The 57,671-nt window shown below is 70.6% G+C and carries 45 protein-coding genes and 3 pseudogenes (1 of these 48 running past the window's edge); 22 read left to right on the forward strand and 26 right to left on the reverse strand.

Going from position 1 to position 57,671, the window contains the following annotated elements; genetic code table 11:
* Positions 1 to 450: 450 nt before the first annotated feature.
* A pseudogene (locus AB0959_RS16715) lies at positions 451 to 916 on the forward strand (phospholipid carrier-dependent glycosyltransferase); the annotation flags it as partial.
* Here AB0959_RS16715 and AB0959_RS16720 read toward each other — a convergent pair.
* From AB0959_RS16720 to AB0959_RS16730, 3 genes are all read right to left on the reverse strand, one after another.
* Positions 906 to 1,220 carry a hypothetical protein gene (locus tag AB0959_RS16720; protein ID WP_366827128.1) on the reverse strand — a complete coding sequence of 105 codons (315 nt, stop codon included), beginning with the start codon at positions 1,218 to 1,220 and terminating at the stop codon, positions 906 to 908. The pseudogene AB0959_RS16715 and the gene AB0959_RS16720 sit on opposite strands and share 11 nt — an antisense overlap.
* Before the next feature lie 276 nt (positions 1,221 to 1,496).
* Positions 1,497 to 3,464 carry a protein-arginine deiminase domain-containing protein gene (locus AB0959_RS16725; RefSeq protein ID WP_366827129.1) on the reverse strand — a complete coding sequence of 656 codons (1,968 nt, stop codon included), beginning with the start codon at positions 3,462 to 3,464 and terminating at the stop codon, positions 1,497 to 1,499.
* 117 nt (positions 3,465 to 3,581) lie between these two features.
* Positions 3,582 to 5,027 carry an alpha/beta hydrolase gene (locus AB0959_RS16730; protein ID WP_366827130.1) on the reverse strand — a complete coding sequence of 482 codons (1,446 nt, stop codon included), beginning with the start codon at positions 5,025 to 5,027 and terminating at the stop codon, positions 3,582 to 3,584.
* Between the two features lie 643 nt (positions 5,028 to 5,670).
* On the opposite strand from AB0959_RS16730, the gene AB0959_RS16735 reads away from it, so the two are divergent.
* The 6 genes from AB0959_RS16735 (at position 5,671) to AB0959_RS16760 (ending at position 17,533) form a co-directional block, all read left to right on the forward strand.
* On the forward strand, positions 5,671 to 6,330 hold the full coding sequence (locus AB0959_RS16735; RefSeq protein WP_366827131.1) for a response regulator transcription factor: 660 nt from the start codon (positions 5,671 to 5,673) through the stop codon (positions 6,328 to 6,330).
* An 89-nt stretch (positions 6,331 to 6,419) separates the two neighbouring features.
* Positions 6,420 to 6,632, forward strand: a complete 213-nt coding sequence (locus AB0959_RS16740; protein ID WP_366827132.1) for a hypothetical protein — start codon at positions 6,420 to 6,422, stop codon at positions 6,630 to 6,632.
* A gap of 279 nt (positions 6,633 to 6,911) precedes the next feature.
* Complete coding sequence (locus AB0959_RS16745) at positions 6,912 to 8,114, forward strand: histidine kinase (protein ID WP_366827134.1); 1,203 nt, start codon at positions 6,912 to 6,914, stop codon at positions 8,112 to 8,114.
* Positions 8,115 to 8,606: 492 nt separating this feature from the next.
* Positions 8,607 to 12,329 carry a hypothetical protein gene (locus AB0959_RS16750; RefSeq protein ID WP_366827135.1) on the forward strand — a complete coding sequence of 1,241 codons (3,723 nt, stop codon included), beginning with the start codon at positions 8,607 to 8,609 and terminating at the stop codon, positions 12,327 to 12,329.
* A gap of 143 nt (positions 12,330 to 12,472) precedes the next feature.
* On the forward strand, positions 12,473 to 13,897 hold the full coding sequence (locus AB0959_RS16755; protein ID WP_366827136.1) for a polysaccharide deacetylase family protein: 1,425 nt from the start codon (positions 12,473 to 12,475) through the stop codon (positions 13,895 to 13,897).
* 243 nt (positions 13,898 to 14,140) lie between these two features.
* Positions 14,141 to 17,533, forward strand: coding sequence for a S8 family serine peptidase (locus AB0959_RS16760; RefSeq protein WP_366827137.1), 3,393 nt, complete (start codon positions 14,141 to 14,143; stop codon positions 17,531 to 17,533).
* Positions 17,534 to 17,611: 78 nt separating this feature from the next.
* On the opposite strand, the gene AB0959_RS16765 is transcribed toward AB0959_RS16760, so the two are convergent.
* Positions 17,612 to 17,845, reverse strand: coding sequence for a hypothetical protein (locus AB0959_RS16765; RefSeq protein ID WP_366827138.1), 234 nt, complete (start codon positions 17,843 to 17,845; stop codon positions 17,612 to 17,614).
* Between the two features lie 213 nt (positions 17,846 to 18,058).
* Between AB0959_RS16765 and AB0959_RS16770 the strand changes: the two are divergent.
* The 4 genes and pseudogenes from AB0959_RS16770 to AB0959_RS16785 form a co-directional block, all read left to right on the forward strand.
* A pseudogene (locus AB0959_RS16770) lies at positions 18,059 to 18,568 on the forward strand (hypothetical protein); the annotation flags it as partial.
* Positions 18,565 to 19,538 (forward strand): annotated as a pseudogene (locus AB0959_RS16775) (hypothetical protein). The pseudogenes AB0959_RS16770 and AB0959_RS16775, both read left to right, overlap by 4 nt.
* Positions 19,539 to 19,739: 201 nt before the next feature.
* Positions 19,740 to 20,612, forward strand: a complete 873-nt coding sequence (locus AB0959_RS16780) for an alpha/beta fold hydrolase (protein WP_366827139.1) — start codon at positions 19,740 to 19,742, stop codon at positions 20,610 to 20,612.
* Positions 20,613 to 20,828: 216 nt separating this feature from the next.
* Entirely contained in the window at positions 20,829 to 21,278 is a 450-nt protein-coding gene (locus AB0959_RS16785; protein WP_366827141.1) for a GNAT family N-acetyltransferase, read from the forward strand.
* A gap of 11 nt (positions 21,279 to 21,289) precedes the next feature.
* On the opposite strand, the gene AB0959_RS16790 is transcribed toward AB0959_RS16785, so the two are convergent.
* Entirely contained in the window at positions 21,290 to 21,424 is a 135-nt protein-coding gene (locus tag AB0959_RS16790) for a hypothetical protein (protein WP_366827142.1), read from the reverse strand.
* Between the two features lie 150 nt (positions 21,425 to 21,574).
* Between AB0959_RS16790 and AB0959_RS16795 the strand changes: the two genes are divergently transcribed.
* Positions 21,575 to 22,204, forward strand: coding sequence for a class I SAM-dependent methyltransferase (locus AB0959_RS16795; protein WP_366827143.1), 630 nt, complete (start codon positions 21,575 to 21,577; stop codon positions 22,202 to 22,204).
* A gap of 35 nt (positions 22,205 to 22,239) precedes the next feature.
* Here AB0959_RS16795 and AB0959_RS16800 read toward each other — a convergent pair whose 3' ends face one another.
* Together AB0959_RS16800 and AB0959_RS16805 are read right to left on the reverse strand one after the other, a co-directional pair.
* The gene (locus AB0959_RS16800; RefSeq protein WP_366827144.1) at positions 22,240 to 22,761 is read right to left on the reverse strand and encodes a DUF402 domain-containing protein; all 522 of its coding nucleotides are present in this window, start codon (positions 22,759 to 22,761) and stop codon (positions 22,240 to 22,242) included.
* Positions 22,742 to 23,662, reverse strand: coding sequence for a GNAT family N-acetyltransferase (locus AB0959_RS16805; RefSeq protein ID WP_366827145.1), 921 nt, complete (start codon positions 23,660 to 23,662; stop codon positions 22,742 to 22,744). The genes AB0959_RS16800 and AB0959_RS16805 overlap by 20 nt, the downstream gene beginning before the upstream one ends.
* Before the next feature lie 95 nt (positions 23,663 to 23,757).
* On the opposite strand from AB0959_RS16805, the gene AB0959_RS16810 reads away from it, so the two are divergent.
* Positions 23,758 to 24,126: a GntR family transcriptional regulator gene (locus AB0959_RS16810; protein WP_366827146.1), complete on the forward strand. Its 369-nt coding sequence runs from the start codon at positions 23,758 to 23,760 to the stop codon at positions 24,124 to 24,126.
* Between the two features lie 131 nt (positions 24,127 to 24,257).
* On the opposite strand, the gene AB0959_RS16815 is transcribed toward AB0959_RS16810, so the two are convergent.
* Both AB0959_RS16815 and AB0959_RS16820 read right to left on the reverse strand, forming a co-directional pair.
* Positions 24,258 to 25,052, reverse strand: coding sequence for a DUF72 domain-containing protein (locus AB0959_RS16815; RefSeq protein WP_366827147.1), 795 nt, complete (start codon positions 25,050 to 25,052; stop codon positions 24,258 to 24,260).
* Positions 25,053 to 25,086: 34 nt separating this feature from the next.
* Positions 25,087 to 26,181 carry a DUF5925 domain-containing protein gene (locus AB0959_RS16820; RefSeq protein ID WP_366827148.1) on the reverse strand — a complete coding sequence of 365 codons (1,095 nt, stop codon included), beginning with the start codon at positions 26,179 to 26,181 and terminating at the stop codon, positions 25,087 to 25,089.
* 246 nt (positions 26,182 to 26,427) lie between these two features.
* Here AB0959_RS16820 and AB0959_RS16825 point away from each other — a divergent pair, with 246 nt between their 5' ends.
* A complete protein-coding gene (locus AB0959_RS16825; RefSeq protein ID WP_366827149.1) occupies positions 26,428 to 27,849 on the forward strand; it encodes a xylan 1,4-beta-xylosidase in 1,422 nt (473 codons plus the stop codon).
* Between the two features lie 118 nt (positions 27,850 to 27,967).
* Here the strand turns inward: AB0959_RS16825 and AB0959_RS16830 are convergent, their stop codons facing one another.
* The 7 genes from AB0959_RS16830 to AB0959_RS16860 all read right to left on the reverse strand — a co-directional run bounded on the left by AB0959_RS16830 (position 27,968) and on the right by AB0959_RS16860 (position 37,908).
* Entirely contained in the window at positions 27,968 to 31,921 is a 3,954-nt protein-coding gene (locus AB0959_RS16830; protein WP_366827150.1) for a lipopolysaccharide biosynthesis protein, read from the reverse strand.
* The gene (locus AB0959_RS16835) at positions 31,914 to 32,711 is read right to left on the reverse strand and encodes a polysaccharide deacetylase family protein (RefSeq protein WP_366827151.1); all 798 of its coding nucleotides are present in this window, start codon (positions 32,709 to 32,711) and stop codon (positions 31,914 to 31,916) included. The genes AB0959_RS16830 and AB0959_RS16835 overlap by 8 nt, the downstream gene beginning before the upstream one ends.
* Positions 32,704 to 33,765: a glycosyltransferase family 2 protein gene (locus AB0959_RS16840; protein ID WP_366827153.1), complete on the reverse strand. Its 1,062-nt coding sequence runs from the start codon at positions 33,763 to 33,765 to the stop codon at positions 32,704 to 32,706. Before AB0959_RS16840 ends, AB0959_RS16835 begins: the two co-directional genes overlap by 8 nt.
* Positions 33,762 to 34,589 (reverse strand): glycosyltransferase family 2 protein, encoded by an 828-nt coding sequence (locus tag AB0959_RS16845; RefSeq protein WP_366827154.1) that lies wholly within the window; start codon positions 34,587 to 34,589, stop codon positions 33,762 to 33,764. The genes AB0959_RS16840 and AB0959_RS16845 overlap by 4 nt, the downstream gene beginning before the upstream one ends.
* A 349-nt stretch (positions 34,590 to 34,938) precedes the next feature.
* Positions 34,939 to 36,060, reverse strand: coding sequence for a GNAT family N-acetyltransferase (locus AB0959_RS16850; protein WP_366827155.1), 1,122 nt, complete (start codon positions 36,058 to 36,060; stop codon positions 34,939 to 34,941).
* 1 nt (position 36,061) lies between these two features.
* Positions 36,062 to 36,502, reverse strand: a complete 441-nt coding sequence (locus AB0959_RS16855; RefSeq protein ID WP_366827156.1) for a hypothetical protein — start codon at positions 36,500 to 36,502, stop codon at positions 36,062 to 36,064.
* A gap of 197 nt (positions 36,503 to 36,699) precedes the next feature.
* On the reverse strand, positions 36,700 to 37,908 hold the full coding sequence (locus AB0959_RS16860) for a S8 family peptidase (protein ID WP_366827157.1): 1,209 nt from the start codon (positions 37,906 to 37,908) through the stop codon (positions 36,700 to 36,702).
* 314 nt (positions 37,909 to 38,222) lie between these two features.
* Here AB0959_RS16860 and AB0959_RS16865 point away from each other — a divergent pair, with 314 nt between their 5' ends.
* Positions 38,223 to 39,029: an SGNH/GDSL hydrolase family protein gene (locus AB0959_RS16865; protein ID WP_366827158.1), complete on the forward strand. Its 807-nt coding sequence runs from the start codon at positions 38,223 to 38,225 to the stop codon at positions 39,027 to 39,029.
* Positions 39,030 to 39,039: 10 nt separating this feature from the next.
* Here the strand turns inward: AB0959_RS16865 and AB0959_RS16870 are convergent, their stop codons facing one another.
* From AB0959_RS16870 to AB0959_RS16885, 4 genes are all read right to left on the reverse strand, one after another.
* Positions 39,040 to 40,686: a serine/threonine-protein kinase gene (locus tag AB0959_RS16870; RefSeq protein ID WP_366827159.1), complete on the reverse strand. Its 1,647-nt coding sequence runs from the start codon at positions 40,684 to 40,686 to the stop codon at positions 39,040 to 39,042.
* A gap of 63 nt (positions 40,687 to 40,749) precedes the next feature.
* A complete protein-coding gene (locus AB0959_RS16875; RefSeq protein ID WP_366827160.1) occupies positions 40,750 to 42,630 on the reverse strand; it encodes a nickel transporter in 1,881 nt (626 codons plus the stop codon).
* Positions 42,627 to 44,591, reverse strand: coding sequence for a tetratricopeptide repeat protein (locus AB0959_RS16880; RefSeq protein ID WP_366827161.1), 1,965 nt, complete (start codon positions 44,589 to 44,591; stop codon positions 42,627 to 42,629). The genes AB0959_RS16875 and AB0959_RS16880 overlap by 4 nt, the downstream gene beginning before the upstream one ends.
* A 188-nt stretch (positions 44,592 to 44,779) precedes the next feature.
* Positions 44,780 to 46,312 (reverse strand): DUF4331 domain-containing protein, encoded by a 1,533-nt coding sequence (locus AB0959_RS16885; protein ID WP_366827162.1) that lies wholly within the window; start codon positions 46,310 to 46,312, stop codon positions 44,780 to 44,782.
* 241 nt (positions 46,313 to 46,553) lie between these two features.
* Here AB0959_RS16885 and AB0959_RS16890 point away from each other — a divergent pair, with 241 nt between their 5' ends.
* From AB0959_RS16890 to AB0959_RS16900, 3 genes are all read left to right on the forward strand, one after another.
* A complete protein-coding gene (locus AB0959_RS16890) occupies positions 46,554 to 47,096 on the forward strand; it encodes a sigma-70 family RNA polymerase sigma factor (protein WP_366827163.1) in 543 nt (180 codons plus the stop codon).
* Positions 47,093 to 47,911, forward strand: a complete 819-nt coding sequence (locus tag AB0959_RS16895; protein WP_366827164.1) for an anti-sigma factor — start codon at positions 47,093 to 47,095, stop codon at positions 47,909 to 47,911. Before AB0959_RS16890 ends, AB0959_RS16895 begins: the two co-directional genes overlap by 4 nt.
* Positions 47,912 to 48,026: 115 nt before the next feature.
* On the forward strand, positions 48,027 to 48,290 hold the full coding sequence (locus tag AB0959_RS16900) for a hypothetical protein (RefSeq protein ID WP_366827165.1): 264 nt from the start codon (positions 48,027 to 48,029) through the stop codon (positions 48,288 to 48,290).
* An 86-nt stretch (positions 48,291 to 48,376) separates the two neighbouring features.
* Here the strand turns inward: AB0959_RS16900 and AB0959_RS16905 are convergent, their stop codons facing one another.
* The 3 genes from AB0959_RS16905 to AB0959_RS16915 form a co-directional block, all read right to left on the reverse strand.
* Positions 48,377 to 49,573, reverse strand: coding sequence for a CaiB/BaiF CoA-transferase family protein (locus AB0959_RS16905; protein ID WP_366827246.1), 1,197 nt, complete (start codon positions 49,571 to 49,573; stop codon positions 48,377 to 48,379).
* 70 nt (positions 49,574 to 49,643) lie between these two features.
* A complete protein-coding gene (locus AB0959_RS16910; RefSeq protein ID WP_366827166.1) occupies positions 49,644 to 50,423 on the reverse strand; it encodes an ABC transporter permease in 780 nt (259 codons plus the stop codon).
* The gene (locus AB0959_RS16915) at positions 50,420 to 51,367 is read right to left on the reverse strand and encodes an ATP-binding cassette domain-containing protein (RefSeq protein ID WP_366827167.1); all 948 of its coding nucleotides are present in this window, start codon (positions 51,365 to 51,367) and stop codon (positions 50,420 to 50,422) included. Before AB0959_RS16915 ends, AB0959_RS16910 begins: the two co-directional genes overlap by 4 nt.
* A gap of 63 nt (positions 51,368 to 51,430) precedes the next feature.
* Between AB0959_RS16915 and AB0959_RS16920 the strand changes: the two genes are divergently transcribed.
* Entirely contained in the window at positions 51,431 to 52,150 is a 720-nt protein-coding gene (locus tag AB0959_RS16920) for a TetR/AcrR family transcriptional regulator (protein WP_366827168.1), read from the forward strand.
* Between the two features lie 78 nt (positions 52,151 to 52,228).
* On the opposite strand, the gene AB0959_RS16925 is transcribed toward AB0959_RS16920, so the two are convergent.
* Genes AB0959_RS16925 through hmgA form a run of 3 tightly spaced genes read right to left on the reverse strand, consistent with a single transcriptional unit; the run spans position 52,229 to position 55,555 of the window.
* The gene (locus AB0959_RS16925; protein WP_366827169.1) at positions 52,229 to 53,419 is read right to left on the reverse strand and encodes a type ISP restriction/modification enzyme; all 1,191 of its coding nucleotides are present in this window, start codon (positions 53,417 to 53,419) and stop codon (positions 52,229 to 52,231) included.
* A gap of 12 nt (positions 53,420 to 53,431) precedes the next feature.
* Positions 53,432 to 54,181: a GntR family transcriptional regulator gene (locus tag AB0959_RS16930; protein WP_366827170.1), complete on the reverse strand. Its 750-nt coding sequence runs from the start codon at positions 54,179 to 54,181 to the stop codon at positions 53,432 to 53,434.
* A 57-nt stretch (positions 54,182 to 54,238) separates the two neighbouring features.
* On the reverse strand, positions 54,239 to 55,555 hold the full coding sequence (hmgA, locus tag AB0959_RS16935; RefSeq protein ID WP_366827171.1) for a homogentisate 1,2-dioxygenase: 1,317 nt from the start codon (positions 55,553 to 55,555) through the stop codon (positions 54,239 to 54,241).
* A 253-nt stretch (positions 55,556 to 55,808) separates the two neighbouring features.
* On the opposite strand from hmgA, the gene AB0959_RS16940 reads away from it, so the two are divergent.
* The 3 genes from AB0959_RS16940 to AB0959_RS16950 form a co-directional block, all read left to right on the forward strand.
* Positions 55,809 to 56,423 carry a nuclear transport factor 2 family protein gene (locus AB0959_RS16940; protein WP_366827172.1) on the forward strand — a complete coding sequence of 205 codons (615 nt, stop codon included), beginning with the start codon at positions 55,809 to 55,811 and terminating at the stop codon, positions 56,421 to 56,423.
* A complete protein-coding gene (locus AB0959_RS16945; protein ID WP_366827173.1) occupies positions 56,420 to 57,040 on the forward strand; it encodes a TetR/AcrR family transcriptional regulator in 621 nt (206 codons plus the stop codon). The genes AB0959_RS16940 and AB0959_RS16945 overlap by 4 nt, the downstream gene beginning before the upstream one ends.
* A 109-nt stretch (positions 57,041 to 57,149) precedes the next feature.
* Positions 57,150 to 57,671, forward strand: the 5' end (the start) of a protein-coding gene (locus AB0959_RS16950; RefSeq protein WP_366827174.1) for a molybdopterin oxidoreductase family protein. Its footprint extends 1,746 nt past the window's final position; the window shows 522 of its 2,268 coding nt (coding positions 1–522); the start codon lies at positions 57,150 to 57,152; its stop codon lies beyond the right edge, outside the window.

A 57,671-nucleotide genomic window follows, 5' to 3' on the forward strand; every position in this document is an offset into this window, starting at 1 on the left:
CACGTCAACCACCAGGCCGACGCCGATGCCGTACCGTCCCTCAACTCCCGAGCCGGTCCCGATGCCGCACCGCCCCTCAGCCCCCGAGCCGGTTCCGATGCCGACCTGCACGTCAACCACCAGGCCGACGCCGATGCCGTACCGTCCCTCAACTCCCGAGCCGGTCCCGATGCCGCACCGCCCCTCAGCCCCCGAGCCGGTTCCTATGCCGACACAAAACTCAACCACCAGGTAGCGACTTGGCCAGATGCAGGCGGCTCCGACGGGTCAGGGCTGCCTGAGCCGGCGTGACTACCACCGACCGCAAGACAACTGATCCCTACTTGTCCTGCTTTTGGCGAGCTGGAAGCTGATCACGTGATCCGTGAGAACGCGACCGCGTTCGTCGGTATGCCATGGAAGGCGGCGGATCGCCAGCGACCTCCTGGGAGCGGCGGCTACGCCGCTTCCTTGCACGTCGAGCGGCGTGTATGTCCGTGCACGACCGCTTGGTCTTGCTGGCGCCTGGGCCGGCCGCACGCCGTCGTCTTCGACGAGACGTACTACGCCAGAGACACATGATCCGTAGAGTTCGGCTGAAGGGCATCTGGCCGGACCGCGAGTCTCCGACCGCAGATCCTGGCTGACCCTCAGGTGGTCCCGCTCTCCGATGTCGGGGCCTTTGTCGCGCATCCGCCGACGGGCAAGTGGGTTGGGTGATCGCCCTCGGCGAGTGGACGTTCGGCCTCACTGCCTTCGGCTGGCGCTTGATGACGGCGGTCCTGAGCACGCTGTCGTTGCTGATGCTCTGCGGGACAGGACGCCGCCTGTTCCGCTCGACGGTTTTGGGCTGCCTGCCGGAGCACTGGTGGCGGTGCACGGTCTGCACTGTGTGATGAGCCGCACGGCGCTGCTCGACCTCGTCGTCATGTTCTTCGCGTCTCGCGGCTGATGGAGAAGAGGCTGCGGCCGAGTTCGGTTGAGTCCTGACGGACCGACGCCTTCTCGCGCAGCCGGTCGGCGATATGGCCTCCGGTCGGGTCGGTTCCGTAACGCCAGCGCTTGCCTGTCCGACGGTTGATGCCGCGGATCCGGCAGGCTCCGGTGTTGCTCAGGCCCTGACGCATGATCAGGAGGCATGCCTCCCGCCCATGCGTCAGTTTCTTGAGCCCCGCGGCTTCCGGTTCTCCCGGATGTTGAAGTCCATCGCACCCCTTGAGCTGGGGTGTTGCGACGACCACCAGAACCTGAGCCCCAGGGGCGGAGAGCTCGTGCGGGGGAGGCCCCTCGCTCCTGCTTCGGGTGCCGCCCCTGGGTCGACCGGGTACTGGCCGAGTACGCTGTTCGGGCCGGCCGGGTTCACGCCCCATAGCCCCACCGATGTACCGGCTGACCTGGGCCTTCCTTCGGCCGAGGCGGTGCGGTCGCTCATGACCGGCCTTACCTTGACGACAACACGACAACAAGGTCGATGCAGCTGTGTACCCGAGCCGCCCGGCAAGGCCGGTAACTGCTGCTCACCGAGCAGAGCCTGCCCACCATGCGGCCGACACGTCGCGCAGGGTGTTGGTGCCGCAGTGCACCTCGCCCTGGCCGAGGTGGTACGTGTACCAGTCGTCGATGTACGACACTTTCAGACCGGCTTGTGTGTAGACGGCAGTGACCGCCTCCGTGAAGATGTCCTTGCCGCCGATGACCGGACCCCACTGGCGGGGGGCCAGATAGCGGTCGCGGCCCAGGAGTACGCCGTTGACTGCTCCGGGCACGTATGCGCTGGTCATGACCGGCGCCGGAGTCGTCGCGCGCGAGGTGACCGGCTTGTCGGCGAGCCACTTCTGCTGGCCGTGCTCCTTGAGGCTGTTCACCAGGGCGGAGTCGGCACCCATGCGTGTCAGGCGTGGTACGGGGATGCTCTGCCCGTCGTCGGTCCGCTCCTCCAGATCACGGGTGTACAGGGCGGGTACCCGTACGATCTCGTCGTCGGTGACGCCTGTCTCCCGCTTGAGGATCTCCAGGTTGGCAGCGATGCGCTTGGCGGCCATCTCGTTGTCGGCCACGAGGTGCCGCGAGCGAAGAGCCTGGTCGATGGTCTCCTTCGGGGCGGGGGCGCCGTTCATGCGTGGGACGGAGAACACCTTCGTCCGGCCGTGGCCGTCGCGCTTGGCGTCGCGCAGCAGCTTCAGCCCGGCGCTCGGGTCGGCGAGGCCGATCCGCCAGCCGCGCCTGGTGTCGGCGGGCAGGAACTGCACGAACTCGTCGACGTGTCCGACGCCCAGCCAGGAGGTGTCCAAGAGAAGAGGGCTCTGGAGGCCCTGTGACGTGAGCATCGTGCGCATCACCTTGGACGGGCGTATGTCGCTGCCCTTGCGTTCGCCCATGATGATCCGCCCGGCCGGGTACGAGCGCCCGTTGTGCGCGTAGGGAGGTATCGTCTCCAGGTTTCCCATCGAGTTGAGTGACCAGTCGTCCGGCGGGGCCGGGTCGGTGACCTGTACGACGCCCATGTCCCGACCGCGGATCTTCTCGAACAGTTCCCGGCCGGCTACCCGGTCCAGCTGGGCGGAGCGCAGCATCACACGCATGACCTGCGGGCGGCCTCCTGCTCCGGTCATGCTGACGTATGCCGGTTCGACGAAGTCCTGGGCCCAGGGATCTCCGTACTTCTCGAAGGTGACCAGCGGTGTGGTGATGCCGGCCGCCTTGACCTCCCTCGCCAGTTCCTTGACGAACTTCCGCTGCAGGCGCCCGTACTCGCCCTCGCCGCGGACCTTGGTGACCATCACCTGCTGGGTGCCCTGGAGGTGATGCTGGGTCAGAAGCGGAGCGGTGCGCAGGGTGACGGAGTCGGATGACGTCCCGGCGCTCGACTTCACCGTCAGGCGGATCACCGCCCTGCCGTCCCACCGGGCGCTGTCGCGGATCACGTCGGTGGCCTCGACGCCGAACCCCACGCCGGAGCGCAGCTCGGCGGCGGTCAGCCGGGTCCGGGAGGTCACCAGGGTCCATGTCCCGGAGCGCTTGAGGAAGACGTGAGTCTGCTTGGTCCCTGTGGTGACCTTCAGGCTGCCTTCGGCGTCCGCGGGAACGCCGGGCATGGGTACGGATCGGACCCTGGCGAGGTCGGCGGCGTCCGCCGTGCCGTTGACTTTCGTGTCCGAGGCGTCGTTGCACGCGGCCAGTTTGGCGTTGGACAGTGGTTTGCCGCCGGGGCCGGTGACGGGGCACCGCTTGGTGTCGTCGTCGAGGTTGGGCAGGTGGACTGCTCCGCGACTGACGGACCAGCTGTCCTCGCCAGATGTGTCGGTGTCGCCGGTGACATCGATCCGCCCGTCGCGGTTCACGTCCGCGCGCAGATCGGCCTGGGTGGCTGGACCCGAGGCGGAAGCGGGGAGTGCGGGGCCCGCCAGCACAGATCCCGCTGCGACGAGAGCCAGGACCACCGTCCCGGCAGGGTGTATACGCCTACCTATGCGTGAACGCACCATTGGCTGCCTCTCAGTTGGGGTGTTGTCGTGCAGCAGACAGGTCGGCGGGGAACCGTTCCGGGAGGGGCGTCGAGCTCCCGCGCCGACATGTCAGACAAGCTGTTGAATCAGGCCAGGTCACCGGCTCGCCGTCGGCCCCAGCAATCCCGGCAGCGGGTTGACGAGGCCACCACTCGGCTGGCGCTGGGCGGCGGTACCGGTGGGCCAGACCGCCGGGCAGTGGGCGCCCTTGCGGGGCGTCTTGAGGGTGAGAAGATATTTGTCGATGGCGCCCTGGGCGCACGGGCTCATCCAGTAGTCGCCGTGCCCGACTCCGTCATAGGTGAGGAGAACCGCCTCGTGGCCGATCTGGCGGGCTGCGTTGGCGCCCCATGAGTGTGGGGTGGCCACGTCATAACGGCTGTTGGTCATCAGGATCGGCGGAGTGCCGTTGACCCGCAGCCGGTGCGGCGGGTTGGTCACCTTGTTCGGCCAGTTCTGGCAGCCGGTCAGGTCCGTCCAGGCCAGGGGGTTGACCCGGGTGACGGGGGAGATACGGGCCAGTTTGCGCTCGTAGCTTGCGAGGGTGTTGTACGACCGCAGTCCGAAGTCGTTGTCCTGGCATGTCACCGCCAGGTACCCGTACTCTTCGGGCCTGCCGTGCCCCCGCGGGGTGAGAGACGGGCTGCCCTTCGAGGCATCCAGGCGAGCGAGATCCGCAGCGAACTCGAACCAGGAGGACGGGTCGTACATGGCCCCGAGCGCGGCGTTCCGGAGCTCCGCGAGTGTGTAGGTGCGGGGCGGTTCGCCCGGCAGAACGATACCGTCGGCGGCGCGGAGGGCGAGCGACTTGTACAGCGCGCGCACGTCACGGTCGTGCAGGGCGCAGGACGTGGTGCGGGCGCACCAGTCGGCGAACTGGCCGAACGACTCCTCCATGGCCACGGCCTCGGTCTTCTGGTAGGGCCAGGCGCCCAGGCTGTGGTCCATGTTGGAGTCGAGGGTCATCGCCCGTATGCGGCGCGGGAAACGCTCGGCGTACTGCTGGCCGATGCTGGTGCCGTACGAGACTCCGTAGTAGCTGATCCGGCGCTCGCCGAGGCCGGCCCGGATGGCTTCCATGTCGCGGACGACGCTCGCGGTGTCCATGTAGTCGAAGAGCTTCCCGGTGAGGTCCCGGCAGTTGCGGCCGAGGGCACCGTTCGACTTGCGCAGGGCGGTGAACGCGGAGGCATCGCCCGGGAAGAGCAGCTTGTTCTGGGCAACGATCAGATCCGAATCGCACATCACAGCATTGCTGCGTCCGACGCCACGAGGGTCGAAGCCCACGATGTCGAAACGCGCGCGCAGGGCCGGTGAGAAGGAGTCTGGGGCGGAGAAGGCAAAGTCGACGCCGGACCCGCCCGGTCCTCCGGGGTTGATCAGCAGGGAGCCGATCCGGTGGGCGCGGTCGGTGGCCGGGAGCCGGTTGAGCGCCAGGTCGATGGTCGCGGCGCGCGGCTTCCTCCAATCCACGGGCACCTTGAGGGTGGCGCACTCGAATCCGGACGCGCCGTCGGGAGAGACGCAGGGTTTCCAGGTCATGCGCCCGGTCGTCGGCGCCGTAGGCGAGGCGCTGGCTACAGAGGTGCCGGCGAGTAACTGGCCGAACATTGTAGTGATCAGGACGCCTACTGCCAGTCTGCTGCGGGTGCGCGCCCCTTGGGGGGCATTGAGGTGCACGAATGTTCCTCCATGACTGCGGAGTCTGTGGTCGAGTCCCCCTTCGACACGGAACGCACGTGGCCGAACGTCCGTGTGGAGTGGGCTACTTGACGAGCCATCGCATCACGGAAGGCGTAGAGCCGTCCCCCTCCGAAGGGCTAGGTTCTGCCTCGCGCACGCTTCCCCGGCTTGCAGAGCCGGGGGCTGGTGAACAGCAGCGAGCGGCAGAGAGGCTCAAGCAATCCTGAGGCCTCGGATACGCTCCCGCTGTGCGGCCACCGCCCCCTTTGTGCGGCTGTTGGACCTTCCGTGGCACGGAACTACTTGCCCGGACATTGAGGCGATCATCTGCGTGTGCGCGTAACCAACTACGGAGTGCGGGACGCCATTGCGCGTGCCTCTTATCCGGGCCATGGAATCATCGGGCTACGCGAAGGTGGAGCAATCGTGAGCCCGCCGCCTGCCCTATGTCGAATGGCAGTTGAACGTTCGAGGCGTCTCTGCCCCTGAGGAAGGAAGTCCCGTGACGGTTTCCGTACTGCTGGCTGACGACCAGGACATGGTGCGCTCCAGCATGCGCATCATGATCGACGTCGAGCCTGACCTCAAAGTGGTCGGTGAAGCCGCCGACGGCGAGGCGGCCATCGACATGGCTGCCCGGCTCTGTCCGGACGTCGTGGTCATGGATATCCGTATGCCCAGAATGGACGGAGTGGCGGCAACGCGTAGCATCAGGAGCGCAAGCAGCCCGCCGGCTGTTCTCGCGCTCACCACCTTCGATCTCAACGAGTACCTGTTCGGCACCCTACGAGCAGGAGCCGCGGGCTTCGTGCTCAAGCAGGACAGTGCCGCCACCCTGCTTGAGGGCATCCGAGCAGTTGCCCGGGGGGAAGGATTCGTCTCGCCTGGGCCGACCAGAAGGCTGATCGAGCGAGTGTCCGTTCCGGAGGACACCCCCTACGAGCTGCCGGCCGAAGTGACACGACGGGAGCGGGATGTCCTCGCTCTGCTCGGCCGGGCTCTGAGCAATACGCAGATAGCGCACCGCCTGCACATCGAGGAGAGCACCGTCAAATATCACGTCCAGAACCTGCTCACCAAGCTCGATGCCCGCACCCGGGTACAGGCAGCCCTCATTGCCAGTCGGGCTGGAATGGTGCCGGATTCCTCGGATGACGCGTAGAGGTAAGCGTTGTGGCGGAGGCTGTCCGAAAGTGGCGTACAGGCTCGACCTGATCCGGGGGCTTTCGTCGTCATCGGGATGGATCCCGCATGGGCGGACGCCACCGACGTGATCGGGCCTCCGAGGAGGTCCGGATCACCCGCAAGACACTGCTGGCGCTGCCCGATCCGCAGCCGCCCGCGCCGCCGGCGCCGAAGCTGCCGGAGCATCCGGCCTACCAGCAGATCATGGCGGTGTTCGCCGCAGCCGACATGCCGCTACGAGCGCGGCAGATGTGCGAAGCGATGGACCTATCGCCCTGACGTCCTCGGCGACTGAAGCTTGTACCTGGGCCGGTCGGAGAGTGCCGGGATTACTGTTCTGGGCGGTGATCAGTCAGATATTCTTTCGCTCTGCGGGCGTGTGGCTGCAGGGTTTTCGGCAGGGGCCGCTCGAGTTGATGTGGCAGGCCGGTGTCGATGCGCCCCTTCCACCATTGCGACCTCGGGAGCGCCGACGAGGCCATTACACAGCAGCGGAACCCGGGGTATCGGCATCACAACCACAGCAGCGCCCCGACGGGGCGCCGTAACGGAGTCCTCATGCTCGGCACGTTGAGCAGTTCGCCCGACGCACCCCGCTCGCATCGTGCGACGGTGATCGCCCTTGTTGCCGTGGCAGCCGCGCTCGACCTGGGCGACCTCTACTGGTTCGGCGTGACGATGTACGGGCTGCCGGTCAGCGTCGTTGCCGGGACCTCGTTGGGTCTGTCCGTGATGTGGCGCCGTGCGCGCCCGGTGGCGGCACTGGTCGTTGCCGGGTCGGGATACCTGGTTGCATGGGTCGGGGTCGTTTCCCTTCCCGATGCAGGGCTGGTGCCAACCATGGCCCAGGCTGCGGTGTGGGTGGTGGTGTTCAGCCAGATCGCCGAGGGCACCGCCCGTATGCGGCACAGCGCCATCGCCCTACTCGGTGTCTCTGTCGCACTGGACGCTCAGCAGCACATCCGGATGATGAACCAGAACAGCACCCCACCCGTGATGACTGTCTACGACGCCATGACTTTCACGTTTGTCCCGCTCGTTCTGTGCGCTGTCGCTGACACCGTACGAGGCCGGATCCAACTGGCCACCGCGCAGGCGGCGCAGGCTGAGCGGCTGCGCGAACTGGACGCACGCACCGCGGCACACAACGAACGGTTGCGTCTTGCACGGGAGTTGCACGATGTCGTAGCCAACAGGCTGAGTGCGGTTGCCATGCGGATCACCGCCGCCGGCCATGTCCGAAGGCTGCCGGCGACATCCGAGAGCGATGTCCTCGACGAGATCGGAGAGGAGATCGACACGGCCCTCGGCGAGCTGCGCAGCATGCTGGGCACTCTGCGCAGCGAGGGGGGCGGCGCGGACACCGCAGCTCCACCCTCGCTGGCGAACGTCGACGAACTGGCTGACCGTGCGCGCCGGGCCGGTGCCGAGGTGAAGATCGTCATCAATGGAACACCGGTGCCGCTGCCGAGCATGCTGGACCTGACGGCCTACCGCATCCTCCAAGAGGCTCTCGCCAATGTCAGCCGCCATGCCCGGCCGCCCTGCGCGACCCTGACGATCGATTACCGGACTGACGGTGTGTACCTCCGTGTCGATGACGAGGGCAGGCACGCGGGACCGGACGCGTTGCCAGGCCATGGCATCATCGGCATGCGCGAACGCGCGGCAATGTGCGGCGGCCGGGCCACGATGGGGGTTCGCCCAGACGGAGGCTGGACCGTTGAAGCAGCCCTCCCCCTGCCGGGCGTGTCAACTTAACACCCCAATCATGGTCCTTCCCATGTGCGCGGCCTCATCGGGGCGTGGTCACAGCTGTCAATCCGTTGGAACGCCGATCGTGCTGGTGTGGGACCGCCTGAACACCCTTCCTCTCCCGCGCCATGGGCGAGCTGATCATCGAGCGTGAGTGGCAAGCGTCGCCCTCGGCCAAGCTCAAGGCCTCGATCCTGCCCGAGGCCGAATGGTTGCTCGCTCATACGGTGATTCGGTGACAGTCATCGCCCCGTCGGCTCGGATTCAGCGAGTCCACCCATGCCGACAAGTTCTTCGCATGCCGGATACGTGTCAGCCGGGCAGCGTCCGCTGCTTTCAGCAGCAAACGAGCGCGGTGACCACGTCAAGGACCCACGTGCTGCCCGACGAGCCGGGGGGCGAGGTGCCCCGTGGGCAGCGTCACAGGTCAGACGGGATTGCGGGGGGTCGAGTGAAAAACGTAGTTTGAGCGCCTGATGCGTGTGAAAGGTGCTGCCGGTGGGACGACGTGAGAAGCCGGTCGATCCTGACGCCGGTCCCGTGCAGCGGTTCGCGCACGAACTGCGGCTCCTCCGTGAGAAGGCCGGGAAGCCGCCGTACCGGGAGATGGCCGAGCGGGCGCGCTACTCCATCACCGCGATGTCCCAGGCCGCAGCCGGTGATCAGCTGCCGTCGCTGGCGGTGGTGCGGGCGTACGCCGATGCGCTGGGCGCAGACGCTGAAGAGTGGGAGCGCCGCTGGCGGGAGGCGGATGCGGAGGTCCGGGCGCCCATGCCGAACGAGAAGCCGCCGTACCGGGGGCTGGCGCGGTTCGAGCCGGACGACAGTGATCTGTTCTTCGGGCGGGAGACGCTCGTCGCCGAGCTGGTGGGGCTGGTGCGCGAGCACCGGTTCGCCGCGGTGTTCGGGCCGTCCGGCAGCGGCAAGTCGTCACTGCTTCGGGCGGGGTTGATTCCGAGCCTGCGGCAGGCGGCGGCGGGGGCGGAGCGGCCTGCGGTGATTCGCGTGCTCGCGCCGGGGGAATTGCCCGCGCGCACGCACGCGGAGGCGCTCGTGCCGCGCGACGGGGACGGGGAGACCTGGGTGATCGTCGACCAGTTCGAGGAACTGTTCACCCTGTGCCACGACCGTGCGGAACGCGACCGGTTCGTCGACCTGCTGCTCGCGGCCCGGCGTCCGGATAGCGGACTGCGGGTGGTGGTCGCGGTCCGTGGCGACTTCTACGGCCACTGTGCCGAACACCGGGAGCTGGCCACGGCCGTCAGCCGGGCCGGCCTGCTGGTCGGGCCGATGAGCCGGGACGAGCTGCGCGAGGCGATCACCGGCCCGGCTGCCGCCGCCGGACTGAACGTGGAGCGCACCCTCACCGCCCGGATCATCGACGAGGTCGTCGACCAGCCGGGTGCGCTGCCCATGCTCTCTCATGCCTTGCTGGAGACCTGGCACCGTCGGCGCGGCCGCCTGCTGACGCTGGCGGCGTACGAGGGGACGGGCGGAGTACGGGGCGCGATCGCCGCGACCGCCGAGGAGGTGTACGGCCAGGTGTCTGCGGAGCAGAGCCGTATCGCGCGGCGGATTCTGCTGAGGCTGATCGCTCCTGGCGACGGCACGGCCGACACACGTCGTCCTGCGTCGCGTGCCGAGCTCGGCAGCGGTGCGCAGGGCGTGTTGGAGCGTCTTGTCGCCGCGCGTCTGGTCACCTTGGACGGCGACATGGTGGAGCTGTCGCATGAGGCGTTGATCAGCGGCTGGCCGCGTCTTGCGGGGTGGATCGAGGAGAGCCGGGAGAGGCTGCGCGCCCAGCGCCAACTCGGTGAGGCGGCGCGCGGGTGGGAGGAGTTGGCGCGTGATTCTGGAGCTCTGTACCGGGGCACGAGGCTGGCCCGGGCCGAGGAACTGTTCGCCCGTCAGCCGGGCGACGACCTCACCCAGCTGGAGAGAGACTTCCTCAGGGCCTCCCTGGCCGCTCAGAGCGCCGAGCGGGAGGCCGAGACCCGCACCGCGCGTCGGACGCGTTCCCTGGCCATCGCTCTGTCCGTGTTCCTCGTCTTGGCGCTGGCCGCCGGCCTGGTTGCCTGGCAGCGCAATGAGGTGAGCCAGGAGGAGTCCGCAAAGGCCACTGCTCGCCGCCTGGCCACGGTGGCCGACAGTCTGCGTTCCACCGATCCGCGCACCGCCGCCCTGCTCGGGGTGGCGGCATGGAAGATGGCCCCGCTCACCGAGTCCCGCTCGGCGCTCCTGGGGTCTCTGGCACAGCCGGAACGCGACGCTTTCACCGACCCCGTGGCCGGAATGGACGTCCGGCGCTTCCTTTCCGACGGCGGTCGGACGCTGCTCAGCGTGGTCGGCACCACGGTGACCGCCCGGAACGTGACCGACCACAAGGCCACCGCCACCTACCGCCTGCCGAGCGGTACGGAGGTGGGCGATGTCGGGCCCGACTCCCGGTTCCTCGACGTCATCGGATCGGACGGGGGAGGCAAGCTGTGGAACCTTCCGCAAGGCAGATCCGAGGCCGAGCTGGGCAATGCGGCGCTGTGGGGCAGCTCGTCGGACGGGAAGACGTACCTCACTGGATCGCCGGACGGCCCGGGCACAGCCGCCTTGCACCGGACGGACGACGGCCAGGTCCTGTTCACCACCGGCCTCGCGCGCACGCTCTCCTCGGCGGCGGTCGGCCCCGGCGGACGCCTGCTCGCCCTCTGCCCGGCCGACGGGCCACTCCAGCTGTGGGACACCGCCGGACGCAAGCGGCTGCCGGGAGCCTGGGAGAAGGCGGACAGGACCGTCTGCGGAACTGGTTCCGGTGCGGACGGCGGCTCCCGCCTGCTGCGGTTCAGCGCGGACGGCAGGCGGCTGGCCGCCGTCTACGGCACGCGGGCCCTGGTCTGGGACGTCCGCAGCGGACGCCCGCTTGCCGACTTCACCAGCGACGGGAGCACCGGCTTCACGCAGGCGGCGCTCTCCGCCAACGGCGAGTTCCTGGCCACAGCGGACGATCACGAACTCGCGGTCTGGCGACTGGCCACCGGCGGGACCCTGGTCTTCGACCGGCCCATGTCCAAGGACCAGGCCACCGGGCTGACGTGGGACCCGGGAAAGCCTGACCTCCTGCGCTACCTCGACGCCGCGACGGTCCACACCCTTGACCTGAGCGCCCGTCTCACCCCGCGGTGGCAGAACACACCGACCGACGCAAGCGCGCTCAGCCCGGACGGCCGCGCCCTGGCCACCATCACCCGTTCTGGCGCCGACTACCGCTTCGAGCTGCGAGCCACGCACACGGGCACGGTCCTCGCGCACGCGAGGCTCGGCCCGCTGCCGAGCACATCCGACGAGGACGTTCCCCTGTCAGCATTCAGTCCGGACGGCCGCGCCCTGGCCATCGCCGACACCGCGTCCTCTCACGGCTCATTGCGGCTGCGCTTCACCGTGTGGGACGTACGGACACACCGGATCCGTACGGTCTTCGACACCTCCGGCGCGGCCGACCGCCCTGCCACGGACCTCGCCCTGGGACCCGGCGGCCGTACCCTGCTGGCCGTCCGCTCCACCGTCGGCAACTCCGCGGCGGAGGTCTGGAACTCCCGCGACCACCGGCGATCGAGGACCGTGCGTGGCTTCTCCGGGAAGGCACTGGCCGGGCGACCGGACGGAGATCTGTTCGTGAGCTCCGACGATCAGTACATCGATCCAGGGGCCGAAAGGGTCAGTGGACGCGCGCTTGCCGACGGCCGCCAGGTCACCTCGCTCGCTTTCAGCCCTGACGGCACCCAGCTCGCCGTCGGCGACTCCACCGGGCACGTCACTCTTTGGGACGGCGTGCTCCGAGACCGCACCGGCGCACTGACCGGCACCTCCGACACGGCCACCCGGGGCGAACCGGAGGCAGTGGGGGCGCTCGCCTTCTCCGCCGACGGCGGCACACTCGCCGTGGGCGGCGCGAACGGGACGCTGAGACTGTGGGACACCGAGGGACAGCAGCTTCTCGGGACCGACCTGCCCACGCCCGGCGACGAGATCCGCTCCCTCGCCTTCGCCGAGGACGGCAGCACGGTCTACGCCAGCAGCCCCCATGTGCCGCTCCAGCGTTTCCCCGTCGGCCCGGACCTGGTCGTGCATCAGGTCTGCGCGCGCACTGGGGGCGGACTGACCGCAGCGCAATGGCGGTCCTACGTCCCCGACGCGCCGTACGAGAGCGTCTGCGCCACCAGCAACTGACGCGGCCGGTGACCAGGACCGGATTTTTCAGAGTGGCGCCGAGGGTCGCTGAAAAACGCCTCTGACCTGGACGCTCGTGACCAGAACATCCGCGGCGCCCGCCGACGGCGTCCGCCTTCCCCTCACCCAGGTTCTGGTCACACATGCGCACTCACACCCTGCTGCCCTCGCTTCTGCTGCTCGGCACACTCTCGATCACAACGGCCTGTTCCCCCGGTTCCACGGAGCCGGCAGCCGCCGGCCCGCCACGAGCCGCTGCCACATCCCCCTCACCCGTCCGCAGCGTCGACCCGTCGAAGATCAAGGGCCTGCAGATCGTCAGCAACAGCAGCGAGCAGCGCTCCTGCCCCTTCGCCACGAGCTACCCGGACGTGCCGGGCGCGACGGCGATGACGGCCGCGATGAAGAAGGACGTGGAGCAGCGCCTGGCGACCTTCCGCGAGGGGGCGTGCAGTAACGGCTCAGTCGGCGAGCTCAACGTCAGCCACCAGTTCCTGGTGGCTTCCGGTGATGTGCTCGGCGTCCGGCTCACCACACAGGACGGCAGTGGCGCCGGGTCCGGGCTGTCGGCCAGGACGTACTGGTACGACGGCGACGCGGGCGACTACGACACTGGCCTCGGGCTCATCGCAGACGATTCCAGGGACGCCTTCATCACCGCCTTGAAAGGTGAGCTCAAGGGGCGCGAAGGCTTCGACGCGGCCACCTTCGACGGCGCTTTCTCCGACCCGGCCTCCCGCGCCGCCTCTCTGGACGACATGGACTTCACCGCCGACGGCCGGCTGCGGGTGAAATTGGACAGCGGCGAGGTGGGCGCCCCGGCCGCCGGGGCCTACCTGGTGACCCTCTCCAAGAAGACGGTCGCCCCCTGGCTGTCCGCGTTCGGCAAGCGCGCCCAGCGGCAGACCATGACGCCCAGCCGTTCGCTCGACCTGGGCGCGACGAACACCCCCGCCCCGGCCGTCCCCACCCACACCGCCTCCGGCGACGACGACACCGACTGCAAGAAGGTCACCTGCATAGCACTGACTTTCGACGACGGACCGGCGGCTCCCGAGACCGCGACCCTGCTGAATCACCTGGCCCAGTACAAGGCGCGCGCCACCTTCTTCACCGTCGGCCAGAACGTCGCCGCCCACCCCGACCTGGTCCGCGCCGAGGCCCGCGCCGGGCACGAGGTCGGCAACCACTCCTGGAACCACCCCGACCTCACCAGGCTCACCCCCGAGCAGATCGCCTCCCAGCTCAACCGCACCAGCGCCGCCATCAAGGCCGCCACCGGCAAGGAGCCCACCCTCTTCCGCCCGCCCTACGGCGCCATCAACTCCACCGTCCGGTCGGCCACCAGCCTCTCCCCGGTGCTGTGGGACGTGGACACCGAGGACTGGAGGTACCCCGACGCCGCCAAGGTGGCTCAGACCGTCATCGACAAGGCGAAGCGCAACAGCGTCGTCCTGATGCATGACATCCACCCCACCTCCGTCGCCTCGGTCCCGCAGATCCTGCGTACCCTCAGCGCCCGCGGCTACCACTTCGTCACGGTCAGCCACCTGCGCGCCACCCTCTGAGCACCCGCCCCACTCATCCTCGTACGCCAAATCCCCGTACACGCGAACGGAACTCCCAGCCCCAGCACGCCCGCCGACAGATCACTCGCCGAGCGTTCCCTGACTCTCAGCAGGAGTTGACCCTCGACACGTGATCGAGCTCCTGCCGCGAGCGGCCAACGGCGGCCCGAAGCTCGCTCATCAGCCAGACAGTTGACGAACTATCCGATTCCGGTATGGAGCCGGACACCGAAGGAGTAGGCATTGCTGCCCAAGTCAGTCAGGTGGGGCATGTTCCCCGCCCTCGCAGGTGTGGTGACAGTCGCGGTCGCCGTGTCGGGACCGGTCGCGCAGGCCGTCGTCCCCGAAGCAGCGTCGGTGGGGCAGCACGCGGGGACAGCCAGAACCGTCACCCTCATCACCGGGGACCGGGTCACCCTGCGCCCCCAGCCCGGCGGCAAGGCCCCCGCCGTGTCCGTGCTGCCCGGCAAGGGCCGCGAGGACATGGGCTTCCGTCTCGTACGCACCCTCCGTGCCGGGACGCAGCACATCAGCGTGGTTCCCGCTGACGCCGAGCGCTCCCTGTCCACCGGTACGTTGGACGCGCGGCTGTTCGACGTCACGGAGCTGATCCGCATCGGTCAGGACGACGCACGCTCGCACTCACTGCCGTTGATCGTCATGGAACGGGCAGACAAGGCAGCCGCCCGGTCCGCCCTCACCGCACACGGAGCCGACCTCGGCCGCACCCTGCCCGCCCTGAACGGCGGCACCCTCACCCAGCCCAAGAAGAGCACCAGCGGTCTGTGGCGGTCACTGCTCAAGGGTCAGTTGTCCAGCCGCGTCAGCAAGCTCTGGCTGGACGGCAGAGCGAAGGTCCTCGACGACGAGAGCAACAAGATCATCGGTGCTCCCACTGTCTGGAAGTCCGGCATCACCGGCAAGAACGTGCTGATCGCGGATCTTGACACCGGTATCGACGCCAACCACCCCGATTTCAAGGGACGCATCGCTGAATCGAAGGTCTTCACCGGCACCAGCATCAAGGACGGGTTCGGGCACGGCACCCACACCGCCTCCACCATCGCCGGCACGGGCGCCGCGTCCCGAGGCAAGTACGCGGGCGTCGCGCCGGGCGCAAGACTGCTCATCGGCAAGGTCTGCGACGACAGCGGCGCCTGCCCGGACAGCGCGATCATCGCCGGTATGGAGTGGGCCGCGGCCAAGCACGCCGTCGCCGTCAACATGAGCCTCGGCGACACCGTCACGGACGGGACCGACCCGGTGTCCACCGCCCTGAACCGGCTCACCGCCCAGACCGGCACCCTGTTCGTGGTAGCCGCCGGCAACGAGGGCGGGCCGAAGAGCAACGGTGTGGACGGAACTGTAGGAAGCCCCGGCAGCGCGGACGCCGCGCTCACCGTCGGCAGCACCACCAAGCGCGACACGCTCAGCGACTTCTCCAGTCAGGGACCCCGGCTCGGCGACGACGCCGTCAAACCCGACCTGGTGGCACCCGGCGAGAACATCATCGGCGCCCGCGCCGACGGCACCAACATGGACACCCCCGTGCCCAACCTGCGCTACGAGCAAGCCTCCGGCACCTCCATGGCCACCCCGCACGTCACCGGCGCCGTGGCCCTCCTCGCCCAGGCCCACCCCACCTGGAAGGCCGCCGACTTCAAGCGGGCCCTGACCTCCTCGGCGCACGGCCTGACGAACCTGACCGCCTTCCAGCAGGGCTCCGGCCGCCTCGACATCGTGCGCGCGCTGAAACAGCAGGTGTACGCCATCTCCGGCGCCGCCAACCTGGGCCTGTTCGCCTGGCCGCACGCCGGCACCACCGCCACTCGGCAGATCACCTACCGCAACGACGGCGACCAGCCGGTCACCCTCGAACTCGCCCTCGACGTCTACGGCCCGGGTGGCAAGCGGGCACCGGCCGGCATGTTCTCCCTGGGCGCCACCAGCGTGACCGTCCCCGCGCACGGCACCGCCACCGCGAACGTCACCGGCCGCATCACCAAGGCCCAGGTCGGCCGCTACGGCGGCGCCGTCGTTGCCACCGCCGGGGACACCACGGTGCGTACCGCGGTCGGCCTGTTCGCCGAACCTGAGCGCCACACGCTGACCGTCACCGGCCTCAACCGTGAGGGCAAGCCGGCTGCTGGCGCACTGCTGACTCTCGTCGGCCCGCACACCGGCATCCAGCAGGACATCCGGCTGGGCGGGGACGGCACGTTCCGGCTGCGCCTGCCCGAGGACGACTACGACATCCTCGGCGTCGACGACAGCCTCGCCGAGCTCGACGGTTCCGGCACCCGCACCGGCACCCGGACCCTGCTTGCCGCCACGGGCATCCGCACGGACCAGGACCGCACGGTGACCCTCGACGGCCGCAGGGCCGGCAAGGTCTCGGCCCGCACCGACCACCGCGACGCCACCGCGATCTCCACTTCGGCCACCCTCGCGCTGGCCGGGGGGCAGGCGATCGACAACTACTCACTCACCGCGGTCGTCGGCAGCAAGGCCACCCTGTACGCCACTCCCACCGCACAGGCCCCGGGCGTCCGCTACGCCGCCTCCACCACCCTCACGGGCACGGACTCGGGCGGCGCCTACCGCTACTCCTTGCGACAGACACACGACGGCGGCATACCCGCCGACACCAACCCCGTCGTCCACGACCGGCAACTGGCCACCGTGCATGCCCGCTACGCCTCCCAGGGCGGCAAGCGGGTAGCAGCGGTGCGCTCCGATCTGCCGACGAACGAGGCGGAGTTGATGCCGTTCATCCCGACGCTGCACATCGCACTGCCGAGCCGAGTGACCGAGTACTACTCAGTCGCCCCCGGACTCACCTGGACGCACCAGTTGGACCTTTTCGGGACGACGGACAACAGGCCCGACGGCAGTCTCCCGGACCATGACGAGACCACCGCGGTCCGTCGCTACCAGGCCGGACACACGTACAGCATCGACTGGAACCGGGCCCCCGTCGGCCCGGCCGTCTACAGCCCCACCCGCAAAGGCAACTACATGTCCCTGGACCTGGCGCCGTATGCCGCGACAGGCACCGGGCAGCGCCTCGATGACTCCTCCAACTTCGGGGTGTCCGGCGAGGTCGTGCTGTCCGCCGGTGGACGGGTCATCGACCGAACCGCCGACCCCTTGAACATCGGCTTCACCGTCCCCAGCGCCGCCAAGCGCCGCTACACCCTGACCGCCCGCACCACACGCACGGCCGACTGGACGGCGCTCGGCACCCGCTCCACGGTGACCTGGGGCTTCACCTCGGCACGGCCCCGCGGCTCGACGTCCTCGGCGCTGCCGCTGCTGACCGTGCGCACCGGGGGAGCCGTCGACCTCAACAGCACGGCCCCCGCCGGTCACGCCTTCCGCATCCCGCTCACCGTGCAGCGCCCCACGGGTGCCGAACGGTCGGCGGTGACTCGGCTGGCCCTCCAGGTCTCCTACGACGACGGCCACACCTGGAAGACCGTCCCCGTCACCCGCCACGGCACCACCGGCAGCGCTCTGCTCCACCACCCGAGTCGCACCGGCTACGTCTCCCTGCGGATCAACGCAGCGGACAAGGCGGGCAACACCGTCACCCAGACCGTCATACGGGCCTACCGAATCGCCACAGTTCACTGACGCTGTCCGACGGCGCCGTTGAGGCGGGGGTGACGGCTGAGTGGTGTGGGGCCAAAGTCGCCTACAGGCCTGGATGGTTCAGTCCGTGGCCGGCGGCGGAACGAACCAGGCCTGGTCAGTGTCATCGAGCAACCGTCGCTCCGGCGAGTAACCGCACTGGCTGCGGGCCGCGATGGTACGGGCCTTCTTCGCCGCCGACCCGATCAACACGGACGGGCGCCAGGCGCTGCGCGACGTGGGAGTCCACGAGCGGACGGCGAGACGGCTCTGCGGCGGGCCGGTATCCGGTTGCTGCGGTTCGGCATGATCCACCCACTCGAGCGTGACGACCTCTCTAAGTACGGCGTCGGTGATACACGCGCCTACGACATCTTCATCGCTCCCCTGCGCCGACTTCCGACACGGAGGTCCGCCCCGCCCTGATGCCCCACGGATCAAAGGATTCGTCAATGACCATCGCCGTGCGGAGGCAGTCCGCGATGGCGCACGCGGTGGCGGAGACCGAGCGGGCGGCGGCGCACCCTCTGGGGTGTGCGGCTGGCGCTCTCCGACGTGTACGGCATCAGCGAGGCCGAGGCGGCACGGATCGCGGACGGGCAGCCGTACGCCTCCCTGCTCGACTTCTGGGAGCGGGCCCGGCCCAGCCGTCCGCTGGCCGGGCGGCTCGCCCAGGTCGGCGCTCTGGACGACTTCGGCGCCAATCGGCGTGACCTGCAACTGCACGCCGCCTGGAACCTCGCCGAACTGGTGGAGCAGCGGCGGGAGGAGGGCCTGGACGGGGTGGCGCTGCGGCTGGCGGAGCCCGACGGTTCCGCCACGCCCGACGGTTCCGCCACGCCCGATGGTTCGGCCGCGCCCGATGGTCCGGCGGAGGAGCGGGCCGGCTCCCGGGCGGAGGGAGACCCGGCGGGTGACCGGCGCATCCAGATGCCCACCGGCTACGAGATGCACCCATGGGCGGATCTGCGCCCGGCGGGCGAAGGACCCGCGAGCGGACGGAAGTTGTGGCACCAGAGCCCGGGGAGTGCGGGATGACCATCCTCTGTGTCCAGTTCCAGCTGCCTGAGGCGGACGAGGCCGCCCTGCCCCGCCTCGTTGAGATGCTGGAGGAGTTCACGCCCGTCATCCAGGTGCTGCCGCCCGACCGCGCCCTGGTCGACCTGCGCGGCGCCGAACGGTAATTCGGACGGGACGCCCTGGAGCTGGCCTCGATGATCCGGGTGCGCTCCCTCGCCTGGTACGGGATCGACTGCGCGATCGGAGCCGGGCCCGGCCCGATGTTCGCCCGGATGGCCCTGAACGACTCCCGGCCCGGGGCGACCCGTGCGGTGCCCGAAGAGCGGGGCGCCCTCGCCGAGTTCCTGGACGGGCAGCCGGTCGCCGCGCTCCCCGGCGTCGGCGCCACCACCGCCCGCACCCTGTGCGAGTACGGCCTCGACACCCTTGGCAAGGTCGCCGCCGCACCCCTGTCGACCCTGCAACGGCTCACCAGTGCCCGCACGGGCCGCGAACTGCGGGAGAAGGCTCAGGGCGTCGACCGCGGCCGGGTGGTCCCGAACGCGGTCTCGCGCTCCCTCGCCGCCGAACGCTCCTTCCCGCGCGACGAGTTGGACCCGACCGAACACCCCCGTGCCCTGATCTCCGCCGCCGAGGAACTGGGCACCCGGCTGCGCGCCCTGGAGAAGGTGTGTCGCACGCTCGCCCTCACCGTGCGATACGCCGACCGTTCGACGACGACCCGCAGCCGTACGCTCAAGGAGCCGACCGCGCACTCGCCCGCGTTCACCGACGCCGCGTACCGCATGTACGAGGGGCTCGGCCTCCAGCGCGCCCGCGTCCGCGGAATCGTCCTGCGCGCCGAGGGTTGTTCCCTGCCGACCAGGCCACCCACCAGCTCACCTTCGATCCGGTGGACGAGAAGGTCCGCCGTATCGAGGAGGTCGCGGACCGGGCGCGGGCCAGGTTCGGCGCCCATGTGATCGGGCCGGGCACGCTGGCCTCGTAGCCCTTTCCCGCGGTAACCCCTTTATCGCATGTTCAGTGACGCGCACCAGTGCCTCACAGCTGTCACTGGAAGTTTTTACTGACGCGTAACTTCCAACTTCACCTACTCGCCCGTAACTTGACGAGTGGAACAGCATCCTCGTGATCCGGATCACAGGGCGTACGTCGTCGCACCTCCCTTGAGCCGCAAGGAGATCACCCGATGCTGCCCTGGAAACGCGTGCTCAGACCGCTGGCCGCACTGCTGCTGGCCTCTGCCGCCACCCTCGTCCCCGCCACCACCGCGCAGGCCGCAGCCGCGCAGGCCGCTGCCCCGAGCAGTGGCCTGAACGACTACTCCTGCAAGCCCTCCGCCGCCCACCCCCGTCCCGTCGTCCTCGTCCACGGAACGCTCGCCAACTCCGTCGACAACTGGCTCGCGCTCGCCCCCTACCTGGTGAACCGCGGCTACTGCGTCTACGCCCTCGACTACGGGCAACTGCCCGGCGTCCCGTTCTTCAACGGCCTCGGGCCCATCGACAAGTCGGCAGAGCAACTGGACGACTTCGTCGACAAGGTGCTCGCCGCGACCGGTGCCGCGAAGGCCGACCTCGTCGGCCACTCGCAGGGCGGCATGATGCCCCGCTACTACCTCAGGTTCCTCGGCGGGGCGGCCGAGGTGAACGCCCTCGTCGGCATCGCGCCCAGCAACCACGGCACCACCCTGAACGGCCTCACCCAACTGCTCGACTACTTCCCCGGCGCGGGGGACCTCCTGAGCACCGCGACACCCGCGCTCGCCGACCAGGTCGCCGGCTCCGCCTTCCTCACCAAACTCAACGCGGGCGGCGACACCGTGCCCGGCGTCAAGTACACGGTCATCGCCACCAAGTACGACGAGGTCGTCACCCCGTACCGGTCGCAGTTCCTGAACGGGCCGAACGTCCGCAACGTCCTGATCCAGGACCTGTGCGCGACCGACATCTCCGAGCACGCCGCGATCGGGCTCCTCGACCGCATCGCGTTCCACGAGGTGACCAACGCCCTGGACCCGGCCAACGCCACACCGACGACATGCCTTTCGGTGCTCGGCTGACATGTGTGAACGGTGTTTCTCCGGGTTCTGTCCGGCCTGAGCCGCCGGACAGAACCCGGGAGCGGGATGGATCCCGTGTGGCGTGAATCCCGTGGGGGTGATCAGAAACTAGCGGTCGGAAACCGGGAAATCTCCTGTTGGAGGCAGGTGGGGGAGATCCTTATGGTCGCCTTAAGGACGTGCTCAGGCTGCGCTCAGGTAGGTAGCGTGGCGGGCATGAACGACGAGGGGATCCGGCAGGCCGTCGCCGCCGACGTGGCCGCCGTGCGGGCCGTGACCGACGCGGCGTTCTCGCCGTACATCGAGCGCATCGGAGTGGCCCCCGTGCCCATGGAGGCCGACCACGCGGCGAACGTGGCGGCGGGACGGGTGTTCGTCACGGGAGACCCCGTGATCGGCCTCGTGGTCGTCGAGGCGCATGCGGACCATCTGTTCCTCGACAGCATCGCCGTCCACCCCGACGCACACGGACGTGGCGTGGGGCGACGGCTGCTGGAGTTCGTGGACGCGCGCGCCCGTGTGCTCGGCCTGTCCGAGGTCAGGCTCTACACGAACGCGCTCATGTGGGAGAACCAGCAGCTGTATCCGACGTTCGGCTACGAGGTCGTGGAGCGTCGCGGGGACGGGCCCTACGCCCGGATCCACTACCGCAAGCGGCTGGACTGACGGGCGGCGGCTCAGCCGTCCGGCCACCAGGTGCGCGCGATGTCTTTCCGGACCTCCGGGCGCCCCGCCGGGCGCTCGTCGGCCTTGTCCCGCACACGGCGCGAGTCGCTCTTCTTCAGGGGCTTCTGCACGGTCGTACGGCGCATGGCTGCCTCCTTGTGTCTACCGGGCTCCGTGGTCGTCGGTCGTCTTTCGTACGGAGGTAGACCCGTTACGGGAGCGTTCCTCATCGCCCGGGGTCTGTCAGTGGCGGCTGTCACGATTCGGTTGTCAGTGGCGCGTGTCACCCTGACGGAATGACCACGAACAGTGACAGCGAGATGCCGACCGGCCTGCGGGACGTCGATGTCGACTGGGACGCCGAGGCCGTGGCCTTCGACGACGAGCCGGACCACGGCCTGAGGGACCCCGAGGTGCGGCGGGCCTGGGCGGACCGGATGGCGCAATGGCTGCCCGAGCGGCCGGCCGACGTGCTGGACCTCGGCTGCGGGACCGGCAGTCTGTCGCTCCTCGCCGCCGAGCGGGGACACCGGGTGACGGGAGTCGATCTCTCACCGGCGATGATCGACCGGGCCCGCGCCAAGCTCGCCGGCCGGCCCGCGGTGTTCCTCGTCGGTGACGCGTCCGCGCCCCCGGTGGGGGAGGAGCGGTTCGACGTCGTGCTCGTCCGCCATGTGCTGTGGACGCTGCCGGACCCGGCGCGGGTGCTGCGCGAATGGTCGGGTTTGTTGCGTCCCGGAGGGCGGCTCGTGCTGGTCGAGGGCGTGTGGGGGACGGTCAGCCCGGTCGGCATGTCCGCGGAGCGGCTGACCGGGCTGCTCGCGCCCCTCACGGAGGACGTGCGGGTGGAGCGGCTCTCGGACGACGCCCGGCTGTGGGGTCGGGAGGTGGAGGACGAGCGGTACGCGGTGGTGGCCCGTCCCTGACCGTCACTCCAGCAGGGTGGCGAAGTCGTCGACCGTCATTTCAGCAGGGTGGTGAAGTCGTCGCGCCGGGCGAGGAGTTCGAGCTCGTCCAGGGCGGCGACGGCCGCCGCGGCGGCCTCCGGGGCCGTACTCGCGAGACCGCTCGCCGCGAACTCGTCCTCGTCCAGCCGCAGTACGGTGCCGCCGTCCGCGGAGCGCCACAGGTCCAGGTCGAGGTCCTCCACGACGAGTTCGGTGCCGGACGGCGTGGCCGAGACGGTGGCCGGGCGGGTGACGTCGCAGTACCAGCCCTTGAGGGTGCCCGCGCCGTCGCGGACCTCCTTCACCGCGTACCAGCGCTCGCGCCAGTAGTACTCGGTGAAGACGTCGCCCGGTTCGAACCGTACGAAGCCGAAGTCCCGGACGCCGTCAGCCGCCCAGGGGGCGCGTACGGTGACGCGGCTCCCGTCGTCGTGGAGCAGGTCGGCGGGGTAGCGGATCTTCGTACGGCCCGCTTTGACGAGGACGATGTCGAGGCGTCCTGTGAGGCCTGTGGGGTCAGTCGAGTTCACGGACATAGCGCACCTCCGTTGTGCATACTTCGTAGCCGAGCCATTTGTTGATCGCCAGCATGGGCCCGTTGGACGCGTCGTTGCCGGTGAACGCCTCCGTGCAGCCCGCGGCCCGGGCGCGGTGCAGGGAGGCGTTCTTCGCGAGCTTGGCCAGGCCCCGCCCGCGGAAGGCCCGCGCGGTGCCCGTCATCGCCGTGAAGTAGCGGCCCCGACCGTCGGTGCGGGCCGCGGTGAACGCGGCGGGGGTGCCGTCGACGACGGCCACCGTGGTCAGCTCCTGGTCGAGGAGCGGGTGGTGCCAGGTCTCGCGGAGCCACTGCTCGTAGTCGTCGAGCTCCGCGTCGATGTCGCTCGGCTCGTCCGCCGTCGTCTCCGCGTCCAGGGCGAACAGCGGGCGCGGGTCGTCGGCGAAGTCCGCGGCGGAGCGCAGCTCGACGCCCGGGGGCGCCGCGGCGAGCGGTGGGAGCGTGCCGTGCGCCAGGTCCAGGCTGAGGAAGCGGGACGAGCGGCTCGCGCTGTAACCGTGCCGCTCGGCGAAGGCCCGGTTGTCGGGGGTGTCCAGGACCCAGCAGAACAGTGCCGTCGCGCCCACCTTGGCCAGACGCTCCTCGGCGGTGCGCGTGAGCAGGGTGCCCGCGCCCCGGCGCAGACGCTCCGGGTGCACGTACACGTTCAGGTAGCCCTGGCCCGGAAGCGGGCTGTCGTGCGCGATGCCCATCTGCACCGTGCCGATCAGCTCGCCGTCCTCCTCGGCGACGAGGAGCTGGTAGTGGGCGTCGGGGTGCGCGTGGCCGATGTCGTGGACGACCGACTCGGCGGTGGAGATGAGCACGGGCAGGGCGAGCCGCCGTACCCGGGCGAAGGCCTCGGCGTCCGCGGGGCGGAAGTCGCGCACGATCACAGTCATGGAGACGCACGCTACGTGCGCAGTACGGGCGGATGCCTCCGATTTTCCGGCGGGTACGGGGTGATCGGACCGGGCGGGTACGCGACAATCGGTCCGTGACCTTGAAGATCCGCATCACCGAGGGGCCCGCGCCCTACGAGCAGGTACGCGCGCAGATCTCCGAGCAGGCCCGTTCGGGGGCGTTGCCGGTCGGCTACCGGCTCCCCACCGTGCGGGGGCTCGCCGAGCAGCTCGGGCTGGCCGCCAACACCGTGGCCAAGGCCTATCGAGCCCTGGAGACGGACGGGGTGATCGAGACGCGGGGGCGCAACGGAACGTTTGTGGCTGCCGCCGGCTCTGCCGCGGAGCGGGCCGCCGCGGCGGAGGCTCAGGGGTATGCGGAGCGCGTGCGGCGGTTGGGGTTGAGTGAGGGGGATGCGCTGGACGTGGTGCGGGATGCCCTGCGGGCGGCTTACGGGGGGTAGGGGTTCTGTGGGGTGCGGTGCGGTGGGGTGGGGCAGAGCTCGGGTGGTTCTGTTGTGGGCCGGGTGCGGGTTGGGTGTGGCTGGTCGCGCAGTTCCCCGCGCCCCTAAAAGACGCGCAGTTCCCCGCGCCCCTAAAAGACGCGCAGTTCCCCGCGCCCCTTTGGGGCGCCAGGGACCGGTGTCCTCGTGACCCGTAGGTGCGCCTTGCTCGCCGTGGCTGCGAACACCTTCGCGTCCTTCACCGCCGCGCCGTTCGGGTCGTTGTTGAAGTAGGTGTAGATGTCCTCGTCGGGTGACCAGGTGGTCGCGATGCGGTCGAGCCAGGTTTCCAGGGAGCGGTGGCCGTAGCGGGGCCACTGTTGGGTGCGGCCCTCGTGGAAGCGGACGTAGCCCCAGTCGGTGGTTCGCCACAGGGGGGTCACCGGGTGGGCGCGGACGTCGGCCCAGCACAGGGCGGCGCCGCGGTTCTCCAGGGTCTCGCGTACCTCAGGCGTCCACCAGGACTCGTGGCGGGGCTCGACAGCGACACGGGTTCCGGAGGGGAAGCAGGCCAGGCAGGCGTCCAGCAGGCCGCGGTCGGCGCGCAGGGTCGGCGGGAGCTGGAGGAGGACCGGGCCCAGGCGGTCGCCGAGTCCGGCGGCGTGGCTCATCAGCCGGTTCACCGGCTCCTCGGGGTCCTTCAGCCGCTTGATATGGGTCAGGAAACGGCTCGCCTTGACGGCGACGACGAAGTCCGGCGGGGTGCGGTCCCGCCAGGCCTCGAAGTTCTCCCGGGACGGCAGCCGGTAGAAGGCGTTGTTGAGCTCGACCGTCGCGAACCGTGCCGCGTACTCCTCCAGCCACAGCCGCGTGGGCACTCCGGCCGGGTACAGGACGTCGCGCCAGTCCTTGTACTGCCACCCCGAGGTGCCGACGAACAGGGTCATACCTTCATCAAACCACTACACCCTCATCAGGCCACTACAGGTACAGCCCCGCGTCCGTCCCCGTCCGAGGGTCCGGCAGCGACGTCGGGGACGTCCCCCGGCGCAGCGCGTACAGCTCTGCCAGCGTCGCCCCCTCGCGGCCCACGCCCTCCTCGGTGCCCAGCCAGCCCACCGCCTCCCGGCGGGTCAGCGGGCCGACCTCGATACGGGCGAGGCAGCGGCCGGGGCGGACCACGGCCGGGTGCAGGCGCTCCAGGTCCTCGTTGGTGGTGACGCCCACCAGGACGTTGCGGCCCTGGCCCAGCAGGCCGTCCGTGAGGTTGAGCAGCCGGGACAGCGCCTGGCCCGCGGTGTGCTTGGCCTCGCCGCGGATCAGCTCGTCGCAGTCCTCCAGGAGCAGCAGCCGCCAGCGTCCCTTGCCCGCCGCGTCCTCCTCGCCGATCGCGATGTCCATCAGATAGCCCACGTCGGAGAAGAGCCGCTCGGGGTCGAGGACGCAGTCCACCTGGCACCAGTCCCGCCACGAGCGGGCGAGTGTGCGCAGCGCCGACGTCTTGCCCGTGCCGGGCGGGCCGTGCAGCAGCAGGAGCCGGCCCGCGATGTCCTCCGGAGTCGTCTTCATCAGGCGGTCCATCGCGTCCGCCACCGGCGCCGTGTAGTTCGAGCGGACCTCCTCCCAGGTGCCCGCGGAGATCTGCCGTGTCGTACGGTGCGGGCCGCGCCTCGGCGACACGTACCAGAAGCCCATCGTCACGTTCTCCGGCTGGGGTTCCGGCTCGTCCGCCGCGCCGTCCGTGGCCTGGCCGAGCACCTTCTCCGCCAGCTCGGCGCTGGTCGCCGTGACCGTGACGTCCGCGCCCCGGTTCCAGCGGGAGATCAGCAGGGTCCAGCCGTCGCCCTCCGCGAGGGTCGCGCTGCGGTCGTCGTCCCGCGCCGAGCGCAGCACACGGGCGCCGGGCGGCATGAGGGTCGCCCCCGAACGCACCCGGTCGATGTTCGCCGCGTGGGAGTGCGGCTGCTCGCCCGTCGCGAAGCGGCCGAGGAACAGCGCGTCGACGACGTCCGAGGGTGAGTCGCTGTCGTCGACGTTGAGCCGGATCGGCAGAGCGTCGTGTGGGTTCGCAGACATGCCGCCATGATCCGGCACGGGGGCGCCCCGTGCATCCGGTTTCCCACGTGTGCCCGATGTGTCGGCTCGGGCCGCCCCGGCCGCCCCGGCCTCCCCGTACGGGCCGCCGGAACTCCCGGGACGAGCGGGTCGAACCACGGGTACGCGCGAGCCGTACATCCCGTTATGTACGAGCCGTCCTGTTACCGGGCTGTCGCACTACGGGATCTGTCCACCCGACAACTCCCGCCGTTACTGTTGTCCTTGATGGGACGTCATGGGTGGAATTCGGGGGCATGGCGGTGGCGGCTCACCGCTCTGCTCGGCGTGGGCGCGGCCGCTCTGGCCCTGGTGCTGACCCTGATCAACACACTGCCCGGGGACGGCGGCAGCACCGCCGGCACCTCGCGCGACGGGGACAAGGTGCACGGCACACCGGCCGTCCCGCCCGACGACCTCGGACCCGACGTGGGCTGGGGCTTCACCCACACCCAGTTCAGCGCCGACGAGGGCAGCGGCAAGGCCACCGAGCGGGTCGAGGGGCTGCTGTCGAAGACCGGGATGCCGCAGATCCAGCACATCATGGGCTGGGGCGCGGGGAACCCCGAGCCCGTCAAGGGGCGCTACGACTTCGAGGACATGGACCGGCGCATCGACTTCGTCCGCGCCTCCGGCGGCATCCCGGTCGTCACCCTGTGCTGCGCCCCGGACTGGATGAAGGGCGGCAAGGCCGGCGCCGACAAGACGAACTGGAGCCAGTCCGCGCTGGAGACCGCCCCCGAGCCGGAGCACTTCGAGGACTACGCCGAGCTCGCCGCGACCGTCGCCAAGCGCTACCCGGACGTGCGGCACTTCATCGTCTGGAACGAGTTCAAGGGTTTCTGGAACAACGCCGAGGGCCGCTGGGACTACGAGGGCTACACCAAGCTGTACAACCTCGTCTACAGGGCCCTGAAGAAGGTCGACAAGGACATCATGGTGGGCGGCCCCTACCTGGTCATGGACAGCCTCGACCCGCGCCAGACGCAGGGCGCGTCCACCACCCTGAAGGGCCCGTGGGGCGCCATGGACCAGCGGGCCCTCGACGCCTTCGACTACTGGAACAAGAACAAGGTGGGCGCGGACTTCGTCGTCGTGGACGGCTCCAGCTACACGGAGGACGACGAGATGCTGCCGAACGAGTTCGCGGCCACCGACAAGCTCACCGCCGTCAGCCGCTGGGTGAGGGAGCGGATCGGGAAACTTCCGCTGTGGTGGGCCGAGTACTACGTCGAGCCGGGCGACGCGAACGACGAGCGGGACGGGTGGTCGGAGACGAGGCGCTCCGCTGTTCAGGCGGCCGGGTTGATGGCCATGGCCCGGGGTGGGGCCACCTCCGGGTTCTACTGGAACCCGGAGGACGAGAAGGGCGCGAGCTGCGCGGGTTGTCTGTGGACGCCCACCGCGAGCTCCGACGGGGGGCGGGGCCTGCCCATGCTGGATCTGCTGTCGCGTTTCAGTGAGGCGTTTCCGCCGGGGACGACGTACGAGACGGTGTCCGTGGCGGCCGATGACAGGCCCAATGTGCGGGTGCTCGCCGACGACGAGGTCGTGCTTGTGGTCAACACCCTTGACCGGTCGATCAGTGCGAAGGTTGATGGGAAGCGGTTTGCGATGGGCGCGTACGAGGTGAAGTGGTTGCGGCGTTGAGCGTCTGCCGGGTTCTGGCGGTGGTTGGCTGCGGGTTCGTCGTGGCTTGTCGCGCCCACGCGGCGGAGCCGCATATCCATTACAGCCCCGCGCCCCTTTCGGGGCGCGGCCCTCCTTCTTACGAACTCCCCATCGTCAAGAACCGCTGCACCAGCGAAGCCAGCAGTACCGCCAGCAGCGGGAGTGAGAACCAGAACGTGCTCTGGAGCCACTGGAGTCGGCGGACGCTCGGGCGCGTCGCCACCCGTACGACTTCGCGGGCGGTGAGGAGCAGGATCAGCGCGATCGCCGCCAGTCCGCCCACGACCGACCAGGGTGTCCATGTCACCTGGGGGCCGATCGGGCCGGGGTCGGGGTTCGGGATCTTGCCGGCCGGCTGGTCGCGGAGCGTGTACATCGTGACGTCCGCGTTGGTGAAGACCTTCTTCAGGTCCTTGCGGGCGTCGAGGTTCTTGATGAGACGGGTTTCCCAGGTGGGGGAGTAGCCGGCGTCCAGTTGGAGGTAGACGACCTGGCTGCGGTTGATCATCAGGTACGAGTTCGGGCCCGCGTCCTTGAGCGACTTGGCCAGGCCGGACACCAGCACGGGGTCGGGCGGCGCGAGGGTGGGCACGTACTCGACCTTCTCCATATCCCGCGCGCCCCACGGCATCGCGGGCGTCACGTCGTTCACGGGGTCGGTGCTCAGCCACAGCAGCCGTACGCTCGGGTTGTCGTGGGCGTACACGTAGGTCATGGCCGCGACCTCGCCCGTACGGGTCCGCTCGAACGGCTCGTTGCCCCAACGGGCCACGAGGAAGCCGCCGATGAGGACGAGCCCGGCCATCAGGGCGGCCAGGGGAGCGAGGCTCACCTTGTCCTTGTCGCGTTCCTTCGCGGTCACCCCGGTGCGCGGGAACAGGGCCAGTCCGCCGAGCAGGGCCGCGCCCGGCAGCGCGAACATGAAGACGCGCAGGGCCATTTCGCCGCCGTACGACTGCATGCCGAAGCCCAGGAACGGGACGAAGGTGAGGACCAGCAGCGAGCGCTCCCGGTACTTGTGGTCGCGGCGGCGCCACCAGCCGTAGCAGGCCGCCGCCATCACCGAGCCGGCGAGTGCCACGCGCGCGTAGAGAACGAGTTTGTGGGTCGAGCTGCCCTCGCCGATCCGGCCGGAGACCGACGACGTGACGTTTCCGCCGACCCCGCCGACCCCGCCGAAGAGTTCGTCGAAGTGTCCCGACCAGTAAGGCTCCGCCATGAAGCCGATCCACACCGTCACCAGGACCGTGAAGAGGATGGGCAGGCCCCGCAGTTCCGAGCGGCCGACCAGGACCAGGACCGCGAGCACGCCGAGCATCACGAAGGGCGTCAGCTGGTGGGCCGGTACCGTCGCCGCGTACAGGGCGATCAGGACCGTCAGCAGCACCGCACGCTGACGGCGGTCGGTCGGCTCCACCTCCGCCTCGCCGGGGCGGACCGTGCCCCACAGCATGCGCGGCGCGCGGAACCACACGAGCAGGATCGCGACGAAGGCCAGGTAGAGCAGGTAGGTGAAGCCCTGGGGGGAGAAGTAGTCCTGGCCCACCCAGCTGCTCAAGGCGAAGATCCAGATCCCCGTCCACTTGGCGCGCCAGCCCGCCCGCATCGAGCGCGTCAGCAGGAACATCGGCGCCAGATAGAGCAGTTGCATGGTCGTCGGCCACCAGCGGATCACCTCGGTGAGGTCATTGACCCCGCAGGCCTTCGCCACGAACGCGGCCGCGGCGAAGAAGCCCGGCCAGCTCCAGCGCGCGTCCAGGTCGGGGACCGCGGATCCGGTGCGGTCGATGTAGTCGATGAAACCGAGGTGCTGCCAGGCCGTCGGGAAACGCGGCTCCGTCTCGATCACCGCGGGCAGCGCGTGCAGTGACACCACGGTGGCCACGAGGGTGACGAGGAGCAGCGCCTTGTGCTCCCGGTTCGCCCACAGCAGTGAGCCGAAGACGACGGCCAGCAGTCCGGCGCCGGCCAGCGTCGGCAGCGGCAGCACGGAGATCAGGCCGAGGCCGCCCATCTCGTCCAGCGCCGCGTCGTCGAGCGCCGACGCGGGCACCCAGTACAGCAGCAGCGCGGCCAGAAGCAGACAGCCCAGCACCACGCCGGACCTGGTGGGGCGCGGCAGGCGCTCGCGCCGGGACGGAGGTGGGGGCTCGGCGGGCTCCGGTGCGGGCGCGGCGATCTGCCGCACGGGCAACGCCTCGATCTCCGGACGAACGGATGGCATCCAGGGCCGCGCCTCGATCTCCGGCCGTACGGACGGCATCGGCATCGGCCTCAGCCCCGGCCCCGACTCCGGGTCCGCTCGCTCGACCGCGGACCGGTCGGCCCCTCGTACGGCCTCGGAACCGCCCGCGTCCTCCTCCGGTACGGCCTCCCCGTCCGACACGTAGTCCACATAGTCCACATAGTCCACGTACTCCGCGTTCTCCATGGGCGGGCTCGTCCGCTGCTCCGGCAGCGGGATCCTGAGCGCCCAGGTCGGCCGGTCGTCGCGTCGCGGGGCGGGTGTGCCCGCGGGCGGGGTGCCCGGGCCCGGGCGGACGTCCGGGCGGCGCTCCTGGTGGTCGAAGTCGACGTGGATGCCGAGCGCGAGCGTGTCCGAGTCCAGCGGGCGCGCCCAGGCGGAGCCGGGCTTCCTCGCCACGGGGTCCAGATCCGCGAGGTCGCCGTCCGGAGGGGCGGCGTCCTCGGGCACGGCGTCGGACGGCGCCGTGCGCAGGATCCTGTACAGCCGGGGCGCGGCGAGCAGCACGATCACCGCGAGGCTGGAGATCTCGGCGACACCCGCGCCGACCAGGCCCATCCGGGGCAGGAGCAGCAGCGTCAGACCGAGCACGAGGACGCACAACAGGCCCTGCAGCCAGGCGAGTCCGGCGGTACGGCTCTGCGCGCGCAGCACCGCGAAGTACGTCTCCATGACGACCCTGAGCAGCGCGCCGACGGCGAACCAGCGCAGCAGCGGTGTCGCCGCCTCCGCGTAACCGGCGCCGAAGACGCCGAGGATCCAGGGCGCCCCCACGAACAGCACCCCGCACACCGGCAGCATGATCCGCGCCATCCGCCTCAGGGCCGCCCGGGTGTTCGAGGCGAGCCGCCCCGGGTCGTGCGAGCCCTCGACGGTCAGGGAGGCGCCCATGTTGATGGCGAGCAGGTTGACCGTGCCGCCGATCGTGGTGGTGATGTAGAAGTACGCGTTGTCGGCGGAGCTGACCTGCGCTGCGACGATCACCGGGACGAGGTAGACGACCGCCAGTGAGAAGAGCGAGCCCGTGTAGTCGCCCGCCAGGAAGCGGCCGATCTCCTTCACCGACGGTGGACGCGCGTGGTCCTCCGTCGCCTTCACATGCCGCGGTACCAGGCGCCGGAACACCAGCCAGCCCAGCGGCAGTACGGACACCGCGATGGCCGCCACCCACGACACGAACACACCGGTCGTGGGGATCGCGGCGGCGAAGGCGACCAGCAGCACCAGCTTGACCGCCGAGAACACGGTGTTGCCCACCGGCACCCAGACCGCGTTGCGCAGCCCGGTCAGCACCCCGTCCTGGAGCGTGAGCAGCGACCAGGCCACCACCGCCAGGACGAAACCCAGCCCGTTGAGCGGACCGTGCAGGAAGCGGTACGAGGGCCCCCACCTGTCCAGCGTCATCAGGAAGACCAGCGCGGCGAGCGCGACGGCCACCGAACTGCCCGCGTACGTACGGAAGATGAGCCGACCCGTGCTCCGGCCCGCGATCGGGATGAAGCGAGCCAGGGCACCCGTCAGGGTCAGCGCGGCGAGCCCCGCGAGGAACTTCATCGCGGCGATCGCGGCGGAGCCCTGGCCGACGGACGACTCGGAGTAGTAGCGGGCGGCGGCGAGCCAGAAGCCGAGCCCCAGCACGGCGGAGATACCGGTGTTGAGCATCAGGGCGTAGGCGTTGCGGAACAACTGGCTGCCGCCCGCCCCCCTGCCCATTCCGGGCAGCCGCAGCCGACGGCCCGACTCCCGTTCGGGCGCACCGGTCCCGGTGGCGGCGTCGGTCTGGGCTGTGGTGGTCGTGTCAGACACGGGAACGGACAGCCTTCCGGACCTGTCGTGCTCTGCGGACCATGGCGTACCCCTTGGTGAGGGCACGGTCCCTGGCGAAGGTGCGGGCGATCGCGCGGCCCTCGACGAGCCGCTCGAACTCCTCGATGCCGGTGGTGCGCCGCACGGTGACGCGGCGCAGCGCGTACGGGCCCTGCGCGCGCCGCGCGAGGCCGTTGCCCACGGCGAGCGCCTGCGCGAACCCCGTCTCGCGCACCGCCCGGCGCACCCGGCGGCTGGAGTAGCCGTACGGGTAGGCGAACGACACGGGGACGGCGCCCAGTTCGTCGGCGACGATCTCGAAGCAGCGGGTGAGCTCGAACCGGAGCGCGTCGTCGTCGAGCATGTCGAGCTGCGGATGCGTGTGGCTGTGACCGCCGATCTCGATCCCCGCGCCGGCGAGGTCGCGCACCTGCTGGAAGTCGAGCATCGTGTCGAGGGCGCCCCCGGTGTCGTACGCGCCCCTGAGCCAGCCCGTCGAGACGAACAGCGTGGCCGCGAAACCGTGCTGGGCGAGGACCGGAAGACTGTGCCGGTGCACGCCCTCGTACCCGTCGTCGAAGGTGACGAGGACGGGACGGGCGGGCAGCGGGCGGCCCGTGCGCCAGCTCGTCCCCAGCTCGGCCGTGCTCACCGGGGTGAAGCCCCGGTCGCCGAGCAGCGCCATCTGCTCGGCGAACGCCTCGGGGGCGACCGACAGGGCGCGGGTGGCGTCGCCCGGCGCGGTCGCGACCGCGTGGTACATCAGGATCGGCACGGGTACGTCACTCATGTCTTGGCCCCCCGAGTTCCCGCTGGTGCCCCCCGAGTTCCGTTTTCTGCCCCTCGAGTTCCCGTTTCCGCCCCTCGATCCCGCCCACCGGAACCACCGAGAACGTGGCGCCGCCCCGGCGTGCCCGGACGCTCCCGACGGCATACCCGCCGGCCGCCGTCAGCACTCCGGCGACGATCGCGCCCGCGCGCCCCGCGCCCCCCGGGCGGGCCAGCAGCGCGTCGCGCAGTCCGCGGGCCACCCCGGCGGGCAGCACCCGGGTGGCGTACCGGCGTTCCGACTCCAGCCCCTTGTCCGCGCCGACGCTCCGCGCCACCAGCGCCTTCGACAGGCCCTCGGCGTACGTGCGCGTGCGGAAGTAGCGGAAGTGCTCGCGCACCTCGGGCACCCGGTGGTGGATCACGGCGCGGTCGTCGAGCAGCAGGACCGCGTCGGGTTTCGCCCGGGTGAGCCGGATGCACAGCTCGGTCTCCTCGCAGCCGAGCGGCCGTTCGCCGCCGTCGCGGCCGATGCCGGTCGCGAAGCCGCCGGCCGCGTCGAACGCGGTACGGCGGAACGAGGCGTTGCCGCCGAGCACGTTGCGCACCCGGGCGCGCCCCCTCGGCAGGCCCTTGTACGCGCAGCCCACCACCCAGTCGAACTCCTCGGGAAACCAGGCCGGGCGGCGGCCGGACGCCCAGACGGGCACCGTACGGCCGCCGACGGCCATGACCCGCGGGTCCGCGTAGCCGTCGGCGAAGTACCGCAGCCAGTCGCGCTCGGCCACGGCGTCGTCGTCGAGGAACGCCACGATCTCGCCGGACGAGGCGGCGATCCCGGTGTTGCGGCCGGCGGACAGGCCGCGGGGGCCCGCGTTGGCGAGCACCCGCACCTCCCCGGCTTCCTTGTACTCCTTCGTCAGCCGGTCCAGGAGCGCCTGGTTGTGGTCGACGACCAGCAGGGTCTCCAGGGCCGGCCGGGACTGCGCGCGCACCGAGGCGACCGCCGCGAGGATGTCCTCCCAGCGGTCCTCGGTGTACACGCAGATCACGACCGAGACGTTCGGCTCGCTCAAGACACCTCTCCCCGGCCGGTGGTGAGCATGGGAGAGCGCGAACGGCGGCGCAGGGCCCGCCGGTTGGAGCGCTCCTTCAGGATCACCTTCAGGACCCGTAACCCGTCCCGCACGGCCCGCAGATTGCTCGCGCCGTGGATGCGCAGGTACTCGTGGCTGGGAATCTCCTGCACTTTCAGGCCCGCCTTGACCACCCGGATGTTCATCAGGGTCTCGACCTCGAAGCCGGTGCAGTCGAGGTCGATCTTGTCCAGGCAGTGGCGCCAGAACGCGTTGTAGCCGTAGCAGAGGTCGGTGTAGCGAGCGCCGAACTTGCGGTTGACGACCGCGCACAGCGCCCGGTTGCCGAGCTTGCGGATGGGTGTCATGTCGTCCGTGCCGCCGCCGTTGGCGAACCGCGAGCCCTTGGCGAAGTCGGCCCCGGACACCAGCGCGGAGACGTAACTGACGATCTCGTGGCCGTCGGCCGAGCCGTCCGCGTCGACCATCACGATGATGTCCCCGGTGCACGCCTCGAACCCGGTGATCAGGGCATCTCCCTTGCCCTTCCCGCGCTGCGGCACGACCTTGACGTCCGGCCACAGCTCGCGGGCCACCTCGACGGTGTTGTCGGTGGAGTTGCCGTCGACGAGGACCACCTCGTGGATCCAGGCCGGCAGCGTCTTGAACACGTACGGAAGGTTCCCCGCCTCGTTCATGGCGGGTATCACCACGCTCACCGGTGGCGCTATGGCCAGATGGGTGGAGATGGGCCGGTACCTGCCGGCCTCGTTCGGCTCCTCGCCCGCGTCGTCGGATAGCGCCGGGCGCAGAACTGAGCTCATGAGTCTGGTCCCTCTCGTCCGGTGGACCGCCCGCCCCTGGGCGGCCCGGCTCTTGTTCCGGTTCGAAAGGGGGGTTTGTTTCTCACTCGGGCATGACGAACTGGCTCTCCGTGCACGCCGGGTGAGCTGGCAAAGCTGGCCGGCTGCTGCCGAAACCGGGCAGCCGGTCGCGCGGCACAGCTCGGCGAAAAGTGCGGTCACCGAGCACGGCACCCCCCTACCGCGCCCCGCGCCGGCACCATCGCGGTCCCTGAGCCCCTCCCCGGAGCCGCTGGATGATGGACCGATGCGGGTTGATGTATGACGGTATTGATAATTAAGACGGTATGGCAAGACCTGGAACGAGGTCTCACGTTTTTGTGGTTGTGTCCGATACCTGACCCCTGGAGCGGATTTTTCCCATCCGTTTGAGGAGCCTGTCGGCCGGCTCGAAGAGTTCCGGCCGGGTGACCACCGTGTTCCGCAGCGCCCGGACCGGAGCTCGGCGAGCCCGGTGTCCGAGGGCCACGGGATGACGGCGGGTGACCCATCCCTCGGACACGGAAATCTCACGCGTCTTCAGGGAATCCTTGTACTGCTTCTGGCCCCGGCCCAGGTCCAGGTAGGCGACGCCGTCGGCGGCGGCCGCCTCGGCCATGTGCAGATGCAGTAGCAGCCCCGGGGAGAACCTCCCGTACGCCGGGTCGTACGCCGGGAACCAGTCGGTCAGTATCCGCTCGGAGCGCAGCCCGAAGTGCGCGGCGATCGGCCGGCCGTCGGCGTAGAGCACGGACAGGTTGCCCGCGAACGACTCGGAGCGGGTGTGGAACAGGCGGCGCACCAGCTGGATGATCCAGGGGTGCGCGAAACGGTCCATCCGGCCGGTCCTGCGGTACTGCGCGGACTTCCAGGCCATCAGGGTCCGCAGGGCGGCCGGGTCGCGCTCGTCGTGCACGTAGTGGACGTCGCTCGCCGCCCTGCCGAGCCGCCGCTCCTTGGCGAGGGTCGACCGAACGAACTTAGGTGATCTGGCACGCAGTTGGGCCAGATACGCCTCGTAGCCGTCCTCGAGGTCCATGACCGGGGACGGGAAGGTGCCGGTGGCGTGGGCGTCGAAGGGTGCCTGGCCCTCGGCCAGGTGGTCGAACTCCCACACGGCGAGCCCGCAGGCCCGCAGCAGCTCCCGGGCGTCCCAGGTGAAGCCGGGCCGGTGCACCAGGCCCTGGCAGTCCGAGAGGCCGAGCCCAACGGCCCGCCCGACGCCGAGGGCGGTTCTCTGGAAAGAGAAGAACGCGGCGGCCTCCCCGTCCTCCCGTGCGACCGCGATCCGCACCCCACGCCGGCAACTGCCCACCGCCAGGGCGAACTCCGGGGACAGGAACGGGTTCGCCAGCTCGGGCGAGCCGTTCAGATGCGCCTTCGACTGCAGTGCCGTCCAGGCCGCCCGGTCGGTGGCGGTCAGTTCGCCGGGGCGGTACACGCTGATGTCCACGTCAGAATGTCCGTCTTCTTCTCTCCGTACGGCCGCGCACGCGCCGCACCAGGACCAGCAGGAGGACGAGCGAGCTGATGGCCGCCACGGCCACGATGCCGCCGCGGACCGACCAGGAGTGGGTCGCCAGCATCCCTTGCGCGACAAGGAGGTTCAGCGCGATCGCCCCCGCGGTCGACGCCACGGCACGGCCGAACGGCTCCAGTCCGCGCAGCGCGGCCGCGAGGGCGGCTCCGGGTGTCGCGAGGAGGAAGAACAGCGTGAACGGGCCGCGCAGCGGTGAGCCCGTGCCGGCGAGCGCGAGTGCGGCACCGGTCGTCGCGACGACGACGGCCACGCCCGCGAGCAGCGGCTTCAGGTCCCCCTCCGGACCCCGCCGCGGCCGCCCCGCACCCCCCGGTGAGGGCGGCTCTGATGATGGCTTGATACGTATGGTCTGCATTGGCGACTTTGCCCCCCGAAGCGCCGGATGCCGGGCTTCAATGTCGCTCAGCGGGCGCGGGGGAGTCAAGATGGGGAGCGCGGCTACGCGCAGGGGTGGTGCGGGCCTCTGGCCGGGGGTGTGAGGGCGTATACGAGAGTTCCCCGGAGGCGTGGGGTACCTCCGGGGAACTGCCTAGCAGGTCAAGCGAGTTGCTGTTACTGGACGATCTTCAGCAGCCGGTTCGGGGAGCCGCTGCCCGGGCTGGTGACCGCGCCCGAGGTGGCGCCGCCCGTCAGGGCCGTGGCGACCTGGGCCGGGGTGGCCGAGGTGTGTCCGGCCAGGTAGACGGCGGCCGCGCCCGCGACGTGCGGGGTGGCCATCGACGTGCCCGAGATGGTGTTCGTCGCGGTGTCGCTGGTGTTCCAGCCGGCCGTGATCGAGGAACCGGGCGCGAAGATGTCCAGAACCGAGCCGTAGTTCGAGTAGCTGGCCTTGGCGTCGGTGTTGGTGGTGGCGCCGACCGTGATCGCCTCGGTGACCCGGGCGGGCGAGGTCGAGGAGGCGTTGGTGCTGCTGTTGCCGGCCGCGAGCGCGTAGGTCACGCCGCTGGCTATGGAGTTGCGGACCGCCGTGTCCAGGGCGGTGGAGGCTCCGCCGCCGAGGGACATGTTGGCGACCGAGGGACCGCTGTGGTTCGCGGTCACCCAGTCGATGCCCGCGACCACGCCCGCCGTGGTGCCGGAACCACTGTTGTTCAGCACGCGGACCGCCACGATCTTCGCGGACTTGGCGACGCCGTAGGTGGAGCCCGCGATGGTGGTGGCGACGTGGGTGCCGTGGCCGTTGCCGTCCTGTGCGACGTTGTCACCGTCCACCGCGTCGTAGCCGTTGGTGGCCCGGCCGGCGATCTGCTGGTGTGTGATGCGGACGCCCGTGTCGATGACGTACGCCGTCACCCCGCTGCCCGCCGAGTCCGGGTAGGTGTAGGTGCCGGAGAGCGGCAGCGCCGTCTGGTCGATGCGGTCCAGGCCCCAGGGGGCGTTGGACTGCGTGGCGTCGGCCGTGACCGTCTGGTCCTGCTCGACCAAGGCCACCGCCGGGTCGGCGGCGAGTCTCTTCGCCTCGGTCGCCGAGAGGCTGGCGGAGTAGCCGTTCAGCGCGTGGCTGAACGTCTTCTTCACCGTGCCGCCGTACGTCCTGATCAGGCTCTTGCCCTGGCTGGACGAGGCCTTGAAGCCCGCAGCGCCCTTCTTGAGCGTGACGATGTAGCTGCCCTTGATCGCGGTGGGGGAATCGGCGGCGAGCACCTTGCCCTCGGCCGGGGCGGCCTGGGCGGGAAGTGCCGTGAGCCCGCCCAGGAGGGCGGCCGTCGTCACGGTGGTGAGGGCGGCGATCCGGATCTTGTTGCTACGCAGCTGTGCCATTACGAGGGAGTCCTCCTCTAGGCAGCGCGCGCCGGGGTGGGGCGCACGGCTGTGGGGGGTGCGCGCGTCATCGCACGCACAACCCTGGAGCGTTGCGTTCCACTCCGGGCTGGGTAAAGAGTGGGTCATCTACGGGTGTAGCTCAAGGGAGTTGAGCCCTTGTCATGTCTCTGTCATGTTCATGTAACAAACCGTCCGGTGAACGGACGGTGTGAGTCCGTGTACGCGGTGGAAAGTATTGGCATGAACACTTCCAGTCAACACGTGTAACTGCTACCACGGTTGAGGCAGAGATCCTGCTAAAGGGAGGTTCCATGAGACGTTCCCGACTTACGGCATACGCCACCTCGCTCCTCCTCGCAGTCGTCTTCGCCCTCACCGGGGCCACGACGGCACAGGCATCCCAACAGGCCGCGGCCACCGGCTACGTGGCCCTCGGCGACTCCTACTCCTCGGGTGTCGGCGCGGGCAGCTACATCAGCTCCAGCGGCGACTGCAAGCGCTCCACGAAGGCGTTCCCGTACCTCTGGGCCGCCGCCAACTCACCCTCGTCGTTCGACTTCACGGCGTGCTCGGGCGCCCGAACGAGTGATGTCACGGCCAGTCAGCTGGCCCCGCTGAACTCCTCCACCGGCCTGGTCTCGATCACCGTCGGAGGCAACGACGCGGGCTTCGCCGACGTCATGACCACCTGCGTCACCTCGTCCGACAGCACCTGTATCTCGCGCATCAACACGGCGAAGGCGTACGTCGACTCCACGCTGCCGGGACGGCTCGACAGCGTGTACTCGGCCATCCGGGCCAAGGCACCCGCGGCCCACGTCGTCGTGCTCGGCTACCCGCGCTTCTACCAGCTGGGCCAGACGTGTGCCGGCCTCTCCGAGACGAAACGGTCTGCCATCAACAACGCGTCCGACTACCTGAACACCGCCATCGCCAAGCGCGCCGCCGACCACGGCTTCACCTTCGGCGACGTCCGCCCCACCTTCACCGGCCATGAGCTCTGCTCCGGCGACTCCTGGCTGCACAGCGTCAACTGGCTGAACATCGGCGAGTCGTACCACCCGAAGGCATCCGGCCAGTCGGGTGGTTATCTGCCCGTGTTCAGGAACACGGCCTGAACGCGGCGTCCTAGGCGGAAGGGGAGGCCCCGTCCGACGGGGTCTCCTTCTCGCACGTCACCGAGAAAGGCACCGCGTTGGACTCGGCCTTCACCGGGCCGCGGACCTCGACGCTGATCTCGTCGTCGAACGTTCCCTCTTCGGACTCCGTCGTCGCCGTGACGGAGTCCTGCTTGGTCTTCCCGCCGCCGGCCGGGAACGACAGCGTCTTCCAGCCGGGATCCGAGACGTTGCCGCTCTTGGCCACCCAGCGGTACTGGACCTCCACCGGCACGCTGCCCACGGTGAACGTGGCCGTGAACACGGGCGCCTGATCGTTCGGCGGCGGGCACGTGCCGGAGTACTCGGTGTTCTCGCCCCGAAGCGTCACCTTCACGGACTGGGCCGGCGGAGTCGTGGTCCGTTCGCCGTCGGACGGGGTGCTGTCACCGCCTCCGTTGCCGCCGTCGCTCGTGCTGTCGCTGCTGCCGCCTCCGCTGCCACTGCCGCTCGAAGCGCCCTTGTCGCTCGCGCCGTTCGAGCCGCTCCCGCTGTTCGTGGTGTTGCCCCCGTTCCCGTTCCCGCCCGCGCCTCCGTCGTCCTGGTTCAGCAGGGCGTACGTCAGCCCGCCCAGCGCCAGCGCGAGGACCGCCGTGCCCGCGATCACGAAGGCGGCGGCGCGCCGGTTCCGGTCGGGCTGTGAGGGCCCGGGTACGGCCGAGGGGTGGGTCGCGGCCGAGGGCTGGGGTGCGGGCGTGGCGGCCGGGTACGGAGAAGGGGTGCTCGGGCTCGGGAAGGCAGCGACGGTCGGGGTGTACGGGGTCGTGGGGGCCGTGTCCGCGCGCGGAGTGCCGCCGGACGCGATCGTCCGCAGGTCCTCCTCCGCCCGCCCGGCCGGGATGCGCTCCCCCGGCTCCTTGCGCAACAGCCCCTCGATGACCGGGGCCAGCGGGCCGGCCCGGCGCGGCGGGGGCAACTCCTCGTCGACGACCGCCCGCAGGGTGCTCAGCGGAGTGTCCTGGCGGAAGGGCGAGCTGCCCTCGACCGCCGCGTACAGCAGCACGCCCAGCGACCACAGGTCCGACTCGGGGCCGGGCCTGCGGCCCAGCGCGCGCTCGGGGGCGAGGAACTCGGGCGAGCCGATGACCTCTCCGGTCATGGTGAGCGCGGAGCTGCCCTCGACCATGGCGATGCCGAAGTCGCTCAGGACGACGCGCCCGTCGTTCGCCATCAGCACGTTGGCCGGCTTCACGTCCCGGTGCAGCACGCCCGCCTCGTGGGCGGCGCGGAGCGCGGCGAGGACCTCGGCGCCGATGTGCGCGGTGCGCTGCGGGGACAGCGGCCCCTCGGCGTCCAGCACGTCGGCGAGCGAGAGACCGCGGACCAGCTCCATGACGATCCAGGGGCGGCCCTCCTCCATGGCCACGTCGTAGACCGTCACCACGTTCCGGCTCGCCACCCGGGCCGCGGCCCAGGCCTCCCGCTCCAGGCGGGCGTACATCCGCTCCACCTCGGGTGCAGGGAGCCCGGCCGGGGCGCGTACCTCCTTGACGGCCACCTCACGGTGCAGGACCTCGTCACGGGCCCGCCACACGGTCCCCATGCCGCCCTCGCCGAGAGGGGACAGGAGGCGGTAGCGACCCGCGATCACGCGCTCAGTGCCGGGTTCTTCGGACACGGGTGTCCCCCCATCGCATCAGTGCGATTGCTCCACTCCGCGTTATATCTCCCCAAAAGTAGCTCAGCCGAGTACGGATGCCGCCCCCTTGAGTACCAATCCGGCCCCCAGGGCGAGGACGACGAGCGCCGACACCAGGGGCAGGGTCCTGCGCACCAGCGCGACGGCCGGACCGCCGGCCAGCCGGGGGCGCCGGTCCAGCAGCCGCGTCATCCCGTCGCCCGTCCGGACGACGGCGAACCCGACGCCCGTCAGCGTGAGCGCCAGGCCGACGCCGAAGGCGAGGACGAGGACCAGACCGAACCACGCCTTGCCCAGCGCGGCGGCGCCCACGAGCACGACCACCGCCGAGGGACTGGGCACGAGCCCGCCCGCGAAACCGAGCAGGATCGTGCCGCGCACGGTGGGGGCCACGGGGTGGCTGTGGGTGAAGCCGCCGTGGGTGTGGGTGATGGTGCCGCCGAAGAGGGTGCGCTTGGTGTCGTGTGCGGGGGCGTGCTGGTGGTCGTGCTTGTGACCCTTGCCGTGGTCGCGGTCGTGGCTGTGCTTGTGGTCGTGGTCGTGCGTGTGGTCGTGGTCGTGGTCGTGATGATGGGCCGTCGCGTGTGTGTGACCCGGCGTGGAGGAGTGCGCGAGAGCGCGAGTCTTGGGCGGGGCGTGCTCGTGGGTGTGGCTCTCGCCGTCCGCGTGGGCGTGGGCGAGCACCAGGGCGCGCTCCGGCTCGGGGGTGGGGGCGTGCTCGTGCGTGTGGGTGTGCGTGTCCCCGTGGTTGTGCTCGTGGTCGTGCGCGTGGCCGTGGTCGTGCTCGTGCCCATGGTCGTGGTCGTGCGCGTGGCCGTGGTCGTGCTCGTGCCCATGGTCGTGGTCGTGCGTGTGCCCGTGGGAGCCGTGATCGTGTGCCTGCTCCCGCATGAGTTTCCGGTTGAGCAGTGCACGGCGTACGAGGCTCACGCCCGCCGCCATCACGAGGAGACCGCTCGCGACGCCGAGCCACGTGATCACGGACGGCGCGGCGGACGACCCGGCGGCGATCAGCAGGCCGAGGGCGACCACGCCGAGGGTGTGGGTGATCGTCACCGAGACGATCATGGGCAGGACATCGCGGAACGTGGCGTTGCCGCGCGCCGCGGCGGTCGCGGCCATGATCGTCTTGCCGTGACCGGGGGCCATCGCGTGCATCGCCCCGAGGAACACGGCGATGCCGAGGGCCAGCGCCGCGAAACCGACGGTCAGGTCCTGACGGGCCACCAGGTCGTCGAGCGCCTTGGTCCAGCGGTCCGCGCCACGCGGCAGGATCGAGGCGCCGGGCGCGTCGTCCTCGGCCGTGGCCAGCGCCGGTCCACCCGGGCGCACCTTCAGGGACGCCGAAGCGGTGTCCTCCGGCGAGGACAGCAACTCCTTCGGATAGCTGGTCAGTTGCCGGGACACGGACTTCTCGGGCACGTCCGAGGCCGTCAGCGTCATCCGGTCGCCCTGGGCGGTCACCTCGCGCCAGCCCGGGCCGGAGTCCACGGCGGCGTGGAAACGCACCGAGGTCGCCCGGTCGGGGAGGGGAGCGGTGAGCCGGCACTCCACGCGCAGGGTCTTGAGTCCGGCCTGTCCGGGCCGTTCCTCGGCGCTGCTCGACCCCACGGTCAGCGCCACGTCCTCGCCGCCGACCGTGACCTCGCTGCCCCGGGCGGCCGTCGCGCAGCGCGCCTCGGCCCACTTCTCCATGCCCTGCTTCTTGATGGCGGGCTCGGCCTGGGTCGCCGGGATCTCCGCCAGGTCCTCGACGTGGAGGACGCGCAGTGTGCCGGAGGAGGCGACGAGACCGTCGTACCGGTTGACGGTGAAGTTGCCGAGGGGGTGCGCGCTCGCGGCCCCGGCGGGGAGCAGCACGAGCGCGCAGACGGCCAGGAGGACAGCCGTGCAGGAGGCGAACACACGCCGAGGGAACGTCACTTGGCCGCCTCCAGAGCCTTGAGCGCCTTACGGGCCTTCTCCGCGCCCAGCGTGGAGAAGCCGGAGTTGAGGTCGAGCGCCGCCTTCAGCGAACGCCGGGCCGCCTCGTCGTCGCCCGTGGCCCGCTCGATCATCCCGCGGTGGTAGAGGAACGTCGCGTCCTTGTAGCCGGTGGCCGCCGCGCGGCGTGCGTACGGCATGGCCTCGTCGCTGCGGCCGTTGACGTGCAGCGCCCAGGCGAGCGCGTCCGCCGTGTGGACCGTCTGCCGGAGCTTCCACTCGGCCCGGGCCGCGCGCAGGGCCGCCTTGCGGTCGCCGTGGTCGGCGTCGGCGAGCGCGGTGTCGAGGTCGGCGTTCACGCCGTTGGCGCGGGCGATCGAGGTCCACGCGTCCACCAGCCGGTACTGGTCGCGGGCCTTCGTCTTGTCGCCCTCCACCTCGTACAGCTCGCCGAGTTCGACGAGAGGCCCCGGCAGCGGGTAGCTCGCGACGACCTTCTCCAGGGTCCTGATCGCGCCGTTCCGGTCGCCGCTCGCGGCCTCGGCGCGGGCGCGGCCCTCCAGGGCGGGGAGGTACTCGTCGTCGGCGGCCAGCGCCCGCGCGTAGTGGTTGAGCGCCCCCTTGTAGTCGCCCTGCTTCCAGGCGAGTTGTCCGAGCTGGGTGGCCACGTACGCGATGTCGCCGCGTCCCATCGCCGAGTCGAGGGCCTGCTTCAGGACCCGCTCGGCGGTCTTCGTGTCGCCGCGCAGCTCGTGCACGTACGCGTACCGGGTGAAGACCGGGATGCCGGGGCGCCGGTCGTCCGCCAGGTCGGCGGCCTTCGAGGCGTCGTCGTAGCGGCCGAGCTCCACCAGGGCGTCGATCCGGGTCGACAACGCCCGTTCGCTGTACGGGTTCTGCTCCAGCGCCTGGTCGGCGTGGCTGAGGGCGCCCTTGAAGTCGTGGCGGGCCGCGGCGAGCGCGGCCTGTCCGGCGAGCGCAGGGTCGTTGTCCGGGTGCAGGTCCAGGGAGCGCTTCAGGGCCTTCTGGGCCTGGGGGTAGCGGGCGGGGTCGCCCTTGGTGCGAGCCTGCTCCACGTAGGCGAGGCCCAGCGTGGCCCAGGAGACGTAGTCCTTCGGCTGGGCGCGGAGATGGCTCTGGAGCGTGGTGACGTTCGCGTCGAGGTCCCCTCCGCCGAGCATCTGCGCCGTGAGAGCGGGGGAGTTCGACGTGCTCACCGGCTGCTCGTCGCGGTGGCCGAGCGCGATGGCCCCGGAGGTGATCGCGACGGCCAGCGCGGCGGCACACGCGGCAAGCCGCAGCACCCGCCCCCGCGCCGACTCGCCGACCATCCGCCCGGCCTCGCCACCACCGGACCGGCCGCTGCCGCCGGGCTGGCTGCCGCCGTCGCGTTCGCGGGTGGTTCCGGGGCGGCCGTTGTCGTCGGTCGCGCGGGTGGCTTGGGGGCGTCCGTGGCTGCCGCCGTCGCGTTCGCGGGTGGTTCCGGGGCGGCTGTCGCCGTCGCCGTCGCCGTCGCGTTCGCGGGTGATTTCGGGTCGGCCGTTGTCGTCGGTCGCGCGGGTCGCTTGGGCATCGCCGCGGTCATCGGCCGGGCGGGCGACCTCCGTCTCGCCGATGGCGCCGAGTGCACCACCGGTTTCGGGTGCCTGTGCGGCTACGGATACCTGCCCGCTTTCGGGTGCCTGACGGGCTACGGGTGCGCTGTCGGCGTCGGGTGCGTCCCCGGCTTGGGATGCGCCGCCGGCACGAGCCGCAGCTTCGGTGCCGGATGTGTTCCCGGCACCGCGTACGCCCCCGGCATCGGATGCGCCTCCAGCACGGGGTGAGCCCTCGGCATCGGATGCGCCCCCGGCATCGGGCGCTCCCTCGGCGTCGGACGCGCCCCCGGCAGGGGTGAGGGCATGCGTGTCCTCGTCCCGGCGCTCGCCCTCCGGCGCGCTCTCGTTCGTACGCGGGGACATGCCCTCTCCTCAGGTTCCGTGACGGGAAGTTCGTGGTGACCGAGTGGTGACCGACGGGCGGCGCGACCCGCGCCGTGGGGGATGGATACGTGCGGGCCGCGCCAGTTCGGGAGCCGGACCGTTCAGCGGGTCCGGTGCGGGACCGGGCCGCTCACCGGCCCGGTCCGGGTTTCCGGTCCGGGGACCGGTCAGTAGTACGCCCGCTCGTTCTGCCGGCGGCGCCACCAGAACAGGCCGGTGGCGATGAGCAGGAAGCCACCCGCGCCGCCCGCCGCGGAAGTGGCGATCAGCACGGTGTTGTCCCCGCCGACGCCCGCGGCGGTCACGCCGTCACCGAGCCCGCTGCGCACGCTGTCCGTGGTGTTGCCCTTGACCGTCTTGCCGCGCGAACCGGCCGTCGGCAGGCCGATGTACGGGAAGTAGTTGCCGAACTTCTTGTCGTTCTTGTCGACCGCGTCGCCCAGGTCGTTCTTGGCACCCAGCAACTCGCCCTCGACGACCTGCAGCGCGATGTCGATCACGTCGTCGGTGAGCCGGCGTCCGTTCGGGAAGCCCTGGGTGTCACCGTCGAGCACACCGAGCCGCTTCGGCTTCTTGGTCGGCTTGATGGAGGTGTTGAGGCGCAGCTGCTCCGACGGGGTGACGTACGGCGGCTGGTTGAGGTCCTTGACGCCCTTGAGGAAGACGTCGACCAGGTCGTTGCGCGGCTCGTCGGGGGCCTTGATCTTGTAGATCGCCTCGATGAGCTTCGGCAGTTCCGGTTCGGTGACGTTCTTCAGGAACTGGGCGTCGTCCACCGGCGAGGACGCGTTGAAGGTGTCCTTGTCCTTGATCGGGTTGACGACCTCGTTGACCAGCGGCATGCCCAGGCGCGAGACCTGGTGGAACTGCCCGTCGGCGCCCTTGCGCTGGGTCGTCGACCAGATGCCGGTGACCGGCTGGTCGTGCGACTCGATGATCGCCTCGCTCGGCACCTGCAGGGCGATCGAGTTGACGTTGTACTGCTTGAGCGTGTCCCGCCCGACCTCGGAGAGGTCACCGCCGTACAGCAGGTCGAAGACACGCAGGTCAGCGAAGAACGGGTCGTCGGCCTGACCGGCGAACGTCGTCACTCCGCTCGCGGTCTTGTAGACGGCGTCGTCGCGCAGCTTCTTGAAGTCCGGCATCGACGCCTTGCCGACGTTCGACGGCGCCACGTACACGTCGTCCGCGAGCTTCGTCTTCTTCACCGCGCGCCGGTCCTTGAGCTGGATGAGCTCGATGTCGTACGACTGCGTGATGTTGAGGTCCTTGTCGTCGAGGCTCTCGACGACACCCGTGTTGTACAGGAAGCTCTTGTCGTTCTTGGTGTCCGTGTCGAACGTGTAGCGGAAGATCAGGTCTTCCTGCGCGTCGCCGTCCTTGTCGACGCGGATGTCGTACTGGGCATCCTCGGCGAACTGGTAGAAGTTCGGGCCGCCCGCGGGCTCCTCCATGGGGATCCAGTTCGCCACGATCGTCGTCGTGTCCGGCTTGTCCGGGCTCACGAACGCGTACAGGTCCGTGTTGTCGAACTGGGGCTGCCCCGAGATGAGAGGGGCCTCCCGGTGACTGGAGGCGGAGGCCGCCCCGGGGGCCAGCGCGGCCACACCGGCGGCTGTGAGCCCTCCGGCGGCCAGCGCGCCACAGACGAGGGTCGCGATGCTCCTGCGCCCCGCGCCGCTCCTGGAAGTACTTGTCATGCCGTCCGTCATGCCGTCCGTCCTCTGTCCCAACTTGCCTGACGAACGCCATTCGGAGCGGTCGGCAGGGCGGATTGGTCGAATCTCAAACGTTCTTACGGAGCGTTTGAAATCTTGTTTCACCGGAGGGCGGTCGAGTTTTCGGCGAGCCTGATCCGTACCCCATCCGGAGGTGGGTTCGTTGCGAATGCCTTACGCGAGGGGATGGCCGTGCGGTGCGGCCGGAGCAGAGGGGGAGCGAGTGGAGGCGGACGAGCTTCTGGTCCGGGTGGCCGGAGGTGAACAGAAGGCATTCGAGGAGCTGTACGGCCTGGTGTCCGGCCCCGTGTTCGGGTTAGTCCGCCGGGTCGTGCGCGACCCGGCCCAGTCGGAGGAGGTGGCGCAGGAGGTGCTGCTGGAACTGTGGCGCTCCGCTGCCCGGTTCGACCCCGGCCGGGGCAGCGCGATGTCCTGGATCCTCACGCTCGCCCATCGCCGTGCCGTCGACCGGGTGCGCAGCGCCCGCGCGGCCACCGAACGCGAGCAGCGGGAGGGCATGAGGGCCCATCACCCCGCGTTCGACCAGGTCGCCGAGGAGGTGGAGGCCGGTCTGGAGCGCGAGTGGGTACGCCACTGTCTGGAGCGGCTCACCAGTCTGCAGCGTCAGTCGGTCACGCTCGCCTACTACGACGGGTACACATATCGTGAAGTCGCTGAACAACTGTCCCTGCCGCTCGGCACGGTCAAGACCCGCATGCGTGACGGCCTGACCCGGCTGCGCGAGTGCCTGGGAGGTGTGGCATGAGTCTGTTCGGCAGGCGGTCCAAGCGGGACCTGCACTCGCTCGCCGCGCCCTACGCGCTCGACGCGCTGGAGCCCGGCGAGCGCGTGCGGTTCGAGAAGCACCTCAGGACGTGCGACCGGTGTACGGCGGAGGTGCGGGCGCTGTCCGAGGACGCGGTGCGCCTCGCGTGGTCGACGGCGGCTCCGGCTCCGCTCGCGATGCGCGACCGGGTTCTCGCCGCCGTACGCAACATCCCGCAGGAGGCTCCGCCCCGGGGTTCCGCCCCCGCGCGCGCCACTCATCTGCCGGCCCACGTGTGGGGCACCGAACCGCCACCGCCCCCGCACCGGGCTCGCCGCACGCGCCCCCTCTTCGTGCCGCTGGCCACCGCCACGGCCGCCGCGGCGCTCGTCGTGGCCTCTCTCTTCGCGGTGCAGGCGACGCGCACCCAGGACCAACTGGACGCGGCACGGGCCCAGTCACGTGAGATCGCCAACATTCTCACCGCCCCCGACGCCCGGGCGACCAGTGAACGGGACGCCCGGGGGAGAGGAATCGGAGTGATCGCCTCCGCCAAGGAGGGGCGCGCCATCGTCACCCTGAGCGGGCTCGGCGATCTGCCGAGCGGCCGGGTGCACCAGCTCTGGCTCATGCGCCCCGACCTGCAACCGCGTTCCCTGGGCCTGTTCCAGGGCGACACGCCCTTGGTCACGAGCGGAATGACCGACGACGCGACGTCACTCGCGGTGACCGTCGAGCCGGATGGGGGATCGGTACAGCCAACCAGTCAGCCAATTGCCCAACTCGCCCTGGAATCTGTCGGATTCGGAGAGTAATCGTCAAAGTCCTTACGGGGTAGGTGAATCCTGTGACCGAGATACACGCGTGCCCCGTGAGGGCGATAGGGTTACCCTGCCCGGGCCGGGTGGACTCGTACGGGTGGGGAGTGACATGGAACAGATAACAGCGCGCAGGGCGCGAGTCCCTGCGATCACCTGCGGGAGCAGCGCGACCAGTTCGCGCCTCGACCGCCATCTCTCGGTGCTGGGCGGCCCTGCCGTGCCACAGCGTGAGGCGGCCGAGGCGACGTCACTGATGCGCGAGCTCACCGCACGCGAACCGCACGAGCGGGGCGGCAAGGGCAACCGCATGAGCCGGGTCTCCCTCTTCGCGCCGCTGCGCCGGTTGCGCCGCACGCTGTTCGGCGGCCGCTGAGCACAGCGGGCTCCCGTAAGGAGCCCACTCACCAAGGCTCATCGCACGGAGCCCCGCTCCTTCAGGGCTCACCGCGAGGCCCGCGCTCAGGCGGCCACGCCGTCCCGGCGTAGCGCTGCGATCTCGTCGTCCGTCATCCCCACGGCACGCAGCAGCGTCACGGTGTGTTCCCCGAGCGCGGGCACGGCCCCCATCCGTGCCGTGTCCCCGCCCGGCAGCGTGATCGGGGGCAGCAGCGCCTTCAGTGGCCCGACCGGCGTACCCACCTCCCGCCACCGCTCCCGGGCCGCCAACTGCGGGTGCTCCGCCACCTCGTGCAGGTCCCTGAGGCGCGCGCAGGCGATCCCGGCCGCCTCCAGCCGGGCCATCGCCTCATCCGTGTCGAGCGCGCCCAGGGCCTTGGCGACCAACTCGTCCGTACGTTCCCGGCGTTCGACGCGCGCCGCGTTCGTGGCGAACGCCGGCTCGGTCCCGAGCTCCGGCCGCTGGAGCACCTGTGCGGCCAGCCGCCGCCACTCCCGGTCGTTCTGCACCGACAGCAGAACCCGCCCGCCGTCCGCCGTGGCGTAGGCGTCGTACGGGGCGATGACGGCGTGACCGAGGCCCGTCCGCGCCGGGGGAGTTCCGCCGTGCATCGTGTGGTGCAGCGGATGCCCCATCCACTCGGCGAGCGCCTCCAGCAGGGACACCTCCACCGGACCGCCCCGCCCGGTCGTCCCACGCCGCACGAGCGCCGCGAGCACCCCCGAGAACGCGTACATGGCCGCCGCGATGTCCGCCGCCGGGATGCCCGCCTTCACCGGCTGCTGAGGCGTCCCCGTCACCGACACCAGCCCCGCCTCGCACTGCACGAGCATGTCGTACGCCCGCTTGTCCGCGTACGGCCCCGACGACCCGTACCCCGAGATGTCCACCGCGACCAGCCGCGGGTGCGCGGCGCACAGTGTGGCCGCGTCCAGGCCGAGCCGGGCCGCCGCGCCCTGAGCGAGGTTCTGCACGAAGACGTCCGCGTCCGCCACGAGCCGCCGTACGACGTCCAGGCCCCGCGGATCCTTCAGGTCCAGCGCGATGGACTCCTTGCCCCGGTTGCACCACACGAAGTGCGAGGCGAGACCGCCCGCAGCCGTGTCGTACCCGCGCGCGAAGTCCCCGCCGTCCACTCGCTCGACCTTGATCACGCGGGCGCCGAGGTCGGCGAGCTGCCGGGTGGCGAAAGGAGCGGCGACGGCCTGCTCGACGGCGACGACGGTGATGCCCTCCAGGGGCAGCGGGAGACGCTCCATGGGGTTCATGGGATGGATCATGTCCGCCGCCCGGGGCTTTGTCAGCAGGGACGCTCACCAGTGAGGACACTCACTCACCGCGCGCGTACCGGCGTACGGCGAGCGGCGCGCACACGCCGATCAGCAGCGCGCACCACATCAGCGACCCGGCGACGGGGTGGGCCACCGGCCAGGCGGCGTCCTGCGGCACCGGGGCGTTCCCGAAGAGGTCCCGCACCGCCGTGGCCACCGCGCTGATCGGGTTCCACTCGGCGAGGGTGCGCAGCCAGCCGGGCATACCGTCGGTGGGGATGTACGCGTTGGACAGCAGCGGCAGCATGAAGGTGGCGCCGCCCAGCTGCCCGGCGGCCTCCTCGCTCCGCGAGGCGAGCCCGAGCAGGATGCCGACCCAGGTGGCGGCGAAGCGGAAGAGCAGCAACAGGCCGAACGCGCCCGCCGCGGCAGGCCATCCGCCCTCGACCCGCCAGCCCATCGCGACCCCTACCAGCAGCAGCGGAACGAGACCGGCCGCGGTCATCAGCAGATCGGCCACCGCCTGGCCGGCCGGGACGGCCGAGCGGCTCATCGGCAGCGTACGGAACCGGTCCGTCACGCCGCGGTGCACGTCCTGGGCGGCGCCGAACATCCCCGTCATGACGCCGTTCGCGACGGTCGCCACCAGCATCCCCGGGACGAGGAACGCGCGGTACTCCGCACCCGGCATGGCGAGGGCGCTGCCGAAGACGTATCCGAAGAACAGCAGGAACACGATCGGCATCGTCTGCGTCATGACCGTGATCGCGGGCGCGTGCCGGATCCGCTGGAGGTTGCGGACCAGGACCGCCGCGCCGTCGACGACCGGTGTGCTCATGTCACGGACTCCTTCCGGGTGGTGAGGCGCAGGAAGACCTCGTCGAGGGTGGGCGGGCGCAGGGTCGCGTCGACGACCGGCACCCGGCCGGCGTCGAGTTCGCGGACGATACGGGGGAGGGTGAGCCGCGGGTCCAGCACGACCGCGCCGGCGGTGCGCCGCTCACGGTCGAGCACCGGCTCCGCGCCGGTCAGCTGGTCGAGGACCACGGCGGCCGCGTGCAGCGCGGGCTCGCCGCCCTCCAGGGCGACGACCACCTCGGCGTAACTGCCGATCCGCGCCTTGAGCCCCTCCGGGGTGCCCTGGTGCGCGGCCCTGCCCTCGTCGATCAGCACGATGTCGTCGGCCAGCTGATCGGCCTCCTCCAGGTACTGCGTGGTCAGCAGCACGGTCGTCCCGTCGCGCGCCAGCTCCCGTACGGCGTCCCAGATGTCGTTCCTGCTGTGCGGGTCGAGCCCGGTGGTCGGCTCGTCCAGGAACAGCACGGCGGGCCGGGTGACGAGACCGGCGGCGAGGTCGAGCCGGCGCCGCATGCCACCGGAGTAGGTGCGCGCGGGACGGTCCGCGGCCTCGGTCAGCCCGAACCGCTCCAGCAGCTCGTCGGCCCGCGAGCGCGGCGCGCGCAGCAGACGGGCGAACAGGCGCAGGTTCTCGGCGCCGGTGAGGTCGCCGTCGACCGAGGCGTACTGCCCGGTGACCGCGATGCCGCGGCGGACGGCCGCGGCCTCGCGCACCACGTCGTGCCCGGCCACCCGGGCCGTCCCGGCGTCCGGGGCCAGCAGGGTGGTCAGGACCCGGACGGCGGTCGTCTTCCCCGCGCCGTTCCGCCCGAGCAGTCCGCAGACCGTGCCCTGAGGGACCGCCAGGTCCAGCCCGCGCAGCGCGCGGACGTCACGGAAGCGTTTCTCCAGACCTTCACTAAGTACAGCGTACGTAGTAGTCATGAGTCGACCATACCTCACTACGTACGGCGTACGTAACTAGGATGGTGGGCGAGGTGATGATCCATGGCGGGCCGAGCGGCCGAACCCGAGGTGATCTGGGCACGCCCCGAGCGTGCGGGCCGCGGCCCGAAACCCGCGTACAGCCGTGCCGACATCGCGGCGGCGGCCGTCCGCATCGCCGACGCGGACGGCCTCGACGCGGTGTCCATGCGCCGCGTGGCCGCCGAGATCGGTTGCGGCACCATGTCCCTGTACAACTACGTGCCGCGCAAGGAGGACCTGTACGAGCTGATGGTCGACCTGGTCAGCGGCGAGTACGACCTGTCCCGCGGGCCCAGCGGCGACTGGCGCGCGGACATGCTGGACCTCGCCCGCCAGGCCCGCGGCATCATGCGTCGCCACCCCTGGGTGATCCGCGTGATGTCGAGCGTCTACGGCGTCAGCCCCAACGCCCTGCGCTGCCTCGACCACTGCCTCGCCTGCCTGGAAGGCCTCGGTGTGCCGCCCGGCACGAAGCTGGAGCTGTTCGGGATGGTCAACGGGTCGGTCATGGTGTTCGTCGCCAACGAGTTGGCCATCGCCGAGAGGACGCGCTCCGTGCCGTGGTCCGCGGAGCGGGAGCAGGCCGTGCGGGAGGCGTACATGAGGGGGCAGGTCATGACGGGGGACTATCCGCATCTGGCGGCGCTGTTCGCGGAGGGGGTGGCGCCGGTGGATGACGCGGAGGGGGCGTTCGAGCGGTTGCTGGGCAGGGTTTTGGACGGGTTCGCGCCGCGGGGGTGAGGTTTGTTTCCGGGTGCGGGTTTGTTGTGGTTGCTCGCGCAGTTCCCCGCGCCCCTTTCAGGGGCGTGTCCCTCGCCCTCAGATCAATGTGAACTGGCCTTCCGGGCCCTCTTCGTGGTGGTCCAGGACCGAGGCTGGTTTGCGGGCCGTGTCCGGTACCGGCAACACGTGCGCCTTGCGGAGCTCCGTCGCCGTGATCGGTGTCTCCGCCGTCAATCCCGCGTGCTCCGGCCGGAGTTCCGCCAGCAGCGCCAGTACCGTCACCAGTTCCAGCAGCTCCGACGTCCACGGCTGCGGCCATGACGTCGGGCGTACCGCCTCCAGCGTGCCCGGCTCAGCCCGTTCCGTGCGGCGGGTGAACCACGCCTCCAGGACCCTGACACCGCCCACATGGAAGTCCCAGGCCTCGGCGGGAACGGGGGAGATGCGGCCCTCGCCGGTCAGCAGGGCCTCCTCCTCGCGGTCGTAGAGGAGTTCGAGGGGGCGGGCGGGGAGCGGGGCGCGGACGTAGGGGCGGCGGCCGCCGGGGAGTTTGGGACGTTCGCCGTCGCGGCGCATCAGCCACAGCGTCCGGCGCCCCCGTTCCACACCCCGCGCCCAGACTTCGGGGTCGGCCGTGAGCGGGACCTCGATTCCGTCGGCGCCGGGGCGGGCGGCGGTGAGGATCCAGGCGAGGACGTCCGCCGGGGCGGGGGAGTGGCCCAGATGGCCGGCGAGGTGGTCCCGCAGGCCCGGTGCCAGGTTCGGTTCCTGGCCGCCGGGCCGCCGGTACAGGGGGCGGACGCGGCCGGGGCGCGGGCCGTGCGGGGGGTTCAGCGGCAGCACGGACGAGACCAGGAGGACCGGGCCGGAGGAGTCGGGCGCGACGGTCTGTTCGACGGTGAACACCTGCTGCCCGTCCGCCACCCGCCACAACTCCGGACGCGCGGAGTCGATCAGCCGGTGGTCCGGGATGAGCCAGTGCTCGTCGAAGGGCGCCAGGAGGACCCGTACGGGGTCGGGGCACGGTCCCGACTCCCGGGCCAGCCGTCCCGTGCCGCTGGACTGGCCCGGCAGTTGGGCCACGGCCGAGTGCGGGGTGCGGGAGCGGGTGGGCTCGAACAGGGCCTCGCGGTCGGGCTCCTCGGCTTTCACGAGGGTGTCCCAGCGGGCTTTCAGGGAGGCCGCGTCGGGGGCCGTCGGCCACCTCCGGCCCAGCCGCGGCGGGGCGACGGACCACGGCATGAGGTCCGCCAGGAGCGGAGCGTCGTCGTGCGTCACGCTGGGCATCGTACGGCCTCGTCAGTGGGCGTCGAGAGTGACCGTGAAGGAGAAGCGGTCACCGCGGTAGTGGATCACCGCCACGTCCAGCACCCGGCCGTCACCGTCGTAGGTCACGCCCGTGTAGTGCAGGATCGGGCTGAGCAGCGGCACATGGAGCAGACGCGCCGTCTCGGGGTCGGCCAGCCGGGCCTCCACGGTGTCGGTGATGCGGCCGATGTCCGCGCCCACGACGTCCCTGAGGACCTTCGTCATGGGCCAGCGGACCAGGTCGTCGTGGTCGATGCGTGCGGCGAGTTCGGGGCGGACGTGGTTGCGGGCGTGGTTCGTCGGCTCGCCCGTCGTCTCGTCGCCGCGCAGACGGTGGTACGTCGCCACCTCGGTCAGGTCGGGGAAGTGCTCGGACAGTTCGGGGGGAACAGGCGACTTCCCGTGGTCCAGCAGCTCCGTCGTCATCCCCGACTGCTGCGCCACGATCGCGTCCACCGAGCCCAGCAGCCGTACGGGGGCGCCGCGCTGTGCGCTCGGCTCGATGAACGTGCCGCGCCGGCGGTGCCGGGTGATCAGCCCCTCGTCCTCCAGCTCCTTCAGCGCCTGCCGCATGGTCAGCACGCTCACCCCGTAGTGCCCGGCGAGCTGCTCCTCGGTCGGCAGGCGCAGCGGGTCCCGGGGCGAACGGCCGAGGATCGAGGCGCGCAGGGACTGCGAGACCTGGTACCAGAGCGGCAGTTTGCGGTTCAGGACGATCGAGTCCGGGGCGAAGGAGGTCACGACGGTATCCGTACCGGTCGAGGGTGCCGGTGTGCAACGGGCGGACAGGGCCCAGGGTCAGCCGCCCGCGCGGAAGTGACGCTCCAGGCCCGACCACACGTCGTCGTACGCCTGTTGCAGGTGCCCGGCCCGAGCCGCCTGGGCCGTGGCGGTCACCGGCCAGCGGGTCTCGAACATGAACGCCAGCCCGTCGTCGATCTTCTGTGGCCGCAGCTCGGCGGCGCTCGCCCGGTCGAACGTCTCCCGGTCCGGGCCGTGGGCCGACATCATGTTGTGCAGCGAGCCGCCGCCCGGCACGAAGCCTTCCGCCTTGGCGTCGTACGCGCCCTCGATGAGCCCCATGTACTCGCTCATCACGTTCCGGTGGAAGTACGGCGGACGGAACGTGTCCTCGCCCACCAGCCAGCGCGGCGCGAAGACGACGAAGTCCACGCCGGCCAGCCCGGGGGTGTCGCTCGGCGAGGTCAGCACCGTGAAGATCGACGGGTCGGGGTGGTCGTAGCTGATGGTGCCGATCACATTGAAACGGCGCAGATCGTAGACGTATGGCACATGGTTGCCGTGCCAGGCCACCACATCGAGGGGCGAGTGGTCGTACGTGGCCGTCCAGAGGTTCCCGCAGAACTTGTTCACCACCTCCACCGGGCCCTCGACGTCCTCGTACGCGGCGACGGGTGCCTGGAAGTCCCGTGCGCCCGCGAGGCCGTTGGCACCGATGGGGCCCAGGTCGGGAAGGCTGAACGGGGCTCCATAGTTCTCGCACACATAGCCACGGGCGGAGTCGTCCAACAGCTCCACACGGAAGCGCACCCCACGGGGGATCAACGCGATGTGGGAGGGTTCCACATGGAGTCGACCGAACTCGGTGTGCAGCAGCAGCCCGCCGCGCTCGGGGACGATCAGCAGCTCGCCGTCGGCGTCACTGAAGACGCGGTCCATGGAGGAATTGGCGTGATACAAGTGCGCCGCCATACCGGTGCGCTGCGTCGCGTCTCCGTTGCCGCCGAGGGTCCACAGGCCGCCGAGGAAGTCGGTGCCCTCGGGCGGCTGGGGCAGCGGGTTCCAGCGCAGCCGGTTCGGGTCGGGCACCGTCTCGGTGAAGGGGGCCGTACGGATCGTGCCGTTGTCCGCGCGCGTGAATGCGGGGTGCGCGGCCGACGGGCGGATCCGGTACAGCCAGGAGCGGCGGTTGTGCGCCCGCGGCTCGGTGAACGCCGTGCCGCTGAGCTGCTCCGCGTACAGCCCCAGCGGGGCGCGCTGGGGCGAGTTGCGGCCGACGGGCAGCGCGCCCGTGACCGCCTCCGAGCTGTGCTCGTTCCCGAAGCCGGAGAGGTAGGTCAGGTTCTCCGCGGTCTTCCGTGCGTCCCCGCTCATGATCGCTCCCTCGCGCCCTTCATTCCTATGCTTCACCGTAGGATTCAGTCCGGTGGGGCGCAAGAGGAGATCCTCGCCACGGGTCCGGGTCCGGGTCCGGGTCGGTGCGGTTCCGGCGCCGGGGGGCACGGGAGCCGCGGGAGCGCTGCCCCGCCGGCGCCCGGCCGTCGAAGATCGGCCAAGACGGCCGTCGTACCCAAGAACCCGACTTCAGGGGGATCCGACTGTCAGAGGGGTGCTCTAGTCTCCCCGCATGTCGTGGACGCGCGGAGGTCTCGCCGCGCTCGCGGTCTGTGCCCTCCTCGGCCTCGTGGCGGGCTGCGGCGAGGGCGGCGCGCGGGAGCAGGGGACAGGAGTGTCGGCGTCACCCGTGGGCACGGTGCTGGGCGACACGGACGAGAAGGGACGGCACTACCGTGAGATCGACGAGAAGGGCGCACCGGAGGTCGGCGTCCAGGTTCAGCCGGACGCCGACGACGGCTGGGACGTCACGCTGAGCGTCCGCAACTTCCGTTTCTCGCCCACCGGGGTGAAGCCGGTGGCCGTGGCCGGCCGTGGCGTCGCCGTCCTCTACCTCGACGGCTGCGTCCTCGCCCGGCTGCGTAACCCCGAGTACCGCCTCCCCGGTGACCTCGTCCCCCGCGGCACCCACCCGCTCACCGCGCGCCTGTACGCCGACGACCACACCGTGTGGTCCGTCGACGGCAAGCCCGTCGAGAGCACGGCGGACATCACGGAGTCGGAGCCCGATCCGGGACCGACCGCGAGCGGCCCGGAGACCGGGGTGAGCGGGAGCGGAGCCCCGGACCGTACTGAAGGGCGTACCTGTACGGGACGCTCGTCGCACTCTTCCGGAAAGGCACCATGAAGCCCGTGTCCCAAGCGACCTCGCTGCGCCGCGCCCCGGTGCAGCGCCGCAGCGCCGAAAGACTGACCAGGATCCTCGACGCCTGCGCCGACCTGCTCGACGAGGCGGGCTACGACGCCCTGAGCACCCGCGCCGTCGCCCTGCGTGCGGGCGTGCCCATCGGATCGGTCTACCGGTTCTTCGGCAACAAGCGGGCGATGGCCGACGCCCTCGCCGAGCGCAACCTCGACCGCTTCACCGAGCGCGTCACCGAGCGGCTGCGCCACACGGACGGGGAAGCGGGCTGGCGCACGGCCATGGACACCGTCCTCGACGAGTACCTCGACATGAAGCGCACCGCCCCCGGTTTCGCCCTCGTCGACTTCGGCAACCAGATCCCCGTCGGTGCCCGCCACGCCGAGCCCAACACGCGCGTCGCGGACCGCCTCAGCCAGCTCCTCTCCGGCTACATCGACCGCACGCCGGACGAGGACCTGCGCCGCACCTTCCTGGTCGCCGTGGAAACCGCGGACACCCTCGTCCACCTCGCCTTCCGTGTCTCCCCGGAGGGCGACGAGCGGATCATCCAGGAAGCGCGGGAGCTGCTGCGGGCCTATCTGGGCCGGGTGCTGGACTGACCCGGCCGATCCGGGGACTCCCCGAGATGCATACCGGTCGGTATGCTCGGTCGCACTCGTGCCCCGTCGCCGTAGAGCGCGCCGTCGCAGCCGCACCCCGGGAGGACCCGTGTCCCGTACCACCGACACCACCGCGGAAGCCCGCACCGCCCTGCGGATATGCCCCCTCTGCGAGGCCACCTGCGGCCTGACCCTCACCATCGAGGGCACCCGGGTGACCCGGGCGCGCGGGGACCGGGACGACGTGTTCAGCAAGGGGTTCATCTGCCCGAAGGGGGCCTCGTTCGGGCAGGCCGACGGGGACCCGGACCGGCTGCGCACCCCGCTGGTCCGCGAGGACGGGGAGCTGCGCGAGGCCACGTGGGAGGAGGCGTTCGACGCCGTCGCCGCGGGGCTGCGGCCGGTCGTCGAGACGCACGGACCGAACGCCGTCGGCGTCGTCCTCGGCAACCCGAACGTGCACACCATGGCCGGCGCCCTCTACCCGACCGTCCTCCTCGCGGGCCTCGGCACCCGCAGCATCTTCACGGCCTCCACGGTCGACCAGATGCCCAAGCACGTCTCCAGCGGACTGCTGTACGGCGACGCGAACGCCATCCCCGTACCCGACCTCGACCGCACCGACCACCTG

Source organism: Streptomyces sp. NPDC046862, from assembly GCF_040704615.1.
Taxonomy (GTDB): Bacteria; Actinomycetota; Actinomycetes; order Streptomycetales; family Streptomycetaceae; genus Streptomyces.

Bases quoted from the DNA above. Each gene is read 5' to 3' on its own strand.
- AB0959_RS16865 (WP_366827158.1), top strand. From the start codon at position 38,223: ATGAGACGTTCCCGACTTACGGCATACGCCACCTCGCTCCTCCTCGCA.
- AB0959_RS16725 (WP_366827129.1), bottom strand. From the start codon at position 3,464: ATGGTGCGTTCACGCATAGGTAGGCGTATACACCCTGCCGGGACGGTG.
- AB0959_RS16915 (WP_366827167.1), bottom strand. From the start codon at position 51,367: ATGACTACTACGTACGCTGTACTTAGTGAAGGTCTGGAGAAACGCTTC.
- AB0959_RS16920 (WP_366827168.1), top strand. From the start codon at position 51,431: ATGGCGGGCCGAGCGGCCGAACCCGAGGTGATCTGGGCACGCCCCGAG.
- AB0959_RS16730 (WP_366827130.1), bottom strand. From the start codon at position 5,027: ATGACCTGGAAACCCTGCGTCTCTCCCGACGGCGCGTCCGGATTCGAG.
- AB0959_RS16945 (WP_366827173.1), top strand. From the start codon at position 56,420: ATGAAGCCCGTGTCCCAAGCGACCTCGCTGCGCCGCGCCCCGGTGCAG.
- AB0959_RS16905 (WP_366827246.1), bottom strand. From the start codon at position 49,573: ATGGAGCGTCTCCCGCTGCCCCTGGAGGGCATCACCGTCGTCGCCGTC.
- AB0959_RS16780 (WP_366827139.1), top strand. From the start codon at position 19,740: ATGCTGCCCTGGAAACGCGTGCTCAGACCGCTGGCCGCACTGCTGCTG.
- AB0959_RS16825 (WP_366827149.1), top strand. From the start codon at position 26,428: ATGGGACGTCATGGGTGGAATTCGGGGGCATGGCGGTGGCGGCTCACC.
- AB0959_RS16900 (WP_366827165.1), top strand. From the start codon at position 48,027: ATGGAACAGATAACAGCGCGCAGGGCGCGAGTCCCTGCGATCACCTGC.
- AB0959_RS16815 (WP_366827147.1), bottom strand. From the start codon at position 25,052: ATGACCCTGTTCGTCGGCACCTCGGGGTGGCAGTACAAGGACTGGCGC.
- AB0959_RS16800 (WP_366827144.1), bottom strand. From the start codon at position 22,761: ATGTCCGTGAACTCGACTGACCCCACAGGCCTCACAGGACGCCTCGAC.
- AB0959_RS16740 (WP_366827132.1), top strand. From the start codon at position 6,420: ATGGGCGGACGCCACCGACGTGATCGGGCCTCCGAGGAGGTCCGGATC.
- AB0959_RS16885 (WP_366827162.1), bottom strand. From the start codon at position 46,312: ATGACAAGTACTTCCAGGAGCGGCGCGGGGCGCAGGAGCATCGCGACC.
- hmgA (WP_366827171.1), bottom strand. From the start codon at position 55,555: ATGAGCGGGGACGCACGGAAGACCGCGGAGAACCTGACCTACCTCTCC.
- AB0959_RS16855 (WP_366827156.1), bottom strand. From the start codon at position 36,502: ATGCAGACCATACGTATCAAGCCATCATCAGAGCCGCCCTCACCGGGG.
- AB0959_RS16845 (WP_366827154.1), bottom strand. From the start codon at position 34,589: ATGAGCTCAGTTCTGCGCCCGGCGCTATCCGACGACGCGGGCGAGGAG.
- AB0959_RS16860 (WP_366827157.1), bottom strand. From the start codon at position 37,908: ATGGCACAGCTGCGTAGCAACAAGATCCGGATCGCCGCCCTCACCACC.
- AB0959_RS16755 (WP_366827136.1), top strand. From the start codon at position 12,473: ATGCGCACTCACACCCTGCTGCCCTCGCTTCTGCTGCTCGGCACACTC.
- AB0959_RS16880 (WP_366827161.1), bottom strand. From the start codon at position 44,591: ATGTCCCCGCGTACGAACGAGAGCGCGCCGGAGGGCGAGCGCCGGGAC.
- AB0959_RS16835 (WP_366827151.1), bottom strand. From the start codon at position 32,711: ATGAGTGACGTACCCGTGCCGATCCTGATGTACCACGCGGTCGCGACC.
- AB0959_RS16910 (WP_366827166.1), bottom strand. From the start codon at position 50,423: ATGAGCACACCGGTCGTCGACGGCGCGGCGGTCCTGGTCCGCAACCTC.
- AB0959_RS16895 (WP_366827164.1), top strand. From the start codon at position 47,093: ATGAGTCTGTTCGGCAGGCGGTCCAAGCGGGACCTGCACTCGCTCGCC.
- AB0959_RS16795 (WP_366827143.1), top strand. From the start codon at position 21,575: ATGACCACGAACAGTGACAGCGAGATGCCGACCGGCCTGCGGGACGTC.
- AB0959_RS16820 (WP_366827148.1), bottom strand. From the start codon at position 26,181: ATGTCTGCGAACCCACACGACGCTCTGCCGATCCGGCTCAACGTCGAC.
- AB0959_RS16805 (WP_366827145.1), bottom strand. From the start codon at position 23,662: ATGACTGTGATCGTGCGCGACTTCCGCCCCGCGGACGCCGAGGCCTTC.
- AB0959_RS16785 (WP_366827141.1), top strand. From the start codon at position 20,829: ATGAACGACGAGGGGATCCGGCAGGCCGTCGCCGCCGACGTGGCCGCC.
- AB0959_RS16925 (WP_366827169.1), bottom strand. From the start codon at position 53,419: ATGCCCAGCGTGACGCACGACGACGCTCCGCTCCTGGCGGACCTCATG.
- AB0959_RS16790 (WP_366827142.1), bottom strand. From the start codon at position 21,424: ATGCGCCGTACGACCGTGCAGAAGCCCCTGAAGAAGAGCGACTCGCGC.
- AB0959_RS16745 (WP_366827134.1), top strand. From the start codon at position 6,912: ATGCTCGGCACGTTGAGCAGTTCGCCCGACGCACCCCGCTCGCATCGT.
- AB0959_RS16940 (WP_366827172.1), top strand. From the start codon at position 55,809: ATGTCGTGGACGCGCGGAGGTCTCGCCGCGCTCGCGGTCTGTGCCCTC.